We start from the raw sequence: 57,671 nt of genomic DNA, 5'->3' as shown, positions 1-57,671 counted from the left end.
GCCAATCCGCTGAGCAGGACATGCTGTTGGATGTCGTCAGACTACAGTTGCAAAAGGTTCTGAGTAAATCTCTGTTATATATTTTTGGTTCAATGACCGTTGCGCAACTGTTCTGTCGTGTTCAGATCTATCGCGAGTGGTTCGCCTGACAACGCGACTCCGAACATGTCGCGGGCCTGTTTATGGGAATAACGACCAAGGCGTACGTCCTCCAGCACCGCTTCGGCCGGACGTTTGAACGGGTTGCCATAGCCACCACCGCCGGGCGTGCGCACGTGCACGCGATCTCCGGCCGCCAAGGGGATATCCTGTTCCTTGGACAGGTGTTCGGGCGTATAGGGCGCGCCGTCGCGATAAACTGTGACCTTGTTTGTGCCTCCATCGCCGCCACCCAAAACCCCTTGGGGGCCGAAACGCCCGTGATCCATCACAAAGCTGGCCTTGGCATGGCCTTGGCGCAGTTCAACCTCGTAATCAAGACCAAATCCGCCGCGATGCATTCCCGCGCCGCCCGATCCTTCGTGCAAGGCATAGCGGTGATACAGCACCGGAAATGCCTGTTCCATGATTTCGATAGGTGGGGCCTTGGAGATACCGATTGTCGAACAACCGTTGGACAGCCCGTCGTGATCGCTATTGCCGCCATAGCCGCCTCCGGAAATCTGGTACATCACAAAATCCCGCCCGCGTGCCGGATCATGCCCGCCAAGTGCAAAGTTGCCGCTGGTGCCAGCCGGGGCAGCGGTGACGCGGTCGGGCAGGGCAGGCACCAACGCGGCAAAGACCGCTTCGGCGATGCGTTGGGAAACCTCGGCAGCACAGCCCGACACCGGGCGAGGATAACGCGCGTCCAGAAACGTATCCTCGATATTGGTGATGAGCAGCGGCTCAAATGCGCCAGCACTCATCGGTACCTCAGGGAATATATGGCGCATGGCCAGATAGACAGAACTATAGGTCGTGGCGCGCACCGAGTTCATGGGCCCCATACAGGGTGGGCTCGAGCCTGCGAAATCAAAGGTCAGCGCATCGCCGGATTTCCGAACATTGAGGCAGATCTTCAATGGGTCGTTGACCACGCCGTCGCTGTCGATCCACGCAGTGGCGGGATAGTCACCATCGGGGATGCCGTTGATAAAGCTGCGCATTTGCTGGGCGGCGCGGGTGCGTAACTCGGCAATCGCTTCGCGCACCACGTCGTCGCCGTATCGATCCATCAGCGCATTCAGACGCTTTTCTCCGACCAAAAGTGCAGCGGCCTGGGCTTTGACATCGCCAATCCGCTGATCCGCGACACGGATGTTGGAGGAGATGATGGCAAAGATTTCATGGTCCAGCACGCCTTCTTTGAACAGGCGCACTGGCGGTAAGCGCAAGCCCTCTTGCTCCACTGCCGTGGCCGAGGCCGAAAAGCCGCCGGGCACTGCGCCGCCTGTGTCGGGCCAGTGCCCGGTATTGGACAACCAGCAAAAGAGTTCACCGTTGCGATAAAAGGGGCGTGCAAAGCGCACGTCCATCAGATGTGTGCCTCCGAGGTAGGGATCGTTCACGATATAAATATCACCGGGTTTGGGCGGAGCAGCTTTGCCAGCGGCGATCATCTTAATCAGGGTACGCGTGGAATACTGCATTGTGCCGACAAAAACCGGCAACCCACCGGCCCCTTGAGCGATGAGTGCGCCGTCATCGGCAGCATATATCCCGTCGGAGCGGTCATTGGCCTCTGCAATCACGGGTGAAAAGGCAGCACGGGAAAAACTGAGATCCATCTCGTCGCAGACCTGTTGCAGGCCGGATTGGATCACGCTGAGTGTGATGGGATCAAGGGTCATGCCGCGCCTCCGATCTCGACGATGATGTTGCCGCCACTGTCGCCGGTGGCAAGGTCGCCCGGCTCGATCAGAACGGTTGTGTCCATCTGTTGAATGATGGCTGGCCCAGCGAGGGAGAACGCCTGTGGAATATGCTCGCGCTGATAGATCGGGGTGCGCCGCCAACCATTTTCGAAATAAACGTCGCGTTCGCCAATACGCGCATCCTCCAGCGTGGCGCGCCGCCCAGATGGGTCAATCAATGAGGACAGGTCCAGCGGTGGCCGCGCGCCAATGACCGAGCAGTTTACGTTCACCACATTGGCGCGGATATTGTCGAGCTCTACATGAAACCGGTCGAAATATGCGCGCTCGAACAGGGTTTGAAGCTGGTTCAGGCCAATGTTCGGTGTTTCAAGCGGAACCCGTAACAGGTGGGTCTGGCCGATAAACTGCATGTCCACAGAATAGAGATGGCGGATTTCGTCGATATTGATGGATTCATTGGCAATCAACGCCTCTCCATCGCGGATCTGTTCCTGAAACACGGCGTGTAAATGGCTGGCGTCCAGCGCATCCAGGGGCGTGTTGATTGTGCGCACAAAATCATGACGCAGATCCGCCACGACACAGCCCACTGCATTGGTGATGCCGGGACGCACCGGGATCAGAACGCGCGGTATCGACAGTTCGCGCGCCAAAGCGCAGGCGTGCAACGGGCCCGCACCGCCAAAGGCAAACAGTGCAAAATCCCGTGGGTCGGCGCCCAGCGAGATTGACACCATGCGGATCGCACCTGCCATCTTGGTATTGGCAATTCGGATGACGGCCTCGGCCGCGTCTGTGGCGGACAGGCCGAGGGGCTGGCCGAGTTTTTCCGCAAAAACCCCGGTCACATCGTCAAGCGAGACGCCACCCTTGACCGCATTCAGACGCGAGGGATCAAGACGGCCCATCAACAGGTTTGCGTCCGAGATGGTCGGCTCTTGGCCGCCCAGCCCGTAACAAATCGGCCCCGGCGTTGCGCCAGCGCTTTCTGGGCCAACCTCCAACAGGCCCGCCGGTGTGACCCGCGCGATTGAACCGCCCCCGGCGCCCACGGTGCGCACATCCACCATGGGCACGTGGATTGGCATGGCATATTCGACCTCGATCTCGTTCGAGACAGAGGGTTGCGCTTCGCGGATCAGGGCCACGTCGGTCGAGGTGCCGCCCATGTCATAGGTGATCAGGTTGTCATGCCCGGCCATGCGCCCGGTATAGGCTGCGGCCATCACGCCAGAGGCGGGGCCCGACATGACAGTCTTGGCCGCCTCTTGCGCGACATGGGCCGAACTGACCATGCCGCCATTGCCATTCATCACCAGAACGTCGCCATTGTACCCTTTGTCACTCAGCTCTGCGACCAAACGGGTAATATAGCGATCCAACAGAGGCTGTACGGCGGCATTGGCCGCAGCGGTCACACCACGTTCAAATTCGCGGCTTTCCGAAAGCAGGGAATGACCGGTGGTGATATGTGCATTGGGCCAGAAGCTGCGCAGGATATCAGCCGCGCGGCGTTCGTGTTCTGGGTTTGCATATGCGTGCAGGAAATGCACCACGATGGATTCACAGCCCATCTTCAGCAGCGCCTGACCGGCGTCATGCACTGACTGTTCATCAAGTGGCGTTACCACCGCACCGTTGCTGTCCATACGCTCGGGGATTTCCAGGCGCAGATCGCGGGGGATCAGGGGGGTGAACGTTCCTTTCATGCCATATGGCTGCGGGCGGGTGCGACGGCCCAATTCCAGCACATCGCGAAACCCGTGTGTCGTGATCAACCCAGTGCGCGCCAATTTGCGTTCCAGCACGGCGTTGGTTGTGGTTGTCGTGCCATGCACGATCAGATCCAGCGCCGCGAGGTCGCATTCTGCCGCCTCAAGCGCGCCCAGAACGCCAAACGCCTGATTGTCGAGCGTGCTTGGCACCTTGGCCAGTTGCACCTGTCCGCTGTCCTGATCCAGCGCCACCAGATCGGTGAACGTGCCCCCGACGTCTACGCCGACAACGGTGCGGTTTCCTGTACGAGTGGGGTGTGACATGCACGGCTCCAACCGAAAAACTTGTTTGTATACGAATGATGTGTTGTGTCGGAGATTCTGTCAATGAAGCGATATTTAGAGGCTATTCGACAACGAATCGCACCGATGCCGTCACGGGATCGTCGCCCACGACATATGCACGGTGATCATTTGTGTTGAGCGTCACGCGCACCTCGTGTTCACCTTGCGGCAGGGCGCCGATCTGGGCGGTTGATTGGTAAAGGCGCTGCATTTTCAATCCGTTAAGGTAAAGATGCCCATGCCCGGTTCCTGGAACATGTGGGCCATCGACAAGGTTCGGGGTGAACTCGAACTGATCAGATTGGATCGAAATATACCAACCGTCACCATTTGGAATGACGGCAACGGAAATGTGCGGCGCTGGCTCTCCTTCGCCCACGCGACAGATGTCACCTATCCCAAACAGTCCAAATTTTGACGCCTCCCCAGAAGACTTAGGGGCGATGATCCGGGCGCGCGTTGTCACTTCGCCCGCGTTTTCAAAAACCAGAGTAATCGGCAAAGCGCGCCCGTCCTCCAATGGTCCACGCAATCCAGTGAGACGCAGGAACACCCCATCCGGGGCCAGCGACGGGGCGCTTGAAGAGGGTATTGCAAGTCCATGAATTTGTTCGGAAAGACTTGCATTGTCCGCATCTGGTGTCGATGCTTGGAGCAAGCGGTCCGGCGCGGCGGTGTTCTCGATTTTCACAAACACCGCCGCAGAATTCGGCGCTTCACTGAGCGCGGCCGCCGTGGCATTGGACAGCAGAATACCGTGGGTTTGACGCGGCTGGAACAGCCAAAAACCACATGCTAGAAGAACCACCACCAACAGGGCGATTTTCAATAGGTTTCGGCCTGTCATCTGGGTACTCCACGGGTATAAGCTGCGGTCATGAGTGTCTCGCATCGCGATATCTGGTTCAAGCTGATGCTGATCGTTTTGGTCATCATGCACCCGGATTTGGCGGTTGCACACGCGTCTGAGGGCGGGTTTGTGTTGCTGCTACCGACGGATGTCTACATTTTTGCGGGTGCGGCAAGCGTGGCTCTAACAGTGGTGTTCCTTGCGGTCTTGCCGGATCACGCATTGCCACTGGTTTTCCATGCAAAACCGCTCTGGTGGATCAAGCGTTCAAGGCTGCATCTGTTTAGCAGTGGATTGTCCTTTCTGTTTCTGATGTGGCTGGTGCACTTGGGTCTGACGGGGCCGCGCGACCCGTTGGCTAACCCGTTGCCATTGACAATATGGACCCTGTTCTGGGTAGCCTTTGTTATCTTGCAGGGTGTGCTGGGCAATGCGTGGTATTGGGTGAACCCATGGTCCGGACCACTAGCTTTTACGCGTAAGATTTTGAAAATAGAGCCCTTAATGCGATTGCCAAGTTCAATGGGGCATTGCCTGTCTGTATTTGTTTTTCTTTTATTTGTCAGCATTTTGCTCGCAGATCCAGCCCCCGCAGACCCGGCCCGTCTGGCGCGCTATGTGATCTGGTATTGGATGACAACCTTTGTGGCAGCGCTGGTTTTTGGACCGCGTTGGATGCGCCGCGGCGAGGCGTTTACGGTGTTCCTGACTCTTTACGCCCGGCTCGGACTTTTTGCGCGGCGTCGAGGACGGCTGCATTTTGGGTTCCCCGGCTGGCAAGTGTTTTCCGGGAAAAAGCCGGCTTTTTGGCTGGCTGTTTTTGTACTGGTCATGCTGGGCAGTGGCAGCTTTGACGGGCTGAATGAAACTTTTTGGTGGCTGGATGTGATCGGGATCAATCCGTTGGAGTATCCCGGCCGCTCTGCCGTCATTGTTCAGAATATGAGCGGGCTCGCTGTTGCAAATGTTGCTTTGATATCAGCATATTGCGCGATGATTTGGTTAGGTTTGAAACTGGCGCGCACGTCGATGACATTGAATGACGCATTTTGCCATTTTGCACCCACTTTATTGCCGATCGCGCTCGCCTATCACTTTGCTCACTACTACACGAGCTTCCTTGTTGACGCGCAATATGCGCTGGCGGCGGCCACGGATCCGATGGCAACCGGGGCGGATTATTTGGGCCTCGGAACTTTTTATGTAACCACCGGATTCTTCAACTCTCAGGACAGTGTGCGCCTCATCTGGTTAACCCAAGCCGGTAGCGTTGTTTTGGGCCATATTCTGGCTGTTATGCTGGCGCATGGCCTCGCCGTGCGACATTTTGGCGAAACACGCCGAGCGGCGCTTTCGCAGGCACCACTTGCCATGTTCATGATTTTATATACTTTTTTTGGACTTTGGCTACTTGCATCCCCGCGTGGTTTTTGAAAAAAGACCATCCCTCTAGACAGAAGGCCGGTTCATTTGCACTCTAACAAGTACAAAGAAAGCCGGAAAACGGTCCGAAGACAGCTACCGACAGAGGGAAATTTCGATGACCAAATCCATGAAAAAACTTCATAAACCAACGCGTCGCGATGCGTTAAAGACTCTCGCTTTGGGGGCCACTGGCGCCGCCGCAGCGACTAGCTTGCCGCTTTGGGCGCGCTATGCCAGCGCACAGAGCGCGGAACCGATCCGCGTTGGTTTTCAGGTGCACCGCACCGGCATCGGCGCGGCCTATGGGCGCTGGTATGACCGTACCACCACCGCGGCGGCCGAGCTGATCAACGAAAACGGTGGTATCAATGGCCGCCCCGTCGAAATTATCGCGGAGGATGACGGAACTGATCCGAAACGCGGCGCTGAGGTGGTCGAAAAATTCGCCAACCAGCATAATTGCGATATCGGGTTCGGCACGTTGTTCAGCCACGTTGTTATCGGATCCGCGCCACGCGCGGGCGAGCTGAAACTTCCTTATTTTGTAGTGTCTGAGGGGCACCATGTGGCCAGCGGGATGCTCAATCGCTACACGTTGCAGCCGGGCATTACGGATGTGAAAAGCCAGGTGCAGGCGATGGCTCCGTTTGTGGCCAGCAATCTGGGCAAGAAGGTCACGATGATCTTTCCGGATTTCGCGTTTGGCCATGATCATCGCGATTACTTCACCGCCGCGATTGAGGCGCAGGGTGGCGAAGTGCTGGAGCATATTGCCATTCCACCAACCGAGACGTCCTTTACCAAGTATTTCCCGAAAATCCCGCGTGATACCGAGGTGATTTATCATGTGATGGTGGGGCCTGCTGTACTGACATTCGTCAAGGAGTTGGGCGAGTTCTTTGGGCCGAACCGTCCTGAAATGTTTGGGTTTATCGACAGTCTCGAAGCTGTGGATATTGGCTCTCCGGGGCTTGAATTCCTTGATGGAACCTATTTCTGGGAGGGCAATCCGCGTTATGCGCAAGCGGATCAATCAGAGCATGATGCATTCTTTCGCGAGCGTGTGGGTGTGGACGCCAATGGCGCGTCAGTCAGCGACCCCAAGGACGTGTCGACCTATGCGCACATGTTTGGCTGCTGGGAAACACTGCACGTGGTCAAGGCGGGCATGGAGAGCGCTGGATATCAGGGCACTGGCGACCGGGCCAAGCTGATTGAAGCGGTCGAGGCGATGACCGACATGCCCCATTCTCAGGCGCACCCTCAGGGGGCCAAGCTGTTTAATGGCAAAACTCACCAGGTATTTGGGCATCAGTACATCACCAAGGTGACTGACGGAAAGCTGCTACTGGTGCACACCACGTCGATCGAGGACACATTGTATCCGGATGAGGTTGACTACACCACTCAATCACTGTGAACACGGCCCCGGCCAAGGATTACCTTGGCCGGTTAACCTATTGAAATATAATATTTTGAGGCAAGCGCAAATATGGAATTCGGACCCTATTTGATGCTCGCATCGCTTGAAGGCGCGGTCACGGCTGCCGTGCTGGCGCTTACGGCAGTTGGTCTGTCGTTGGTCTTTGGTGTGATGCGTGTTGTGAATGTGGCGCATGGCGAATTCTTCATGCTAGGCGCTGTGCTGGCGTGGTGGATTGCCGGGCTTGTCGGTGGGAATCCGGCGATCGGGTTTGCGCTCGCGATTGTGTTTGTGCCGCTGCTGGTTGGCGCTGTCGCTGTGTTGGTCGATGTCACCATTCTGAAACGCATCGACTATGATCCGGAGCGGACCATCGTTGCGACAATCGGTATTCTTTATATTATTCAGCAGGTTACGCTGATGACTTATGGTCCCGAAGCACGTCCGGTTGAAGCGCCATTCAACACGCGGCTGGCCCTGCCATGGTTTGAATTTTCAGATGGACGACCGCAGATGTATTGGCCGTGGGGATTGAGCACGACCAGTTACAAGTTGGGTGTGATTGGCGCGGCGGTGGCTGTGTTGATTGGCGTTTGGGTTTTGATGGCGCGGACCAAGATAGGTCTTGTGATGCGCGCGACACAATTGGACCGAGAGATGGCGCTTGCCTTTGGTATCCCGGTAGAAAAGGTCTATGCGTTGGTCTTTGGCCTTGGAGCTGGGTTAGCGGCGCTGGCGGCAGTGCTGATCGTGCCGATCCAGCAGGCGCATTATCTAATGGGACATGATCCCTTGCTGCTCTCGTTTATCGTGGTGATCATCGGCGGGCTTGGGAGCCTGCCAGGTACCGTTCTGGCGGCGGTACTGATCGGGCTGTCGGACGGGGTCATCTCGGTGTTCTTCTCGCCGACATTGGCCAAGATCCTCGCCACGCTATTGGTGGCGCTTGTGCTGGTGTTTCGTCCGCAAGGCCTGTTCGGAGCGCGCCGCGCATGAGTATATCAACGAAGTCCCTAGGCCTGCATCTTGGATTGCTGGCGGTGCTGTTTGTGCTGCAATTTGTCTTGCCTGCCTATCACCACGGAAACATCGCTCGGATAATGGTTCTGGCGTCTTATGCCATCGGATTCAACATTCTATTTGGCTATACGGGTCTGTTAAGTCTCGGCCATGCCTTATTTTTTGCCGCTGGCATGTATGGTATGGGACTGGTGGTGAACCAATTCGGGTTGCCGCCCTTTTCAGCGTTACTGGTTGGGTTGTTGGTTGGCGGGCTGGTTGCGCTGGCGTTGGGGCTCTTGGCCCTGCGTACTGAGGGCGTGGCATTTATGATCGTGACGCTGATGTTTGCGCAGGCCGGATATCTGACGGTGCTGTACTTTGGAGAATACACCCGTGGCGATGAAGGGTTTGTTATTCAACAGGCCGAGCGGGTGATGTGGGGGATTGATCTCTCCGACCCGACGAACCGCTATTTCGCCGCCCTCGTGATCTTTGGCGTCAGCCTTTTGGTGACGTTGAAGCTGGTTCAGACACCGTTCGGCAAGGTGCTGATTGCCATTCGGGAAAACGAAGAGCGGGCGCGGATGCTGGGCTATGACGTGTTTTTGCACAAGTTAGCCGCAGTTGTGCTGTCGGGTGTGATTTCTGCTTTTGCTGGAGCGAGTTACGGGCTTTTGTTCGGATATGTTGGCGCCAGTTTTGCCTCTGTTCAATACTCTATCTTCCCGCTTCTTTGGGTGTTGCTTGGCGGAGCGGGTACGGTGCTGGGGCCGTTTGTGGGCACGTTGTTCATGTTCTACCTGATCGACCTCAGCTCTGGCATCACGTCCGCTTATATGCTGATTGCGGGTGTGACGCTGGTGGCGCTGACCCTGTTCGCGCCTCAGGGTTTTGTTGGTGAGCTGCGAAAGCGGGTTTGGCGGTGGCTACCATGAGCCTGTTGTCTACCCGTGGGTTGAGTAAACATTTTGCTGGGCTTACGGCGGTAAATGATGTGGATTTTGACCTGCCAGAAGGGCAAATTCGAGCGCTGATCGGACCTAATGGAGCTGGAAAAACTACTTTTGTCAGTATGTTATGCGGTCGTGTTGAACTAAGTTCTGGCGTAGTGATGTTTGAAGGCCGCGATATTTCCGTTCTGCCTGCGCACAAGCGGATAGGTTTGGGGTTGGCATATACATTCCAGATTACATCCGTTTTTGGCAACCTCTCTGTGGCAGAGAACGTTGCTCTTGCAGCGCGGCGCAGGGTCAAAGGGGCAATGGTGGCGCAAGTGGTCACCGAGGCACTTGGCAAGGTAGGGTTGGCCGATCGGATGGAGCAGAACGCGGCTGATTTGAGCTATGGCCACCAGCGTTTGCTGGAGATTGCCATGGGGTTGGCGCAGGCGCCAAAATTGCTCATTTTGGATGAGCCAACACAGGGATTGGCCGATAGTGAGATCAGCGATTTCAAGGCATTGATCCGAGATTTGGCTAATTCGACCACCATTCTGTTGATCGAGCACAATATGAACGTTGTCATGGAACTGGCTGATTTCATTACCGTTCTCGATTTTGGTCAAGTGTTGGCCGAGGGCACACCGCAAGATATTCGCGCCAATGCCGCCGTTCAGGCCGCTTATCTGGGGACGGTGTGATGCTGGAGCTGAAATCACTTGATGTGGGCTATGGTAAAGCTCAGGTATTAAGGAATTTCTCGCTGGACGTTCGGGCGGGCGAAATTCTGTGCCTGTTGGGGCGTAACGGCGCGGGCAAGACGACCACCATGAAGGCGATCATGGGTTTGTTACCGCTGATGTCCGGGCAGGTGGTATTGGATGGTCAGATACTGTCGGAAATGGCGCCGCACAAGGTACCGGGTGCTGGTATTGGGTATGTGCCGCAGGGGCGCCGCCTGTTTTCCGAACTGACGGTGGCGCAGAATCTGGAAATTGGCCTGATGGTCAAGGGATCTGGAGCCGTAGTTCTGGACGGAGTTCTTGAGCTTTTCCCAAGACTTAGGGAGCGTTGGTCACAGCGCGCGCAGACCCTTTCGGGGGGCGAGCAACAGATGCTGGCCACGGCGCGCGCCTTATGCCTTGAGCCCAGTGTGTTGTTGTTGGATGAGCCGACAGAGGGGTTGCAGCCATCGATGATCGAAGCGATCCGACAAGTAATTACAGTTATGCGCGCGCGTGGTGTTGCCATTCTGTTGGTGGAACAACGCGTGGATGCGGTTTTGTCGGTTGCGGACCGGGTGGCCTTTATCGAAAACGGGCGCAACCTGGAGACCGTGTCGGCAGATGTGATCCGCGCGGATCACAGCATTGTCGAGCGATATGTTGGGGTCTGAACGTCGCCTGAAAGACGCAAAATGCAACGTCGGTTTTACGTCGGTATTGCGTCGGTATTACGTAAGTGTGGTTTTTGGTTAGATCAATTTCCTGAGAAGCATCAGAAAGATGGCCTGTTCGCCTTCGGTCAGGGGGTCGAGTGTGTCGCTAGAGATCTGATGGGCCGCGCCGACAAGCGCGTCGTAGTTTTCCCAAGCGGAGGCCGTGGGTTTAAGCAGCAGGCGGCGCTGGTCGGTGGGGTCGGGCGCATCGCTGATGAAACCCTTTTTGCGCAGACGGTCGACGACTCCCTTGATCGTGGCGGCATCCATCGCCGTGGCGCGGCCCAGCGCGTTTTGCGAAACTTCGCCAATTTCGCAAAGCTTGGCGAGTGCTGCAAATTGGGTGGGGGTCAGATCCGTGATCTGGCTACCAAAGATACCAAGGTGGCGCTGGGTTGCACGGCGCATGAGAAAGCCGACCTGATCGTCCAGAACATAGTCTTTGTCCGAAGCCATGCGCATGGCATCCTTTCGAGGAGACGGCTTTTGTTGACAGCTTGAAAAAGCTGCCGCAAAATCCGTTTGCGTACAAACAATCTTGACCAACCCAAACGGGCAGGGAAGGAGACGGCAGAATGGGGATATATCACCGTCCCTGCAACCTGAAAGACGCATTGGACGTTCTGGCCAAACAGGACGTGACAATTGCGGCGGGCTGTACGGATCTGTTTCCGGCGACCGAAGCCCAAGCTCTGAGCGGGCCGGTGTTGGATATTACTGACATTGTCGGAATGCGCGGCATAAGCGAAAGCGATGTGGGCTGGCGCTTTGGTGCGGCGACCACATGGAGCGATATCGTGCGTGCGGGCTTGCCAACTGGGTTTGACATGCTGGTGGCTGCTGCGCGCGAAGTGGGGTCGGTACAGATACAGAATGCCGGAACGATTGGCGGCAATCTGTGCAATGCGTCGCCGGCGGCGGATGGGGTACCGGCGCTTTTGGCATTGGATGCGACGGTCGAGGTGGCCTCGAAGCGGGGCGTGCGTGTCCTTGCTATGCACGATTTTTTGACGGGTGTGCGCCAGACGGCGTTGGAACCGGGCGAAATGGTGGTCGCAGTTCATGTGCCGCGTGAGTCGTCAGCGGGGCGCAGTGTCTTTCGAAAATTGGGTGCACGCAAATATCTTGTGATTTCGATCGCGATGGTTGCGGCGCGTGTCTTGAGTGATGGCGGCGTGATCCGTGAGGCGGCGATAGCCGTGGGCGCGTGCAGTCCGGTAGCGCGGCGATTGGGCGAGGTTGAGGCGGCGCTGGTTGGAGTTCCCCTGGTCGCGGCAACCGTAAGTGATGGGTTGGTGGCGCATGCCTTGGCCCCGATTTCTGATGTGCGCGGCAGTGATGTTTACCGCGCTGACGCAGCAGGAGAGCTGGTGCGCCGCGCGTTGCGGGATTTGGCGGAGGGCGCGGCATGAAAGACGGCGTGGGGCTTGAGTTGAGTGTAAACGGCTCGTCGTATCGGGTTGACGTTGTACCGGGGCGTCGGTTGTCGGATGTGTTGCGCGAGGATCTGGGGTTGATCGGCACTAAGGTAGGCTGTGACGCGGGTGATTGCGGGGCCTGCACAGTTCTGGTGGAGGGCGAGGCGGTGTGCGCCTGTCTGACACCGGTGGTGCATGTGGCAGGTCGTCATATTGAGACAGTGGAGGCGCTGGCCAAACCGGGGCCGGATGCGTTGCAGCGGGCATTTCTGCGCCATGGGGCGGCGCAATGCGGGATTTGCACACCGGGCATGTTGGTGGCCGCGACGGCGCTGATCCGTCAGACGCCCGCGCCCAGCCGGGCCGAGGTTGAGGACGCATTGGGCGGCGTTTTGTGCCGCTGCACGGGCTATACCAAGATTGTCGATGCGGTTTTGGATGTGGCCGGACAGGGAGCGGGGCCGGAGCCATGGAATGGCGAGGCTGTGGGCGCGCGGGTTGAGCGGCTTGACGGGGTGCCCAAAGTGGTCGGGACTGAGCTTTACGGAGCTGATGATGCGCCAGAGGGGGCACTTTTGGTGCGCGCGGTGCGGTCACCATTTGCTCATGCAGGTTTTGTGTTTGGCGAACTGTCGGGATGGGCCGAAGTGCAGGGTGTTCATGTGTTCACGGCCGCCGACATACCCGGCGAGAACAGTTTTAGCGTGATCCCGGCTTTTGCCGACCAGCCAGCCCTGGCAGAAACCGTAGCGCGGATGCGCGGCGAGGCGGTGGCCTTGGTCGCGGGTGTGCCTGAGGTGGTTGAGGCGCTGGATCTGGCCGAATTCCCAATCACTTGGGAGGCATTGCCAGCACTTGAGGATATACACGCCGCCCGTGCCGAGGACAGCGCGTTGGTACATTCCGACCGAGCGGGCAATATCCTGATCAAGGGCCATGTGAAACGGGGCGCGCCGCTGCAAGCGCTGGAGGCGGCGGCCCATGTGGTCAGCCGCGAGATGCGCACTGGTTACGTCGAGCACGCTTATATCGAACCCGAGGCCGGGACGAGCTGGATGGAGGGCGATGTGCTCAACATTCGCGCCTGCACCCAAGCGCCGATCATGGATCGGGACGACACGGCGCGAGTGCTGGGGCTGTCCAAGGAACGTGTGCGGATCCGGCCAGCGGCCACGGGGGGCGGGTTTGGGTCCAAGCTGGACGTGTCGCTGCAACCTTTGCTGGGGCTGGTTACGCTTAAGACCGGGCAACCGGCGCGCATGGTCTATTCCCGGCGCGAGAGCATGGCGTCGACCACCAAACGGCATCCATCGGTGATGTCCGCGCAGATTGGCGCGGATGCGGATGGGCGGTTGCGCGGCATGTGGTTTGACGGGGATTTCAACACAGGCGCCTATTCCAGCTGGGGTCCAACCGTGGCGGTGCGGGTGCCAGTGCATGCCTCGGGGCCGTATCTGGTGCGGGATTACCGCGCAGAGGCGCGCGCGGTGCACACGCATGGGCCGGTATCAGGGGCATTTCGCGGCTTTGGCGTGCCGCAGGCCGCAATTTTGCAAGAGACTTTGTTTGATGAGCTGGCCGAAGCGGTTGGCATGGATCGGCTTGCCTTTCGCCGCCTGAATGCACTGAGCGATGGGGATGCATCCGTTTGCGGGCAGGTTTTACAGGGCGTTGGGATTGCCGAATGCCTTGATGCGTTGTCGCCCTTGTGGGCTGAGGGGCTGGCGGCAGTGGCGGCGTTTAATGCGCAAAGTGACGATGTGAAACGTGGGCTGGGTGTGGCCAGTTGCTGGTATGGCTGTGGCAATACGGCTTTGCCCAATCCGTCAACCATTCGGATTGGCGTGACGGCACAGGGCAAGTTGCGCCTGCATCAGGGCGCGATGGATATCGGGCAGGGGGCCAATACGGTGATCACGCAGATCGCGGCGGATGCGCTGGGTCTGCCCGTGCATCTGTTTGAGCTGATCGATGCGGATACTGGCGTGACGCCGGATTGCGGCAAGACCTCGGCCAGTCGCCAGACTGTGGTGACAGGCAACGCCGCGCTGCTCGCCGGACAGGCGCTGAGGGCGCAGATATTGGCGATGACAAATATGGGCAACGCGGCGGCGATTGGGATTGAGCCGGGTTTGATTTTGGTCAGCGATGGCACACAACAGGCGCGAATTGTGCTGGATGAGTTGGACGAGGTTGCGCACGGATATGTGTTGATGGCGGAGGAGAGCTACGATCCGCCGACAAGCGCATTGGATGAGAACGGGCAGGGCACGCCCTATGCGGTTTACGGCTATGGTGCGCAGTTGGTTGAGGTTGAGGTGGATATGCGCCTTGGCTCGGTCAGAGTGTTGCGCGTTGAGGCGGCGCATGATCTGGGCCGCGTGATCAACCCGCTCTTGGCCGAAGGGCAGATCGAGGGCGGGATTGCGCAAGGATTGGGGCTGGCGTTAATGGAAGAATATATTCCGGGGCGCACGGACAATCTGCACGATTATCTGATCCCGACCATTGGCGACATGCCTGAAATCCGCTCGATCCTGATTGAAAAGCCGGACCCCGAAGGGCCGTTTGGCGCCAAGGGGTTGGGTGAACATGTGTTGATCCCCACGGCGCCCGCGATTTTGAACGCCATTCGCCACGCTAGTGGTGCACGGATCGAGCAGTTGCCCGCCCGCCCTGATCGGGTGTTGGCGGCGATAAGGGAGGCACAGAGCGATGGTTGAGAAACGCGTCCGCGAAGAAAAGATCCGCTGCGATGCGTGTCCGGTGATGTGTTACATTGCTGAGGGCAAAATCGGGGCCTGTGATCGATATGCCAACGAGGGCGGGCGGATCGTGCGCTGTGATCCGCTGACGGTGCTGGATAAGACCATTGCGCAAGGCAAAGAGGTGCGCCCCTTTCTCAAAAACGAATGGGATGGCAAGCTTTCGAGCGATGATCTGTTTGTCACGGCGGTGGGGTCGGGCACGACCTATCCCGATTATAAACCCGCGCCGTTTCTGGTGAGCCGCGAGGTGGATGGCGCGGATTTTGTGACCGTCGTAACGGAGGCGATTTTCAGTTACTGCGGGGTCAAGATCAAGATCGACACTGATCGCCATCTCGGCCATGAGGGCGCGGTGGTGCGCCATCAGGGCGAGGCCGTGGGGTTGATGGTGACAAGCGAATATGGCTCGCAGATGATGTCGCTTGGCGGGGTTGATCACCTGACCGGCGGGTCTAAGGCCGAAGGGCGCGTGACCTGTGACGCGCTGTTGCGGTTGCTGAACCGCGAGGCGGTGGAGCTGAACGTGGATGAGGGCGCATGTGTAGTTGTCCAGGCGGGTCAGGCGCCGATCGTGGACGGGCATCGCGAAGAACGGATGCGGGTCGGTTGTGGCTCGGCCACGATTGGCATGTTTGCCAGCCAATGGCAGGGTTTGGTTGACGAGGTGGTTGTGGTGGATGACCACATCACTGGCGTCGTGAGTGAGCATCAGGCGGGCAAGGTGCTGGGCTGGCCGGATACGGGCATTCGTATCAAGGGGCGGCGCTCGACTCCGGGGCGGTATTTTCAGGTGGCTGAGCCGGGGCTTGGCTGGGGCGGTACGGATATCCAAGATCCGCTGACGATTTTGGGCGATTGGCTGCCCAAGAAGGGCGCCAAACCGGGGCTGAGCCTTTTGATGGTGTCCACGACAGGCGAACAGTTTGGCTATTACGTGCTGGACGATGACCTGGTGCCCCAGCCGCACCCGCTGCCCGAGGTGCTGAAACCGTCTGTAGACCTGATTGCCGAGAATTGTGAACCGGCGCTGTGCACAGTGTTATTCATGGGGGGGGCAGGTGGATCGTTGCGATCGGGCGTGACCAGAAACCCGGTCAAGCTCACGCGGTCGGTGCAGGAGCGCGGCACCAGGGTGACGGTGGGCGGTGCTGAGGCCTATGTCTGGCCCGGCGGTGGGATCACGTTGATGGCGGATGTAACGCAGATGCCGGACAATGCCTTTGGCTATGTGCCCACACCTGCGATTGTCGCCCCGCTGGAGTTCACAGTCTCGCGCGCGGATTACGTTGCGCTTGGCGGGCATGATGATGCGGTGCGCGATGTGCGGGATGTGCTGGAGCATGGTGGCGAATATGGCGATCAGGTGCGGGCCGTAGCGCCTATGTCACCTGTGGCCGAGAGTTGAATATGGGACCGCAGGTGGCGTTTTTGCCCGACGGGCGGCGGTTGCACCTGCATCATGGGCCGATTGATCTGATCATTGACGTGACGGGGCCGGGGCGTGACGCGGCGTTGCGTCGGGCGGCGGATCGGTTTGACACGATTTTGCAGGAATTGGCGGATGAGTTGGCAATGTTGCGCCAGCCTGTGCAGCTTTGCAAAGGGTTGCAAGGCGATGTGGCGCGACAGATGGCGCGTGCGACACGGTCGTATCTGCCCGCTTTTGTCACGCCCATGGCCGCCGTGGCCGGGGCGGTGGCGGACGAGATTGCACGGGTGATTGCGACTGTCGACGGCGTCGAAACGGGATATGTGAACAACGGAGGCGACGTGGCATTGGTGTTGGCGGCGGGTTGCGAAATGGCAGCAGCGTTGGGCGGCGGTGCAAAGGCGACGATCACGAGCGAGAGCGATGTGCGTGGGGTGGCGACATCGGGTTGGCGCGGGCGTAGCCTGTCGCTGGGAATTGCCGACAGCGTGACCGTTCTGGCACGAGACGCCGCGGCGGCGGATGTGGCGGCGACGCTGATCGCGAACCATGTGGATTTACCGGGGCACAGCGCAGTGATGCGCAGACCCGCGTGCGAGGTTTTTCCTGACAGCGATCTGGGCGCGCGGCTTGTGACCGTCGACGTAGGCGCATTGCGCCCCGAGGAGGTGCAATGCGCGCTTGAGGCCGGGTTAGCCTATGCGCGTGACTGCGCGGAACGGGGGCTGATCAAAGCCGCATATCTTAGTTTGGATGGCGTGACGCGGGTTTGCGGCACGCCATTGGAGTATTTGACCAAAAAGGAGAGGCTGGATGCCTGAATTTACCCTGCGCAAAACGATTGTGTTTGTTGAGGACATTCATCACGATGGTGGCCCGGTTGCCGAAACGCCGCGTCGGCGGGCGGCGATTGTGGCGCTGGTCAAGAACCCATTTGCAGGCCGCTATGTCGAAGATTTGCAAAGCGCGATGGACGATCTGAAGCCGCTTGGGTTGATGATGACGGATCGCTTGATCGAGGCGATGGGTGGCATCGCCGGGATTGATGGCTATGGCAAAGCGGGGTTGGTGGGCGAGGCCGGAGAGCTGGAGCACACGGCGCTGTGGCACGTGCCGGGCGGGTATGCCATGCGCGAACGGTTGGGAGAGGCCAAGGCGATTGTGCCATCATCCATGAAAATCGGCGGCGTGGGCTCGCGCATCGACATTCCGCTGGGTCATATCAACGCCGCCTATGTGCGCAGCCATTTTGACGGTATGGAAGTGGGTGTGCCGGATGGTCCCAAGGCGGACGAATTGCTGTTTGCACTGGCGATGAGCCGGGGCGGGCGTATTCATCACCGCATGGGCGGATTGATGGTGGATGATGTCACTGGCGAGGATGGTTTGCGCTGAGGCTGGACGTGCGACACGTCGCGGGGTTACTCTTGGTCAACGTGTGAACTAGGGAGATCACCTTGGCTGGATATATCCGGGCTTCTATGATTGAGGGGCTGGACAAGATTGCCGATCGGGAAGGGCAGGATTTGCGCCCTATTCTGGCGCGCTATGGCTTGGACGACAGTATCTTCCACGCGGTTGAAACCGAGATCGATTATGAAGACATGGGCGCGCTGCTGGAAGATTGCGCGCGCAGTTGGAGGTTGCCCAATCTGGGCATTCAGCTGGCGCGGCTGCATTCGTTACAGACCTATGGCGTGATCAGCCTTGTGACACGTATGGAAACCACGGTGCGCGGCGCGGCGCATGCGATGCTGCGCAATCAGTTTCTGCACACCAATGGAATGGTGACGACGCTGCGCGAAATTCCGGGTGATGGGCTGGCCGAGGTGATTTACGCCCCGCTGAGCATCACCCGCCCGCAACAAGCGCGCGAAATGTCGTTGGTGATGGGCAAAACCGTGCTTGCTGAATTGTCCGGGCGGCGGCCGGAAATCCTGTCTGCTGAGGTGATGTTTGCCGCACCAAGGGGCAAGGATTACCTGTCGGCAGAGCTGGGATGTCCGGTGCGGTATGGGCGCAATGCCTATTCGTTCCTGTTTCGCGACGATGTTCTGAACGTGCGCCTTAAGAAACAGGATGTGGCCTTTCACCCGATCATCCGCCGCTACTTGGCGGAAATCACAGTGGAAAAGGGCACGCCATTTGCCGAAACCGTGAGCCTTGAAGTTTTCCGGCAATTGTCGCTGGGCGTGTGTTCACAGGACAAGGTAGCAGCAGCGCTGCGGATGCAACCGCGGTCGCTGCAACGCAAGCTCAAGCAGGATGGGACAAATTTTCGCGAAATTCTGGACGAACAGCGCCGTCGCCGGTCGCTGGCCTTGGTTCAACAAACGGATCTGCCGCTGGGTGAGGTGGCATTGGCGGTCGGGTACTCTGACCAGACCGCCTTTAACCAAGCTTTTCGCCGCTGGTTTGGTCGTACGCCGCTAAAGGTGCGGCGTCAGGAGGGGATGCTGGCCTAATCGCTCAGGCCGAGCGTCGATCATGCATAGGCGTTTGCGCGATCATCCAGTCGCGCCATGCGGTTTGCCATGCGCCTGCAAATTCAACACCGGGATGTTGGGAGCTAAGAGCAGGCTCTGACATGGTGTATTGGTCTGCTTTTGTGACAGAATATACCGTTGGGGCATGTGGTAGCCGTTTTGCCAGATCACATGTCGCCTGGTGTTCCGTATCGTGGGCAACGATGCATGTGTGGTCTGGCGCGGCCGACAGGGACGTGCGGGGGGTGCGTGAAAATACCGACAGGCGGGGCGCAAAGAGCGACAGGCTGAGTACGGGCAGATATTTGCCCGAACGCTGCGCGGATGTAAGCCATTTGAGCGCCACCAACGCACCATTTCCGATTGCCGCCAAATGAAATGGGCGCGCAGACGGCAATCTTGACTTCACAGCCGTGTTTACGCCTGTGATCATTGGGGTAAACCGTTGGTTTTCATCATGTACCCATTGATTGTGCCAGCGGATCACGTACAACGACAACCCGGTTTTCACGAGGCTGGGCGCAAGCGACCATGGCGCGATCAAACGGCGTGATGCAGGATTTCGGGTTAGATCAGGGATCACCACGACCGGTGTGCTGGACGGGGATAAATCATTAGCAAGGCTGAGCATACGACACGTCCCGCCGTGAACTTCTGCTGGGGTGGAATGAGACGTATCAGAACTGGAAAAGGGTTTACTCATCATCGTTCAAATCCTTGAGAATATCTTCGTGTCGTGTCTGGGCGCTTGTGCGCTCTGGTTGGTGGATAATGGTCGAAGGGCTGTTGCTGCCCCGGGCACTTATCTGGGTGGACTTTGTTGGCCCGAGGCAGCACGCCCTGCTCGATGCAGACCGGAATTCGTGGCGCCAGCCTGGAAAACCCAAGCTGGCGCAGACCTTTTTCCGTGAGTGGAGGGCCATTTGCAGGGCCCTAGCCCGTGATCGCCAAGGTCAGTGCGATAAGGGCGATGCTGACCCACACGTGGGAGGGAAGACCGATGAAGGAGCCAGCTAAGCGGTTGCTTTTGTGTGGTTTCGTTTGCCGTTTCGTTTGTCTTGATTAGGAAATGGGGTGTCTGAACGCGGTAGACTTTGGAAATTTTGCCAAGTTTTTTGGCAAAGATGACAAGTGCCCAATATCCGGACGCAACAACGGGCCGAAAACTTGTCAGTGAAACGCGATTTAGGAGTTGTCGATGGGAACAAGCTCGCTTAACGCTGGCTGAAATATAGATTTCAGAGCGTTAAGTGATGCCTGCTGTTTCCGGATAATTCGAAACGCTATAGTGAGAAGAACCGCTCGGAGGGCTTACAGATGTCAGTGTATTGGACCACGTTCTGGGACGCGTTAGCGCGGTTTGGCCAAAAGGGCGGCATGGTGCGCGCCAGCTATATCGCGCTGGCGATCATGTTGGCGGTATTTCCGTTTTGTATTTTTGCCCTGTCGCTGGCGGGCGCGCTGAGTGCGGATACTCAGGTGGATGATCTTGTGAATTTTGTATTTGGCGGCTGGCCTCAGGAGATTGCTGAGCCGATCGAAAAAGAGCTGCGCGCGGTGTTGCAATATGGGGGAGGCACGGTGACGATTGGCGCGTTGCTATCAATCATCTTTGCCTCCAACGGAGTTGATGCGGTGCGGTTGGTGCTGACCGCGGCCTATCGCGACGAGGATCCGCGCCCGTTCTGGAAAACGCGCCTGTTGGCGATTGGATTTGTGATTGCCGGTACATTGCTGATTATCTCTGCTGGGATGCTGAGCGTGCTTGTCCCGCTAACGTTGCATTTCTTTGGCGAGTGGGTGCCGTGGCTGCAAAACTCGATCCTGAGCAATGACCAGTTCCGCAGCATTATGACAGTTCTGATCCTGTTATTCGCCGTTTATGCCTGTCACAAATGGCTGCCGGGTGTGCGCCATTCGGATCGCTCACTGGCACCGGGTATTATCCTGACGGTCATTCTTTGGGATATCGCATCGCGTGGTTTCGCATTTTATATCGGCCATTTCTCGACATATTCGGTGACATATGCCGGGCTGGCCGGGATAATGACGGCGCTGATCTATCTCTATATGATGGCAGCGATTTTTGTGCTGGGGGCCGAGTATAATGGTCGCCTGTTTGATCTGCGCAGCAAGGCTAGAGAAGCGGCGCAAACAGACGGGCCACAGGCGCAGTGATGCGCAGCCATCTAGGTTGATCGGTGATGTTTTTTTGCAAGAGTTCGGCGCGGGAAAAATCATCTTTCAGCATGATTTCAACATCTTCTGCGACTTCAGGTGAGAACACGATTGCAGTGGCCTCAAAATTGAGGCGACAGGAGCGGCTGTCGAGATTCAGCGTACCAACTGAGGCGATGCTGTCATCGACCAACACCACCTTTTGGTGCATGAAGCCGTCTTGGTAGAGCAGAAACTGAACACCGGCCTCGCGCAGTTCGTCGAAATAGGCAAAAGCCGCCAACCAGGTTAACCAGTGGTCGCGATGGGCTGGCACAAGGATGCGCACATCCAACCCCCGCAACGCAGCGAGCTTGAGCGCAACAGCAATATCGTGGTCGGGTACAAAATAGGGTGAGGCGATCCAGATCCGGTCACGGGCGGCAGCGATGCAGGTGTTGAAGTAGAGGTTGCCGGTCTCCATGTCGTCCGCCGGACCAGAAGTCAGGACCAGCCCGTCCAGGTTTTCCGGGGCCGGTACCAGCGGCCAGTCGAGCTGATCAAAGAGGTATTCCCGTGTTGCCCAATGCCAGTCTTCGCAAAACGCTAGCTGGAGTTGCAACACCATGGGGCCGCGCAGGCAGCAATGCGTGTCGCGCCATGCGCCAAATGCGGGGTCGCGACCGAGATACTCATCCCCAATATTCAAACCACCTGTGAACCCAGTTGTACCATCAATAACCACGGTTTTGCGGTGATTGCGGAAATTGAGCTGAAACCGTTTGCGTGGGCCTTGCAGGGCGTTGCTGTCAAACATCTCGATACCGCTGGCTTTCAGGTCGTTGATGTAGCTGCGAGAGAGGCGCGAACATCCAACGGAATCATAGAGAAAACGCACTTTGACCCCACGTTCGGCGGCGGCAATCAGGCGCGCTTGCAGCGCTTTGCCAATTTGATCATCGCGCACGATATAAAACTGGACGAGGATATAGGATTGTGCCGCATCAAGGGCGTCAAAAATCGCATCAAACGTCTCGTCTCCATCTACCAAGAGCTCCATCGCGTTGCCGGACAGGATTGGGCTTGAGGCAATCTTTTCAAAGGCTTGATAGCCAATGTGCTGTGTGTCTGGGCGCGGGGGCAATGCCTCTCGGGCGGTGTGGATGCCGGTTTTGACCTCTTGGTAATCCCGGCGCGACACGACATAGCCGTTCATGCGGGAATGCCCCAGAAAGAGGTAACTGATGATGGCTATGTGCGGCGCAGAAATGAGGAACACGACCCATGCAACAGAGCCTTGCGGGGTGCGCGACCAAGCCATTGCCCTGAGAGCCAGAGCAATGGCGAGCACTTCGATGGAAATGAATGCGAGAACAAGAAATGTGGCCAATGGGCACCTCCGAATGAGGGCAGGCTAGAACATTGAGCGGACGCTGAAAAGATGCCGGTTGCGCCGTGAGGCCGAGAGGCTAATCTGGCACAAATCACCAGGGAGATGATCGAAATGGCGGGAACGATCGGAGCATTTTTTGAGGCTCGGGCGGCGCAGTGGAAGGCAGCGGATTTTCTGGTGGTGCCTAGTGATCCGACACGGGCATATCATCCGAGTGGAAGCATTTACTCATTCGCGCAAGCCTCTGAGATTGTTATGAAATGGGCCGCATGTTTTGAGAATTTTGGCTATGGGCACGGCCACCGCGTGGCGGTGTTGCTTGAGAACCGGCCCGAGATGCTGTTGCTGAAATTGGCGCTGGCCAGCCGGGGGATTAGCTGGGTGCCGGTGAACCCGGATTATCGCCCCGCCGAGATCGCATATTTGTTGCAGGACAGCGACGCGGTGCTGGCGATTGTTGCGCCCAATGTAGCCGCGTTGATGCGGGACGGGATTTTGGAAAGCGGACGGGATGTGCCGCTGGTGGAGATGGGCGTCGACTTGCCGGACTTGCCCCACGCACCGGGTGCTGCGCCAGTGGATGGGCCAGTGGCCCCCGAGAGTGAGGCGAGCCTGATCTATACGTCCGGCACGACCGGGCGACCCAAGGGGTGCATTATCAGCCATGATTATGAGATTCAGATGGGAAAGTGGTATGCTAACCTTGGTGGCTTGGTTGTATTTCAGGAAGGAAAATCAAGGATTTACAACCCATTGCCGCTGTTTCATGTGAACGGTGCCATTCTGTCGTTTATGTGCGCCATTGATCAGGGCTGTGCGCAGATCATTCCTGCGCGGTTCAGTGGTAGCCGGTGGTGGCGTGAGATTGTCGAGACGCGGGCGACGGTCGTGCATTACCTAGGGATCATCATTCCTGCGTTGATGAATAGGCCGCCAGAAGAGTATGATTCAAAACATAAAATTGAGTTTGCAGTTGGCGCAGGGGTGGAGCCGACATTGCACCGTGCGTTTGAAGAACGGTTCGGATTTCCGTTGATCGAAGTGTGGGGCATGTCGGAGATGTGTCGGTTGCTGGCGGATTGCCACGAACCGCGCGCGGTAGATACGCGGGCGATTGGGCGGCCTCAGAAGGGGCTGGACGTCAGGGTTGTGGATGAGAAAAACATCGAAGTCGCGCGTGGAACGCCAGGTGAAATGGTCATACGTTATGATGCTAACACCCCGAGAAAAGGCGCTTTTTCGGGATATCTGAACTTGCCCGAGGCCACCGAGGAAGCTTGGCGCGGGGGGTGGTTTCACACCGGGGATACCGTGCGGATGGACAAGACCGGATTGATCATTTTTGAGGATCGCAAGAAGAACATTATCCGGCGCAGTGGTGAAAATATTGCTGCGGCTGAGATCGAAGCCTGTTTGCAGGAACATCCGAGGGTGGCACGGGTGGCGGTAATCGCTGTGCCGGACACGCTTAGGGATGAAGAGGTGATGGCCTGTGTTGAAGTGATCGACGGGTGCGATGATGCGCTGGCGGATGAGCTTTTTGATTGGAGTTTCAAGCGCTTGGCCTATTACAAGGCGCCGGGGTGGTTGCGGTTTCTGGATGAAATCCCGGTAACGGGCACTCAGAAAATTCAGAAACACGCGATGTTTGGCGAGGGGCAAAACCCAACCGACGGGGCGTATGATTTCCGCGATCAAAAGAAGCGAAGTTAACCTTTGGCCGCGTTGTGTGCAGAAAGGTTAAGAGCTTAAAACGCTGGGATTTGCAGGTCGGTATTCCATCGGTATCGCGTCGGTGCGGGATTTGGGGGTGGAAGAGGGTTAACACGACGGGCGTGCCTTGCGCGGAAAGGTTAATGTGGGGATGATGGTTTGATCCTGACGTCGGGTGTCGGAGTGACGTCCTAGCAATTGGTGTGGGGCTGATGTGTGGGCGAAATTGTCGGTCGATTCGTAGGCGACAACGACGGCAGGCAGCCCAGAGCGGACTTGGCGTCAAAGTATTTTTTTGCAAAAGCAGACTTCGACGAAAAGGTCGTCGCATGGTGTTTGTGTGGGACATGAAAAGTGTTCAACGCACCAAAAAACTTATGAGAAAACTCGGTTTCTGTGTACAGTTTTTCCATCTGCAAAAATTGGTCAAACTTATTGTATCAGAATGGTGTTCGAAATGAGCTCGTATTTCAACCTAACGACCGTCAAAGCATTTGCATTCGGCGTCATGGCCGCAACGCTGGGTCAGGCCGAGGAATTCAACCCTTCGAACGCCAATACGGCGGACCGTATGACCTATCACCGAGCAGTTGACGTTGCTGTTTGGGCCATGCCTTTGATGAACTTTAAGTTCTACATCGATGCGCTCGCTCGGGCCGGGGTTGGGCCGAACGATATTGGCTACAACTCCCAAGTGCAGGATTGGCGGTTCCAGACCGCTACGCCGAACAACACGACGCCTTACATACACGCGTATTGGAACATCAAAGATGGTCCGGTTGTGTTCGAAATGCCTGCGTCTGTAGAAGGCATTGGCATATTTGGCACTGTCATGGACTCATGGCAACGTCCGCTCGACGACGTGGGTTCAAAAGGGCGGGACCGAGGGCTTGGGGCAAAATACCTGCTGGTGCCACCTAATTACGATGGCCCATTGCTTAGGAATGCGTTGGTCTATGAACAAGAAACGAATTACGGTTTTGCTGTTCTTCGCCCAATTATCGCTGGTGGTCCAACCGAAGAAAACCTTGCGAAGGCCACAGCGCTAACCAAGCAGATTAAGGTGTATCCTCTTTCCGAAGCCGAAGCGGAAGTTACAACGAATTACGTGGACGTCTACGGCGTACCGCTGGAGATGACTCCCAAGATGGATGGTGAGATCTATAGCCATATCCACGAGATGATTGGCCAGGAAGTCGTGTTGGACCGCGACCTTGCGATGATGGGCGCATTGGCGCGTGTCGGTATCAAGCGCAACGAACCTTTTGAGCCCGGTGATAACCTTCAAGCGATATATGATGCGGCGGGTCCCGAGGCGCTGGATTATATGATTGATCAATACCACCGTGTCCTCAATCCATTTGTGTTCAAAGGGAAAAAATGGTCTGCGCTTGTCCCAGATGGGTCGCGAGAGACAGAATGGAGCTACGAATACCCGTCATATTACGACTATGTCGCGCGCGGCGCGCTTTACTACGCGATCATAACAAGCGTTAAAAATTACGGTACAGCGACCTACTATCTCGACTTGGCCGAGACACCGGACGGTGAATGGCTTGAAGGGAACCGCAACTACAAGCTCACCGTACCTGCCGATGTACCGGTCCGCGATTTTTGGTCGATTACGACTTACGATCTGGAGACGGCCTCCTATTTACGTGACATCGAGCCAAGCACAATTGATTCCAACATGTCTGATGTCGTCAAGAATGATGACGGTTCCGTTGATATTTACTTCGGGCCGACAGCTCCGGCAGGGAAGGAAAACAACTGGCTTCCAACTGATCCGGAGCGCCGTTTCTTCCTGCTTGCTCGATTTTACGGGCCAGAGCCAAGTTTGCTCGATAGTAGCTTTGAACTGAACGATATGGAGCGAATGGACTGAACGCCGGGTTCGGGCGCTAGGTGAGAATTCACCGCAGTATGACCCAATGTCAGCTTCGGGAAAGGTCCTAAATTTTGCAATGCTCACTTCCTGCGCTTAGCTGCCTTTCGAGCCAAGCGAAGGGTCGGCAAAGGTGGATCTGACTGGCTCTATACGTAGCGGCGTGCCCGGCGGGGTGAGCAAAGTGCCGGCGACACGCGACATTCAAGAAAAAGGCCGGAGCGGTTGCTCCGGCCTGTTTGGTTTTTCTTTACACGTTTCAGGCGCGGCGGCGGCGGCCACCGGCGCGGCCACCACGACCGCGGGTTTCTTCACCGGGCTTAGGCGGTGCTTTGTTGAACTTGATCCATTCGCCGCCATGCGGGTCATTGTTGGTCAGGAAGTTGGCGGCGCGGATGGCCTCCATTTCCTTGCCGGCGCGCGGCAGGGTCGAACCGATGCCGAACATCTGGCAGAACGCTTCGTCGTCCATGTCGGCGGGCAGGATGATGCCCGACGCTTCGACTTCGGCCTTTTTCTCGGCCAGTTTCTTGGGACCGACGGGCAGGGCGACCGGGTTCATGATCGCAGAGGTCATGCCGGCACCCATGGCCATGGGCAGGAAGGCGTTGTTGATGCCGTGACGGTTGGGCAGGCCGAACGAGATGTTGGAAGCGCCGCAGGTGGTATTGACGCCCAGCTCTTCGCGCAGGCGACGCACAAGGGCGAAGACCTGAAGACCGGCGGTGCCCATCGCACCAACGGGCATAACCAGCGGGTCGACAACGATGTCATGGGCGGGGATGCCAAAATCGGCGGCACGCTCAACGATCTTTTTGGCAACAGCAAAGCGCACATCCGGGTCTTCGGAGATACCGGTGTCATCGTTGGAGATGGCCACAACCGGAACGTTGTATTTCTTGACCAGCGGCAGGATCTGTTCGAGGCGCTCTTCTTCGCCGGTGACAGAGTTCAGCAGTGGGCGGCCTTCGGCGATGGCCAGACCGGCCTCTAGCGCGGCAGGAACCGAGCTGTCGATGCAGAGGGGCACGTCGACGAGGCCCTGAACCAGTTCGACGATCTTTGTCATCAGCGGTGGTTCAGTTTCGTTCGGGTTGGGGTTGGAGTTATAGACAACACCCGCGTTGATATCGAGCACGGTGGCGCCCGCAAGAACCTGGGCGATGGCGTCTTTTTCGACGGTCGAGAAATCGCCTGCCTCCAGTTCGGCGGCGAGTTTTTTGCGGCCCGTTGGGTTAATGCGCTCTCCGATCACGCAGAACGGTTCGTCAAAGCCGATGACGGCTGTTTTTGTTTTGGATTCAACGATGGTGCGGGTCATGCAAGAACTCCAGTCTTGGTCTTGAGGATCCCTGTCAGGATCGGATCAGTAAAATCTGTGATTGTTTCGTGGGCACCTGCGGCGCGCAGGGGTGCGTCGCTGAGCGAGGAGCGGATGCCAATAACATAAGCCCCGGCCGCCGCTGCCGATGTGACGCCGGGGGGGCTGTCTTCGAAAGCGATGCAGTGTTCGGGGGCAACTTCGAGGCGGGTCATCGCCGTAAGGTAGGGTTCGGGGTGCGGTTTGCCGTTGATGCATTCGTCACCGATGACAAGCGTGTCAAATTGATCGCTGAGCTCGATTGCGTCGAGCATGGCGATGGCGTTGGCACGCGGCGCGTTGGTGACGGCGGCGGTTTTCCAACCCTGCGCGCGCGCCAGGGCCATCAGCGCACCAAGACCCGGCATGGAAGGGTAGGGACGAGGGAGGCGGCGGCGGAACTCGGCCTCTTTCTGATCGGCGAACGCCTGTGGATCGGGGTGATCGGGGGCAAGCGTACCAAATATATTAGCGTTAGAGCGCCCGAGGATATTGGCCGCATAAAACGCCTCGTCCACGATGTGCCCATGCGCTGCGAGCAGGTCGGCAAAGACCAGAATATGGATCGGGTCACTGTGGATCACAGTGCCGTCCAGATCAAAAAGCAGCGCATGGGGCGACATCGATTAGCCGTTCACCGGAGTGCCAGCGGCACCACCGTTTTCAATTGCCCATTTGGCATTGGTTTTGATGCCGCCCAACGGGAAGAAATGCACCTTGTCGATGTTGAAATCCGGGTTGGCCGCCTTGTGATTGGCCAGCTCGGTCAGCACGTCGTTGGGTTCGTAAGGTAAAAGCAATTTGGAGACATCCATGGCACGTTTTTGCAGCACCTTGAGCGAGGGGCCGACACCGCAAGCGATGGCGAATTTGATCAAGGTTTGCAATTTGGCCGGGCCAGCGATGCCGATATGGATCGGGATATCGACGCCTGCGGCTTTGACGCCATCCGCCCATGCGATGATCGGTTTGGCGTCAAAGGCAAACTGCGTTGCCAGCGCCATTTCAGCGTCGCTGCGTTTGGAGAAATCCTGTTTCCACTGAAGGGCAGCGTCGACATTGGCGGTGCCGCCTTTGGGGTCGATGTCCTTGTTACCCTCGGGGTGGCCCGCGACGTGAAGGCGTTTGAAGCCTGCCTTGTCAAAGAGCCCGGTTTCCAGAAGCTGCATCGAGCTGTCGAATTCACCATGGGGTTTTTCGACGCCACCTGCGAGCATAAGCGCCTGATCAACGCCTGCTTCACCCTGATACATGGCGATCCAGTTCTCCAGCGTCGCGGCATCCTTGATGATGCGGGCCGGGAAGTGCGGCATGACCGGGTAGCCTTCGGCGGCGATGCGCTTGGCGGTAGCGACCATTTCCTCAATCGGGGTGCCCTCGATATGGGCGATGTAGACGCGGGTGCCCGTGGGCAGCAGGTCGCGGAAATCCTCGACCTTGGCGGCGGTGCGCGGCATCACTTCGATTGTATAGCCTTGCAGGAAGGCTTCGACATTTGGGGACGCGGTTTTCACCTCGTCGGTCTTACGCTTGAAGTTCAACAAAGCCATTGCGGCCTCCCATAAGTTGGGGCGTTTCGTCATGCCCAGCCTTCGTTGGCGATCAGCTGCTTGATGCGTTCCTGATCAAATTCTGCTTCGAGCCGGGCGGCCTCGCTGTCTGCGATGGCCTGAGGCTCTCCTTCAACCGTGTAGGGGGCTGCCTTGCGCCATTCCGCAAGATAAGCATCGGTATCGGCGGCGCCAATTTTCATCGCGGCACGGTCGATCGCTTGTTCAAAGCGTTCGGCCAGTTGCCTTTTGGAGCCGCGCCGGCCTTTGCCCACGATGACCTGGGCGGGGATGTCGCGCCAATAAACGATTGTGACGTCAGGCATTTGAACCTCTGATTCCTCGGTTTCGGTATGACAGTCGTAAGGCAGACTGCGTGTTTGTTTTTGCTCATTTTCGACAACTGGTCATCTTTGTGCGACGCATGTGTGCGATGGCGTGCGTTGTAGCGGGTGAATGGCCCCCATGACCAGTTGAATGAAATGAAAACTTTTCATGATAAAGTGCGAGTTTGGGCGACCCCCATAAAAAACGCCCCGGAAGGTGAGGTCCGGGGCGTTTTTAGGGGTTTTGCGCGGGGCTCATTCGGACCCGCGTAGAGGGGCGTGCCGTGGTTTGGTTATTCTTCCCACCACCAGAGGGCTGGCATCCAGTCGGCGCCGTCGCCATAGATTGGCAGCGTGTCGGGGAAGTGCATTTCCTTGCGATGTGCGATGCGACCCACGGCATAGTTCCAGATCGGGATCACGTGACGACCTGAGGTCAGGACACGGTCCAGCGCGCGGGTGGCGGCGATGAAGTCGTCCTGGCTCTCCGAGGTCAACATAGAAGTGATCAGAGAGTCGATGACGGGGGATTTCACACCCATCAGGTTGCGTGTGCCAACCTCATCTGCGGACGCGCTGCCCCAATAGAGCGATTGCTCGTTGCCGGGGCTGAGCGAGAGGGCGCGGCGGAAATCGGTGATGTCGAAATCAAAGCCATTCACACGTTCAGTGTATTGCGCATTGTCAACCAGCGTGACCGTGGTTTGAATGCCGATACGTTCGAGCGACTTGGTATAGATGTCGATCACAGCCTTGTTCTGGATATCGCCCTGACGCAGCAGGATGTCGAGCACAAGCGGTTCGCCATTAGCGTCTTGCATCTGGCCGTCGACCACCGTGAAGCCCGCGGCATTGAGGGCCTCCATCGCGGCGGCAATGTTCTTGCGATTGCGCGCCGAGCCGTCAGAGGCGGGCAGGGTGTAGCCGTCGATTGTGTCGGCGGGAAGCTGATCCGCAAAAGGTGCGAGCAGTTCGGCAACGCGCCCCTGTGCCGGTCCGGCCTCCATGCCCAGAATCGAGCCGGAGAAATAAGAGGTGATGCGCGGCTGACGCCCGCCGGTCATGGTGTCGTTGATGAATTCAAAGTTGAACGCATGGATCAGCGCATCACGCACCCGGATGTCATCCAGCGGAGCGCGGCGAGCATTCATCACAAAGCCGGTCATGCCCGAGGGTTTCTGATGCGGGATTTCCGATTGCACAATGTCACCGGACGCGGCGGCGGGAAAGCTATAGCGTGTGGCCCATGCGTCAGCGTTGAATTCGCGCACATAAGAGATTTCGCCAGCCTTGAACGCCTCGAATTGCACATCGCCATCGCCGTAGAAGTCGATTTTGATCTCATCAAAGTTGTTGGTGCCTTTGCGGAATGGCAGGTCAGCGGCCCAGTAGCTTGGGTCGCGGGACAGGGTCACGTAGCGACCTGCCTCAAATTCGCCAACGACATAGGGGCCGGAGCCGATGGGAATATCGGTGAGGGTTGAGTCCTCGAATGCCTTGCCCTCCCACTGGGCCTTTTTCAGGATCGGGCGCAGGCCCGCGATGAGCGCGAGTTCGCGGTTGTCGGTGTTGAAGGTGATGCGGACGGTGCGATCGTCAGTGGCTTTGATACTGTCGATCTGTTTCCAGAAGCCGAGATATCGGGGGTGGCCGACCGTGCCCAGAGTTTCGTAAGACCAGATCACATCGTCGACGGTGATCGGGCTGCCGTCAGAGAAGCGCGCCTCGGGGCGGAGCGTGAACTCGACCCAGGAGCGGTCTGGTGGGGTTTCGATGGATTCAGCAATCAGGCCGTAGAGGGCGAATGGTTCGGCGCGGTTGCGGCCCATCAGCGAATCGTAGGCGAAGAATCGCAGCTGCCAGGGCACGGTTCCCTTGCGAATAAATGGGTTAAGCGAATCGAATCCACCGGTGTTACCGGTGACGATTCGGCCGCCCTTGGGGGCGTTTGCGTTTGCGTAAGGTAAAGCGGTGAAGTCAGCCGGAAGGGCCGGTTCACCATACATAGCGATTCCATGTGAGGGCTCGGCCAAGAGCGGCCCACCCATGAAAACAACGGTCAAAGCCGCGCCCAACGCTCGTTTCAGGGGGAAACATATTGATGTCATATGCGGAACAATCCTCTCTTGCCCTTGATTTGTTACATTAAAAACTAACGGCGGATTCGTGGGTTATCAAACTTTTAGCTTGGAGGACGGCGTGGGATTGCTTATAAAGGTCTCACTGCTCGATAGGTTTCTTGCCTGTATGAAACCTGCCTCAATAACTATACGCCCGCCTTGTGCGGGCGTTTTTTTTGCGCATGAGACACGTCAAATTGATTTGCAGCTTCATTTTGCAGCCGCAGCATTGTTATGGTGCGCGTGCAGAAGCGTTTCGCAAATCACGTGAGTCGCGCCCGACCTAAGGTGTTGCTGACATCTTGCGAGGAAGCGCGGTGCAAATGCCCGGTGCGATAGCCCGTCAGGTGATTTGCGAGACGCTTTTCATGAGGAGACAGAGATGACACTTGCAAACAAGACAGCCATTGTAACGGGGTCAAATTCGGGCATTGGCCTTGGGGTTGCACGCGAGTTGGCGAAGGCCGGGGCAAATGTTGTTCTCAACTCGTTCACGGACCGCGAGGAAGACCACGCGCTGGCCGCAGGGATTGCCGAGGAGTTTGGGGTTGAGGCGCGCTATATCAAGGCGGACATGTCCAAAGGGGACGAATGCCGCCAGCTGATCAAAGATGCGGGCGGCTGTGATATTCTGGTGAACAATGCCGGCATTCAGCATGTCGCGCCGATTGATCAGTTTCCGGTAGATAAGTGGGATGCGATCATCGCGATCAACATGAATTCAGTGTTTCACACCACAGCTGCGGCTTTGCCATTTATGCGGGAGCGCGGCTGGGGCCGGGTGGTCAATATCGCCTCGGCACATGGGTTGACGGCGTCCCCTTATAAGGCGGCCTATATTGCGGCCAAACACGGGGTTGTGGGCATGTCCAAGACGGTGGCATTGGAGACGGCTCAGGAACCGATTACCTGTAACGCGATTTGCCCCGGTTATGTGCTGACCCCGTTGGTGGAGGCGCAGATTCCCGATACGATGAAGGAATATAATATGTCGCGCGATGAGGTGGTGAAGAACGTCATGTTGACGCGCCAGCCCTCGAAAGAGTTCGCGACCGTCGAGCAGTTGGGAGGCACGACTGTATTCCTGTGTTCGGATGCAGCGGCGCAGATCACCGGGACGACGATTTCGGTGGATGGTGGCTGGACCGCTTTGTAAGTGCCATTTTTGGGGGCGCTGCCCCCATCGCCCGAGGGCGATTCCCCCGAGATATTTTAGGCATAAGGAAGAGTAGGGTTGGTGCATGGCTGAGGTGAAGCGGATCAATTTGGCCTTGCAGGGTGGTGGCGCGCATGGCGCCTTTACCTGGGGGGTGCTGGATGTGTTGTTGCAGGATCCGGATCTGGAGATTGCCGGGATTTCGGGCACGTCGGCGGGGGCGATGAATGGTGCCGCCCTTAAGGCAGGAATGCTGGAAGGCGGGCGCGAGGGTGCGCGCGAGATGCTGACATGGCTGTGGGAGCAGCTGGGTGCCGTAACGGCGCCGGGGTTTGAGGCGTGGATGACTGGGGTTGCGCCAGGGCTTGGCCTGGGGGCCGGGTCGGTGAGCCGGGCGATTGAGCATTCGTTACCGTTTATGGCGGCGGATATGGTGCAACGGATGACAACGCCGTATTTGTACGGGCCATTTTATGCGCATCCGTTGCGCAAGGTGGCAGAGCAGTTTCATTACGACAAGGTTTGCGATGATCGTGGGCCGAAGCTGTTCATTTGTGCCACCAATGTGCGCACCGGCAAGGCACGGGTGTTTTCAGGGATGGAGATCGACACGGATGTGTTGTTGGCCTCGGCCTGTTTGCCGACATTGTTTCAGGCGGTCGAGATCGATGATGCGCGCACGGGGCGGCGGGATGCGTTTTGGGACGGCGGCTATACCGGCAATCCGGCGCTGTGGCCGCTGTTTGAGCGTGAACTGCCGGAGGATGTGGTGATTGTGAATATTAATCCGCTGGAGCGCGAGGAGCTGCCGGTGACGCCGCAGCAGATTGCAAATCGGGTGAATGAGATCAGTTTCAATGCGTCCTTGATGAGTGAGCTGCGCGCAATTGGATTTGTGCGTCGTCTTATCGATCAGGGCGTGATGGAACGCGGCGCGATGCGGGAAGTGAATGTGCATATGATCGCGGATGATGACTTTATGAACGAGTTGTCGGTGGCGACCAAGACCACACCGGTTCCGTTGGTGTTGGCGCAGCTCAAGGCGGCGGGACAGGCGGCGGCGGATAGGTTTTTGGGTGCGCATCGGGGGGATCTGAATGTGCGCGGCACGGTGTCTCTGTCCAGTACATATGGGTAAGGTCAGTTGAGGCGGGTCGGCTGAAATCTGAGCGTTTCAGCCGACCAGACCGATCTGGGTTAGTCGGAAAAGCACAGTTTGTTGCCATCAAGATCACGCACATAAGCCGAGAACTTTGGTCCGCGTTGGTTGGGCGCGCCTTCGCAGGTTCCGCCAAGGACAATCGCCAACGCGTGCATTCGTTCGACGTTGTCCTTTGGCCCAACGCAAAAGCCCACCATCGTGCCATTGCCGTTGGTGGCGGGCTGTTTGTCAAACGGGAGGGCGGTGGCAAAGGCAAAATCCTCGCCCAGCCAATATGTCATCCTGTCGTTTGGTGCCGTGCAATGTAGCCCGGACTGAGCAAAGAGTGCGTCATAAAAGGCTTTGGATGCGGTCATGTCGTTGGTGCCGACAACACAGTAGTTCAATTTCATCGATGTCGTCCTTGTTTGGGGGCAATGCCGTTTGGTGGTGTGATGTCGAGGTTCTATTGTTAAATGTGACATTATATGTCCTATTTGATGCATGGCGCGAACAAAGACATATGATCGGATAAGACGGATAGAGTTGCTTGCCGCGCAGCTCAAAGAGGATGTGCATTGCACAGTCAAAGCCCTTGCGGCTGAACATGGCGTCAGTGCACGCACGATCGCGCGTGACTTGGAGCTGATGCGCGAGCAGGGGATGCAGATTGATGCGGACCGGGGGCGCGGTGGTGGTGTGCGGCTGGATCGTAACTGGGGTGTGGGCCGGGTGAACCTTGCTTATGGCGAGGCGGTTGATCTGTTGATCAGTATTGCAGTGGCCGAACGCATGGACTCGCCTATGTTTCTGGCCAGCCTTGGCGCGGTGCGGCGCCAATTGGTGGCATCCTTTTCGCCGGAGAAAAGAGCCAGGGTGAACCGGTTGAAATCACGTATCCTGATTGGTGTGACCGCGTCGACCACCGTGCAGACAAGCGCCAAGGCGCCGCCGAAACGGGTGGTGCGGGCGCTGCATCAGGCATTTGTTGATCAAGAGGTGCTGGGGATGCGATATCAACGAGAGGATGGCGTGGTGTCAGAGCGGGAGATCGCGCCGCATTACCTGTTGTTGAAATATCCGATTTGGTATGTGGTGGCGTTTGATCATCTGCGACAGGGGCCAAGGGTGTTTCGGTGTGATCGGATTTTGTCTGCCAATATGACCGGGACGTCGTTCCGCCTGTTGCCAAAAGATGCGTTTGAGCCGTCATTGGCGAATGATGATCTTGTGGTGTGATTGGGCCTTGGGGCCGGTTAGTTGAGTTGAGCGGCGCGGGTGTAATTGGCGATGTGGTCGATTTTGGTAAGATACGCACCTGCGCGGGTTTTGACGTTGCCATAATATTGCGCCGGCCCGAGGAATTTGCGTGTGTTGAGCGCGCGGGTGTCGAGCAGGTCAAAGGTGACGGATGTGACGGTGCCGTGCCAGTCTGGGTAGCGGGCGCGCCACCCGCGCCAATGCTGCACCAGCAGGCGGTCACGTATGCTGTAGCCGTGGAAATCAAAGGCAATATGGCCGTCAGTGACAAAGATATGACTGCCCGAGAAACCAGCCGCGGGTTGAATCATTTCGGCATGAAAGCCGGGTAAGGGAGCGGTTTTCAGATAGGTGCCCGCAAGGATGTGACAGGCCCCACGGCCAAAGAATATCCTGTCAGGCAAGTGCCAGCGCAGTTGTGGGTTGCGTTTGATATGACCTGCAAGCCAGTACAATATGGCCTATTCTTCGGGCGGCTTGGTCGGATCTTTGGGGTTGGGATAGACCAGCCCGGCAGAGATCACCAGTTTAGCGGCCTCTTCCACGGACATCTCCAGTTCAATCACGTCGTCTCTGGGCAGGAACAAGAGAAAGCCAGATGTGGGGTTTGGTGTGGTGGGCACAAAGATGCTCATCAAAGGGCTAGAGGTGGGCGTGGTTTCAGCCACTTCGCCCTTGGCGTTGGTGGAAACAAAGCCGATGACCCAGATGTCGCGGCGCGGGTATTCGATCAGGCATGCCTTTTCAAAGCTGCGTTCGGTCTGGGCAAACACGGTTTCGGCGATTTGCTTGGCACCGGAGTAGATCGAACGCACGACCGGCATACGGTCGACGATGCTTTCACCCCATAGCAGGAGCGAACGACCGATCAGGCCCTTGGCGATCCAGCCGACCACGATGGTGAAAATCAGGAAGATGATCACGCCAACGCCGCGCAGGTTGATGCCGATATAGGGTTCAGGCGTGAACCGGTCCGGCACCAGCGGCAAAACAAAGCCATCGACCCAGCCCATCAGCGACCAGATCAGCCAGATGGTCAGCCCGATAGGCAGAATGACGACAATACCTGTCAGAAAGCTGGAACGCAAACTGCCAAAGAAACCGGCGCGCGGTTTGTGGGGGGGCTGTTCGTCAAATGGTGTGTTCATCATCTTTTCCGGTTGAGCCAGCCCTTAGTTACGAGGTTCAGGGCCGGGCTTCAACTGTGGAGTGAGAGATAGTTTGACCTTTGCCAGCCTGCTAACCCTTTGATTTTTTGTCGACTGCACGTTGAATGGCGCGTCGGGTAGCCCTGCTTTGATGGATATGGTGTCGCAGCCAGTGCAAAAACACTATAAATTTGTGTATTTTGGGTGTGTGCGTGTGTGTTTTTTAGGCAGAAACAGTCCTTTGGGCCGCTTGCACGAACGTCCGCTGTTGGTTCTGGCCTGCTTAATCTATTGTGCATGTCGACAGCAACGTCGATGCTAAAAAAATGGGCCCCGAAATTGAGTTTTCTTTCTTAGCATTGAATGAAACCGCGCGACGCCACATTCGCGTGTTTCAGGTACACCAGTTCCTTGACCGCTTTGCGATGGGACTGACAGTTGCCGTTGTTGCACTGGCACTGGTTGACCGTGGCATGGACCTCGTTCAAATCTCGCTTCTTTTCGGGGTTTACTCTCTTACCACAATGGCGATGGAACTGCCGTTTGGTGGTCTTGCCGACAGTATTGGCCGCAAGCCGGTCTTTTTGACGGCGGTTGTGGCAAGCTTGATTTCACTTGTTCTCTTTCTTTCGACCAGCGATTTCTATGTTCTCGCACTTTCTTTTGCGTTCATCGGTTTTGGGCGTGCGCTTCGATCGGGCACACTTGATGCGTGGTTTGTCGAAACGTTCAAGGCCGCCGCGCCCGATGTGGATGTTCAGCCCGCATTGGCCAAAGCGCAATGGGCCAATGCCTTGGGGCTGGCCGTTGGCGCCGTCTTGGGGGGGCTTCTGCCCGACCTTTTGGGAGAGGTCGCCAACACACTTGGGTTTAGCATTTATGATGTGTCCTACATGGCCAGCGTCGGTGTGATGCTAGGTGTGTTTGTTTTCACGAAGTTGGCCATTGTCGAGAAGCCGCGTCCGAGGGAGTTCAGCGCCCTTTTGCGCGGCTTTGCTGATGTCCCGGCGGTGATAAGGGATGCGAGTGTTTTGGCTCTGAAACATCCCACGCTGTCGGTACTTTTGGCAGCGCTGGCGCTTTTTCTGATGGCCACCAACCCAGTTGAGGTGATCTGGCCAACCCACGCCAAACCTATGTTAGAAGAGGGTTACGCGAACACTTTCATTGGTATCGTGACTGCGCTCTATTTTTTCTCCATCGCTTTTGGTGCATTTCTGTCACCGCACATCAGCCGGATATTCAAGCGGCGGCATGCCATGACGCTGGCGGTAAGTTTTGGTTGTCTTGCAGGCGTTCAGGTCGCAATGGCGTTGCAAGGCAGTATCGTCGGCTTTGTGATGGTGTTTGCGCTGTATTCCGTGATCCTTGGTATCTGCGAAACGCCCGCCAGCAGCATTCTGCATCGCTGTGTAGAAGACCGTCAGCGGTCGACCATGCTGTCTTTGAGGTCGCTGATCCAACAGTTGGGGGCCGCGTTGGGTTTGATTTTGGCGGGAACTGTCGCTGAAATCTTCTCTACACCCATCGCATGGATCTTGGGTGCGGTGTTTCTTTTAATGGCGGGGGTGCTCATCCTGGTGCTGGTCAAACGGCTCGGCGAAATAGCCGATAGCTGACATTGGTCGTCATGCAGAAACGGCTATTTGGGATTCTAAGATATTATAATTAAACAGCAATTGCGCCCTGAAAAAACACCGCTCACGTTCGAGGCGGGGCATTTTTTCAGAACGTTACTTTGGCAGAGCTTTGGAAATGTTACGCCTTGGAGCGCGCTATGTTGATTTCGTGGGCAATATCGGCGGCGAGGCGAGCGTTGTTACGCACGAGCGCAATATTTGCGGTCAGTGAGCGGCCCTCGGTCAGCTCGAATATGCGTTGCAGTAAGAAGGGGGTGACGCCCTTGCCGGTGATGCCCTGAGCGTCGGCCTCGGACGTGGCTTGCGCGATCACGGGGGCGAGGGTTTCGGCCGAGATCTCATCGCTGGTTGGGATCGGGTTGGCGATCAGCTGGCCACCGGGCAGACCCAGTTCGGCGCGCATCAGATGGGCGCGGGCGATGTCAGCTGCGCGGTCCATGCGCAGGGGCGCGGCGAGGGCGGATTGTGCGGACCAGAAGGCGGGGAAGCTGTCTTGCCCGTAAGCGATGACGGGCACGCCGCCGGTTTCAAGCACTTCGAGGGTTTTGGGCACATCAAGGATGGCCTTGGCCCCGGCGGCGACGACGGTGACGGCGGTTTGCGCCAGTTCGGTGAGGTCGGCGGAAATGTCAAAGCTGGTCTCGGCCCCTTTGTGCACACCGCCGATTCCGCCGGTGGCAAAAACGTCAATCCCGGCGAGGCGCGCGATAATCATTGTGGCCGCAACGGTGGTGGCCCCGGTGCCGCCAGTGGCCATGCAGGCGGCGATGTCGGCGCGCGAAAGCTTGGCCACGTTTTTGGCCTGTGCCAGTGATTCAAGCTGGTGACCGGTGAGGCCCGCATGCAGGGTTCCGTCGAGCACGGCCATGGTGGCGGGCACGGCACCTTTTGCACGAATGTCGGCTTCGACCTGTCGGGCTACGTCGAGGTTTTGCGGAAATGGCATACCGTGGGTGATGATCGTGCTTTCCAGAGCGACGATTGGGGTGTTGTTGGCCTTGGCCGCGATAACGTCGGGCGCGAGGGTGACAGGTGCAGTGGGGACGGTCATGTAGCGTGTTCTCCGGAAACGTAGGTGGCGGCAGCTTTGAGAGCGCGGGTCAGGGCGGCATCGCGATCTGCGCCAGCGGCCTCGGCAGCGATATGGCCGGCCATAAATGTATCGCCCGCGCCGGTGACGCGGGTGACAAGGACCGAGGGCGGTGTTTGTGTAAGGATGCCATCTGGTGTGGCGTCGGAGGCGGAATTGCCGCCATCGGTGACAAGGGCGCGCAGGGCGCCGCGTTCCAGAAGGCCACGCGCGGCGGCTTCGGAGCTGTCAAATTCGGTCTGGCAGAGCAGCCCGGCCTCTTCGAGGTTCACGTAGAGCGTGGCACGCGAGTGGGTGAGGAAAGGCGAGAGGCGCTCGGCTTTGCCCGGAGAGGCGGGCGCGACGCGCAGGTCGGCACGGGCAAAGAGGGGTGAGCGGGCGATCTGTTCCAGCAGGCGCTGGGTAAGATTGCCATCAAGGGCGATCAGGCCGTCATAGGGGTGCAGATCGGAGCCAAGTGTGCCGTCGCTCAGGGCGCGCAGGATCTTGCCTCCGGCGGCTTCGAGCGAATGCGCGTCGGCAATGGCGGCAATCACGCCATTGGCCCCTTCGACCGCCATATAGGTGTCGGTGGGCAGATCGGTCGAGCGGTAGACATGATCGGTGATCAGGCCCAGATCGCGACAGGCACGCACCAGTTCGTGGCCTTCCTCGTCCTGCCCTATGGCGGTGAGCAGAGCGGGGCGCAGGCGGAAGCGGACCAGTGTCATGGCGATATTGAGCGCAACGCCGCCGGGCAGGCGGGTGATACGGCCAGGCACATCGGAGCCCTGACGCATGTGGCTGGGTGAGCGGCCGATCACGTCCCAGAGAACGGAGCCGATGCAGAGGATATCGGGTTCTTGTGTCATGGTATGGGTATGGCCGGGGCGGAGGCGCTCGGCAAGCCCTTGCGGGCTTTTCTCGCTAGTGGAACGCCGCCGTCAGCTCGGTGAGCTTGGCCACCGGATCTTCCGCGCGCCAGATTTCTTCGCCAATGCCAAAGAAATCGGTCACGGGCGCGAGTTTGGCGATAATGTCTGTGTCAAGCGCGCCTTCGGCAACGACGGGAACTTCGATCATTTGCGACCACCAGTGAAAGAGGTCATGTTCGGCCAAGGTGCCATCGCCCAAGGGGGTCGTGCCGACGGGGCCGAAGCTGATGTAATCGCAGCCCAATTCGCCTGCGGTCATGCCATCGTGACTGGAGGCGCCACAAAACGCGCCGACAATGGCGTCTTTGCCAAGGTCTTTGCGGGTGTTGCGCACCGAACGCGCGCCATCTGTGAGGTGCACGCCGTCAAGGCCCAGCCGTTCGGCCAGGAGCACATGTTCAGAGATGACAATGGCGACATCACGGGCATGGGCCACTTCGCGCACGGCGTCGGCGGCGCGCGACAGGCGGTCTTCGTCACGGGTAGCCAGCGCGAGGCGGACGCAGGCGATCTCGGCCGCATCGAGCACGCGGGCGAGTTGATCGGGGAAGCGGGACAATTCGATCTCGGGTGGGGAGATGAGGTAGATCTGGGGCTGCTCGGGATTGGCCATTGTCAGGCTCCTTGTGGTCTGTTGCGCCGCTATAGCGTGGATTTGCGGGCTTGGCTACTTAGCAGGTAGTGCAGCCACAAATTCGAGCGCAAGGGCCATGACGGCGGCGCGGCGGGTATCGTCGCCCATAAGGTCGTCATTCACATCCACCAGCCCGCCCATTTTGCGCCCGGTGAAGGAGAGTGGGTCAACGCCTGGGATGGCAAGTGCGGCGGCTTCATTGTTCTTGCCGACGCGGAACATGCCCCCCTGTTTTGAAACGCCGCACAGCATATTGCCGTTGAGCATGAAGCAGAGGCCGCCGAACATCTTTTTTTCAGTGACGATGTGCTGATCTGCGAGGTCTACAAGGTCGTCGCGCATGAGGGTTGCGTGCCCTTCGTCATAGGCCATTGGGGGCTCCTTTTGGATGGGTTGGGAGGATTTTAGGGCGCCGGTGGGGATATTTGAAGTGAAAGGACGGAGATTGTGGGGAGAGCTTGGAAGAGATTTTAAGCTTCCGGCGGGGATATTTGGAGCGAAAGGAAGCGGCATGGGTTGTGTGGGAGGGGGTGCGGCGCTATCAGCGGCTTGATTTTCGAGTGGAGATGATGATGCCGAGCGAGACCCCGCAGCCTGCTTTTGTTCTGGTGCGCCCACAGATGGGTGAGAATATCGGGGCGGCGGCACGTGCGATGTGGAATTTCGGGCTGGACCGGATGCGGGTTGTCAACCCGCGTGATGGTTGGCCAAGTGAGCGCGCGGTGGCGATGGCGAGTGGCGCGGGGCGGCTTTTGGATGAGGCGGTGTTGTATGACGGCACGTCGGATGCGATCGCGGATTGTCATTATGTATTTGCCACCACGGCAAGGGCGCGCGGGTTGACCAAACCTGTGGTGACTCCGGAACGTGCGATGCAGATGGCGCAGGAGAAGATTGCAGCGGGCGAAAAGGTGGCGGTGTTGTTTGGACCCGAACGCGCGGGGCTGGAGAATGACGATATTGCAAAGGCCAATGCGATCATCAATGTACCAGTCAATCCGGAATATGCGTCACTGAACCTTGGGCAATGTGTGTTGCTGACCGCCTATGAGTGGCGGCGCGCCAGTGAGACGGTTGTGGCGGAGCGGGTCGATATGGCCAAGACGGATTGGGCCAACAACGCAGAGATTGACGCATTGCAGCGCCACTATGAAGAACGGCTGGATCAGGCCGGGTTCTTTTTTCCCGCCCCCAAGGCCGAAGGGATGAAGACCAATCTGCGCAATATGTGGAGCCGGATGCCGTTAACGCGCGCGGATGTGCAGATGTTGCACGGCGTGCTGCGACAAATGGTGCGCTGGAAGGAGCGCGGCGAATAACCGCCACCTAGTTGGTTGAAGGCGCGAGAGGTCGTGCCTAATGTCGCTTGCAGCGATCAGGAGTGAGTCTCATGAGCCAGAAACGCAGTATTTTCGAAGAGGTTGGTGAGGCTGGTCCGATCGACACGCCCAAAGCCACGGGTATGATTGATCAGGGCGCCAAGGGCGCGCGGCGCGGCATTCGTGTGTGGTTGATTGTGCTGTTTGTGATGGTCTGTGTGATGATCATTGTTGGCGGTTTAACCCGGCTGACCGATAGCGGGCTGAGCATCACCGAGTGGCGCCCAGTGACCGGGGCTATTCCGCCGATGAGCGAGGTCGACTGGCAGGCGGAATTTGATAAGTACAAGCAGATTGACCAATGGGCGATCGATAACCAGTGGATGACGCTGGCGGATTTCAAATACATCTATTGGTGGGAATGGGGCCATCGCCAGATCGGGCGCGTTATTGGCCTTGTCTGGGCGGTTGGTTTCCTTGGGTTCCTGGTGACAAAACAGATCCCGACAGGCTGGACCGGGCGGTTGGTGCTGATTGGTGCGCTTGGCGGTCTACAGGGTGCTGTGGGCTGGTGGATGGTGGCCTCTGGTGTGACGTCTGGTCAGGGCATGACATCGGTTGCGAGTTACCGGTTGGCCACCCATCTGGGGCTGGCGTTCATTATCCTGGGGTTCATTGCTTGGTATGTGCTGTTGCTGGGGCGGTCCGAGCGGGATCTGATGCAGGCGCGGCGCGGCAAGGAAGACAAGCTGTTCTCGATGTCTACGGGGCTGTTGCATATGGTTTTTGTGCAGATCCTGTTGGGCGCGATGGTTGCCGGGATTGATGCGGGGCGGTTTTATACCGACTGGCCACTGATGGGTGGGCAAGTTTTCCCGCCGCGTATTCAGACCTTTGGCGCGTGGTATCTTGACCCCGGCCCAATTCAGTTTTTGCACCGTGTGTGGGGCTATTTGTTTATGATTTTTGCCATTGTTGTCTGGCGACGCGGGCAGGGGTCGGCCAATGGACAGACCCGGTTTGCGTTTAATGCGGTGATGGCGGCGGTTGTTTTGCAGCTGGTCGTGGGGATTGCGACGGTGCTGTATGCCGCGCCGGTTGAGATTGCCATTGTGCATCAGGGGCTGGCCATTCTGGTCTGGGTTCTAATCCTGCGGGCACGATATCTGTCGCATTATCCAATTGTAACTTCGATCCGGGAAGGATGAGCCGACATGAGTGCTTATGATGATCTGATGGCCTTTACCAAAACCACTACGGCGCTTGGCCAGGTGGCGGGGCGCTTGGGCTGGGATCAGGAGACCATGATGCCGCGCGGTGCCGCCGAGCAGCGCGCCGAAGAAATGGCGGCGATGGAAGAGGTTCTGCACGCGCGCCGTGTGGATGTGCGGGTGGGTGCGTGGCTTGACGAGATTGAGGACGCGAGTCTCGACGATGTTGGGCAGGCGCAGATGCGCCATGTCCGCAAATCCTATGCCCGCACGATGAAAGTACCCGCCGATCTGGCCGCCGAGATTGCCAAGGTGACAAGCCGGTCGCAAGGATTGTGGGCACAGGCGCGGGCCGATGAGGATGTGGCGGCGTTTGTGCCGGTGCTGGAAGAGGTTGTTGCGCTCAAGCGGCAAGAGGGACAGGCGCTGGCTGAAGGCGGCGATGTCTATGACGCGATGATCGACGATTATGAGCCGGAAATGACTGCCGCTGAGTTGGGTGCGATGTTTGACGCGATGCGCCCGCGGCTGGTGGCGCTGCGTTCCGGAGCGCTGGCGGCTGAGGCGCCGGTTGCGTTGACGGGCACGTTTCCCGAAGGCGCACAGATGAAGCTGACCCGCGAATTGGCGCGGGCATTTGGCTATGACAGTAAACATGGCCGCGTTGACAAGGCGGTGCACCCGTTTTCGTCCGGTTCGGGGCTGGACGTGCGCATTACCACACGCACGGCCGAGCATGATCCGTTCAACTGTTTCTATTCGACCATCCACGAAGTCGGTCATGCGGCTTATGAGCAGGGGATTGATCGTGACTATCTGCTGACACCGCTGGGGCAGGGTGTGTCAATGGGCGTGCATGAGAGCCAGAGCCGGATTTATGAGAACCAGATTGGCCGCAGCGAGGCCTTTACCGGTTGGTTGTTTGGTCAGATGAAAGACGTGTTTGGTGATTTTGGTGTGGCCGACGCGGACGCGTTTTACAAAACGGTAAACGGCGTACATCAGGGTTACATCCGAACAGAGGCGGATGAGGTGCAGTATAACCTGCACATCATGCTGCGCTTTGATCTTGAGCGTGCGCTGATGGCGGGAGATCTGGCGGTAGGCGATCTGGAAGCGGCATGGAATGATCGGTTTGAGGCTGATTTTGGCTATGCGGTAGATAAACCCAGCAACGGGTGTTTGCAGGATGTGCATTGGTCGTTGGGCCTGTTTGGGTATTTCCCAACCTATTCGTTGGGAAATGTTTACGCAGGGTGCCTGAACGAGAGCCTGCGCCGCGCGGTACCGGATCTGGATGCGCAATTGGCCGCAGGTGATACATCGGTAGCAACCGCGTGGTTGCGTGAGAATTTGCAGCGCCATGGCGGCCTGCGCACGCCGCTGGACACCATTCGCCATGCGAGTGGCATTGAGCCGACGTCCGAGCCATTGTTGACCTATCTTGAGACCAAGTTTGGCGCGCTATACGGGCTGTAAAATCGCCAAACTGATGCCCTAATCCTGGTGTAGGGTTTTGGTCGACACATGTTTGACCAAGGCCAGAACACTGGGACAAGGCAATGATGGACGGTAGTACGATTGCGCCCCCGTTGGGGCATAACGAGGAAGTTGCAACACCGGGAGAGGTGGTTGCGATCACGGATTTTGCGGGATTGATGGGACATCGGCCTGCATTTGAAGCGGCCCATGCGGGTGATCCAGAGGCCGGATTTTTTCTTTCATGGCCGTGGCTTGAAGCGGTTCTGCGCGAGAGTGCGCAGGATTGGGTTGTGTTGGGGTGGCGCCGGATAGGTGCGGCAGGTTTTGACGCAGTTTTGCCATTGGCCAAAACATTGCGTTGGAGCAGTTCGCGCGGTCAACTGGTCAGCGAGCTGACCTCGGCGGGGCGTCAGGGTATGTCAGACCGGGGCGGGTTTATCTGTGCACTTGAGGTTGAAGCCGTCGCATTGGCGGATTTTGCGCGGTACCTGAGTGGCGTAGGCTGGTCACATTTATCGCTACGCCATGACGCGGTGCCAGAGCGATTGCAGCGTTTTGCGAATTCCTTTGAGGCACCAGAGTACCAAGTGACGTGGCCGTAGTACCGAGTGAATGATCGCACTGTTGATCAGTTGTTGGCGTTGACGATGCCAGTATTGGATGATGTCGAGACCTATATTGCCGGGCTGGGCCGCAGCACGCGCAAAGGATTGCGGCGGGATATGCGTGCGGCGAAGGCGGCGGGCATTGAAACGCGGGTAATCACCGAAGCGCGAGAGCGGGTGATGGTGCGCAAAAAGATGCTGGGACTGTATGCGGAGAAATGGGCGACTGCAAAAACCGCGTCGCAATTGACCGAGTTGGTGCGCCGCTATGATGCGTTTCTGAAACGGGCCGAGGCGATAGGTGCGCTGCTCCTTCTGGCGGCATTCGATGGCGCGCGCATGGTGTGCGCAACCGCTCATGTGGCGGATGAGGCGTCACGCACAATGATCTCGCTTTTGGAGGGGCGTGTGGCGGACGAGAAGCGATTTAGTCCGGGTATGGTGCTGCATCTGACGGCGATGGAATATGCCATCGCAAACGGGTTTGAAACCTATGATATGGGTTATGGTAATTCTGAGTATAAGTACCAATTGGGCGCGACGGATACGCGGTTGGGCTATGTGTTGATTGACCGGAGTGACCGGTCAGAGTTGGGTTTGTTTGACGCCGAACAGGTGCCAGCGGCAATGCACTGGTCGAACGGATGTTGCACAAAGGCCAGACTGAGCGCGCACAGGCCGTTATCGCGCAGATGCGGGCGGTCGTTAGAGGGCGGCGGCAAAATATGTGACGCTGTCAATTTGGACTGAAAGTAGCCTGAAGGTGAGTTACAGAGGTCGGGTTCGTGGGGCGAAGCGGCCGTTGCGGGTTGGCAAGTCTACACCGGCATGCCAGATGCTTCCATAGCTTCGAGCCATCGGTCGAGAACGCCTGTGGCGATCCACAAGCCTGCGTTTACGCTGCGTTCTCGGGACACTGTCCAATTTGGATTTTCAGCGACATAGGTAGCCATTGCCTGTTCCGCCTTGTCTGCATTGCCCAGGCAGTGATGAATTGCGGCCAACATTTTGTTGGCGGCGTTCGGCATTGACGGCGACAATTGAAACGTTTCCAGTGCCTCGTCACACTCCCCCATTTGCCATTGAATACGGGCCTTCTCCCAGAGAATGTCATGCCCATAGAACGGGTCCACAAGTTCAGCTTCAGCGATGACCTCCAAAGCCTCATCCGTTTCACCTATATATCCGAGTGTTTGCGCCAACGACGTTCGGGCAAATGAAGATGACGGATTCAATTCGATCGCGCGGCGGAAAGCGTTTGCGGCGGCTTTGGGATTGTCGTTCATCGTCAAGGCCCGCCCCAACGCCTGAAAAGCCATAAAGTTATTTGGATCCAGTTCCACGCCGCGGCGCGCCAGATCAAACATCCGTTTACGTATTTCCTGTTCATCGCCTTCGATCCAGCCGTACCGCAAGCCGATCCGCAGCGATAGGGCCTGCCCAAGATGCCCCCAGGCAGACTCCGGGTAATCTCTCAGAGAGCGTTCCTGTTCTTCGATGTTCTTCAACAGGCTTTCGCGGCTAAAATCGCGCATGATCCGGCTTTGTGCGGCATTCGCAATCATCAATGCGCTCACATCGTCTTTTGTCATGCGCGCCACCTCGGTCTCGATGACCGTGTTCCCAACGGATCCGGCAACATTTTGGCTGATTGCGTTATTCGTTTTGAGCAAGTCTTCCAAAGGGACGTCCACTTCGTCGGCCCAGACGTGCAACTCTGTCGCCCCTTCAATCAATTGCGCTGTGACCTGTAGTCTGTTCCCATCATATTGTTGGGTTCCTTCAAGAATGAAATCAGCCCCCAGTTGATCGGCTATTTCAGAGGTGCGCAGGTCGGAATCCCGGAATTTGAAGCTGGATCGCCGCGAAATCACTTTCATTTGCGGAAAGCGGGCCAAAGATGTGATGATCCCACCGCTCACGGCGTCACTTAGCGAACCTTTGTATTCGGCGCTACTGAAGTCTTCAAAAGGAAGTACCGCAATCACAGGCGGTTCTGATGTCGCTGGTCGCAAGACATACATCGTACTCAAGAGGGCAATCACCACAATCGCCGCGGCCAGCATCCAACGCCTTGCCTTATTGCGCGGTGCCTTGTGTTGCGAGTTTACAATCTGAGGTGGCGTTTTTGTGGTAAGTGCTTGCGAACGCGCGTCGATTTCAATCTTGTAGACCTCTACCGGAGCTGACAAATTCTTGAGGTTTTGCGGCCCCATGCTTGCAAAGGTGAGATCGAGCTTGTCGTTCACCTGATCAAAGACGGTGCGGGATATGCATATGCCATCAGGCTCAGCCAGCCCTTCTATACGAGCAGCGACATTCACACCGTCACCATATATGTCTTCGTCGTCCACGATGATGTCACCGACATTGATTCCAATGCGGAACCGGATGCGTTGATCATCGGGTAAGGTGCTTTGGGACTTTGCAATAGCGTGCTGTACATCGACAGCAAACAGAACCGCATCAACGACGCTCGCAAACTCAACTAAGCTTCCGTCTCCCATCAGCTTGACGGTGCGACCGTTGTGCTGTGCGATGCGGGGGTCAATCTCGGTACGTCGGAGTGTTTGCAGCGCCGCAAGCGTGCCGCCTTCATCGCGACTCATCAGGCTTGAATAGCTCACAACATCGGCTGACAGGATTGTGGTGAGCTTGCGTGTGTGGTGCTCTTTTTCCAAGGTGTGGATCTCCGCTGGACCGAGCCTATCAAAAATGGGACCAAAGCGCAAAAATGACAATGGATACCACAATTGCAGTCGCTTCTCGCGGTTGTGAGCAGCGTTCGCATTGGGCTCCAAACGAACAGCGTAGGCAACACAAATCCCAAGCCAATCTTTCCGTACTCGGATCCAGATTGTTATCGGGATATGTGTGCCGCTAAAAAACGAAAAAGGGCGCCCCGAGGGACGCCCTGATTGTTTCGTTGTGGAGGGGGTTATTCCGCCTCGCCGCCCTCGGGCGCGTCTTCTTCTTCGTTTTGCTCTGCGATCCAGGCAACCGAGACGACTTCTTCGCCTTTGCCGGTGTTGAAGACACGCACACCGCCCGCGCTACGGGAGCGGAAGGAGATACCGTCGACGGGTACCCGAATGGATTGACCTTTTGAGGTTGCGAGCATGATCTGGTCGCCCATTTCCACCGGGAATGAGGCAACAAGATCGCCGCCGCGCATGGCTTTGTCCATGGCTGCCACACCCTGACCGCCGCGGCCGCGCACGGGGTAGTCATGGGACGAGCTGAGCTTGCCTGCGCCACCTGAGGTGATGGTGAGGATCAGGTTTTCGGCGGCGGACATTTCCGCATAGCGTTCCTGAGTGATTGAACCTTCGATGCTCTCTTCTTCTTCGCCGCCTTCGGTGACACCTGCCACGGCGCGGCGCATTTTAAGGTATGCGGCGCGTTCGTCGCTTTCGGCCTTGAAGTGGCGGATGATCGACATCGAGACAACCTTGTCATCGCCATTGAGGCGGATGCCACGGACACCAACAGAGGCGCGCGAGTTGAAGACGCGGACTTCGGTTGTGGGGAAGCGGATGGCTCGGCCCGAAGTTGTCACGAGCATAACGTCGTCATCCTCGGAACAAATGCGGGCGTTGATCAGTTTGGTATTGGCGTGATCGTCCTCGAACTTCATCGCGATCTTGCCGTTGGATTTTACATTTGTGAAGTCTGACAGGCGGTTACGACGCACAGTTCCAGCAGATGTGGCAAAGACAATTTGCAGATCGGCCCAGTCTTTTTCAGGCACATCCACCGGCATGATTGCGGCAATCGAGACCCCTTGGGGGATCGGCAGAATATTGATGATGGCCTTGCCCTTGGCGGTGCGGCCCCCTTGGGGCAGACGCCATGTCTTGAGCTTGTAGGCCATGCCGTCGGTCGTGAAGAACAACAGCTGTGTATGGGTGTTGGCCACAAAGAGGTTGGTGACGACATCCTCTTCCTTGGTCTGCATCCCCGAAATGCCTTTGCCGCCACGTTTTTGCGCGCGGAAATCGACCAGAGGGGTGCGCTTGATGTAGCCGCCAGAGGTGACGGTCACAACCATGTCTTCGCGCTCGATCAGATCCTCGTCGTCCATGTCGCCGGACCAGTCTGTGATCTCGGTACGGCGGGGTACTGCGAACTGGTCTCTGACCTCTTGGAGTTCCGAGGAAATCAGACCCATGATGCGTTCGCGAGAGGACAGAATTTCAAGGTATTCCTTGATCTTACCGGCCAATTGCTCAAGCTCGTCCGTGACCTCTTTGACACCGATCTGCGTCAGGCGTTGCAGACGCAGCTCAAGGATGGCGCGCGCCTGAGTTTCGCTGAGGTTATAGGTACCGTCGTCGTTCATGGTGTGGGTCGGATCGTCGATCAGCTGGATATAGCCGGCGATGTCGGCGGCGGGCCAGCGACGGGTCATCAGCTTGTGCCGGGCCTCGGCGGCATCTGCCGAGCTGCGGATGGTGGCGACGATTTCATCCACGTTGGAGACGGCCACGGCCAGTCCACACAGGATGTGGCTGCGTTCGCGGGCTTTGCGCAGGTCATAAGCGGTGCGGCGCGCGACAACTTCTTCGCGGAAGTCGATGAACGAGGTCAGGAAGCGGCGCAGGGTGAGCTGTTCGGGGCGGCCACCATTCAGGGCCAGCATGTTACAGCCAAAATAGGTCTGCATCGGAGTGAAGCGGAACAGTTGGTTCAGCACCACTTCGGCAGTGGCGTCGCGTTTGAGTTCGACAACCACGCGCACACCGTTACGGTCGGATTCATCCTGAACATGGGCGATGCCTTCGATCCGTTTTTCGCGCGCGGCCTCGGCGATGCGTTCGATCATCGTGGCCTTGTTCACCTGATAGGGGATCTCGTCGATGACGATGGCGTACCGATCCTTGCGGATTTCCTCGACACGGGTTTTAGAGCGCACAATGACGCTGCCGCGCCCCTCCAGATACGCCTTGCGCGCGCCGGAGCGGCCCAGCATGATGCCGCCAGTGGGGAAATCGGGGCCGGGCACATATTCGATCAGCTGTTCGCTGGTCAGGTCCGGATCGTCGATCAGGGCGAGCGTGGCGTCGACCACTTCGCCAAGGTTATGGGGCGGGATGTTGGTTGCCATACCAACAGCGATACCGCCTGCGCCATTGACCAGCATGTTGGGGAACCGCGAAGGCAGGACCGTTGGTTCACGGTCCTTGCCATCATAGTTGTCCTGAAAATCGACGGTCTCTTTTTCGATGTCGGCCAGCATGAAGGCGGCCGGTTTGTCCATCCGCACCTCGGTATAGCGCATGGCCGCCGGGTTATCGCCGTCCATCGAACCAAAGTTGCCCTGACCGTCCAAGAGCGGCAGCGACATGGAGAAATCCTGGGCCATGCGCACAAGGGCGTCATAGATCGCAGAGTCGCCATGCGGGTGGTATTTACCCATAACATCGCCTACCGGGCGGGCCGATTTGCGATAGGATTTTTCATGTGTGTTGCCGGTTTCGTGCATCGCATAAAGAATGCGACGGTGCACCGGTTTGAGCCCATCACGTAAGTCAGGGATGGCACGGCTGACGATCACGCTCATGGCGTAGTCGAGGTAAGAAGCGCGCATTTCCTCTTCGATGGTTACGGTGGGGCCATCGTGGACCATCCGCTCATGAACAGGTTTTTCGTCTTCGTTTTCAGGGGTTTCCGGCGTATCGCTCAAGTCCTGTGCTCGCTTCTTTGTGGCGGTCAATATCTTGTTACAAAGGGTATATCAGAGGCATGATATGGGGTGCAATGGGCCTTGGCCGGTGGTTTCACAGTCTTCGGTGAATTGGGGCTAAGTTATTGGTTTGTATAGGTATAAATAACCGAGTGTTGGTGACCTGTTTTGTGTCGCATTTTGGGGTCAAAATTGGTGCTGAGCAGAGGATTGTTGCAATTGCCGTTGATCTTTTGGCAGGGTTCCTGTGTGGGCCAGCAAATCCAAGGAGAGATTATGCGAATTTTCGGGGCGGCGTTGTGTGTGTTGATGGTTGCGGAGCCGGTTCTGGCCGAAGGGGGGCTCTTGGACAAGATCAAGAAGGGCGCTGAGGCCACAGGTGACGCGATTGGTAAAGGGGTCGACGCCACGGGCGAGGCTATCGGCAAGGGCGCCACCGCCGTAGGCGACGCGATCGACTCGACCGGGGAGTTATTGTCCAATGAGGCCACGCCAGAGGAAACCCGTGCGCGTCTGGACGGAATGGCAGACCAGATACTGGCGCGTTTGTTGGCGGAGAATGCGGATGCGGGTACGCTTTATGAAAGCAGTGCAGGATATGCCGCCTTTGACTCGCGTCAGGTGACGGTGATCCCGTTTTCAGCTGGGTATGGGCGTGGCGTGGCGGTAGGGCCGGACGGCGCGCGCACCTATATGAATATGGGTACCGGAGGCCTTGGGGCGGCGGTTGGAATTGGCGGGTTTGAGGCCCAATTCGTGATCCTGTTTGAGACGGCGGCGGATTTTCAGAGTTTTGTGATCAACGGATATGATGCCACAGCGGATGCAGGGGCCATGCAGGGCGAAGACAGCGCCAACGAAACCGCGCGATTTGTCGAAGGGCGGTCGTTTTTTGCGCTGAGCAAAACCGGGTGGCGCGTGAATGCCAACGCCACAGGGACGAAGTATTGGAAATCACCTGAATTGAACTGAGATCAATTTACCCGATTCGCCGGGGAGCGTCAGGCGGAGCAGGACGCGCCGCCGAGAACGCAGAACTTGGCGCAGTGGGGGTGATTGAGTTGGACCGGTTTTTCGGCCTCTTCCAGTGAGTGGCCCAATTCGAACTGACGATCATAAGGCAGTAGGGTGCAAGCGATGACGGATGGTTTGTCGGCACCTTTGTGGCGGACGACCATACGAGAAGAGGCGCACATCACCTGAGTGGGGGATTTGTCGAGGATGTCCCAGCAATCGGTGGTGATTTCCGGCACATCGACCATTTCATCCATTTCGGGAAATAATACAGTTTGCATAGGGTCTTGGGCGTCGATGTTGAAGTCATTCTCAGCGTAGAACGCCGCATATCCCGCACGTGACTGCGCGTCATTTTCGCCCCAGACAGTGCGACCAGCGACGGTCATTTGAAACCCGTTGTCACGCAACCAGAACATCCCGTCCAGTGTGCGGGCAAAGCTGCCACGGCCGCGCTCTTTGTCGTGTAGATCCGCGCTCCAATGGTCGACGGAAATACGCAGGGTAAGTTTGTCGCCATAGCGTTCGCGCAGGTCCAAAAGGCCAGCGCGCACACGTTTGCGCATCATAGGTTGCATGGCATTGGTGAGGATCAGAACATCGTAACCACGTGCCAGTGCACGTTCGGTCATGTCGATCATGGCCGGGTTCATGAACGGCTCACCACCGGTAAATCCAATCTCGCGCACAGCCCAGTTTCTGTCATCCAACTGGTCGAGGTAGTCGGTCACCTCGTCCGCGGTCAAATAAACAAGAGCGTCATTGGTGGGAGAGCTTAGGATATAGCAATTCTCGCATTCGATATTGCAGAGCGTACCGGTATTGAACCAAAGTGTCTGCGGATCAGTTAGAGCCACCTGGGCGCGAGTTTCGCCCTTGGCTGTGACAAAGGGATCCTGAAATTTTTGGAACTGCCCCTGATCTTTCATAAGCCTGTGATCCCCGTGTTTTTTTCTGGTCCTAACCAAAATTTGGTGGAACGAAAACCGCTTTGAAGGGCACTGACACAGTTGTGAAGCGTGCTTGCAGTGCTAAAGTTGAAATGATAGGTGAACGTTAGCGCTAACGATCTGGCCAAAATCGCGGTTGTGAATGTGTTTCAAGCGGTGAATACAGGCTTGCGCGACAGACGTATAGGCGAGTGAGGCAATTCGAATATGGTATCACGCACGATCCCGGTGGACTTGTTTGATCTTGTGGTATTTGGCGGCACGGGCGATCTAGCACGGCGCAAGATATTACCCGCGCTATTCAAACGTTTTTGCAGTGGACAGATGGCTGACGGCGCGCGTCTGATTGGCGCTTCGCGACGTGACTGGAGCGATGCGGACTATCGTGAGTTTGTACGCAAATCGCTGAGCGAATTTGCGGGTGAGCTGGCATTGGATCGCTCCTTGGTGGAGACGTTCTGTCGCTGTGTGCATTATGTGTCGGTTGACGCAAACGGGCCGCGCGGCTGGGATGAATTGAGTGGCTTGATGGTGGCGGACCGGGTACGGGCTTTTTATTTTTCGGTTGATCCGGGGCTGTTCTCCGGGCTGTCGATGCGGCTGCAAGACCATGAGCTGATGAACGAACAGTCCCGCGTGGTTGTGGAGAAACCGTTTGGCCACGACCTTGAGACGGCGCAGGCGCTGAACGCGGAGCTGGCGCAGCATTTTGACGAAAGTCAGATTTACAGGATCGATCATTATCTGGGCAAAGAAACGGTTCAGAATCTGATGGCGGTGCGGTTCGGCAATATGCTGTTTGAGCCGCTATGGAACGCGCAGTATATTGACCACATTCAGATTACCGTGGCCGAAACCGTGGGTGTGGACGGGCGCGGAGAGTATTACGAAAGCGCGGGCGCCATGCGCGATATGGTGCAGAACCATCTGATGCAGCTATTGTGCCTGATCGCGATGGAGCCGCCGACGTTTTTTGACCCGGACGCTGTGCGGGATGAAAAACTGAAGGTGATCCGCGCGCTGAGCAATGTGGAACCGCATCATATTGTGCGGGGGCAGTATACGGCCGCGGACGGCGCGACTAGTTATCGCGAGGATGTGGACAATCCCCGGTCGCGCACCGAGAGCTTCATTGCGCTGAAATGCCATCTGAACAATTGGCGGTGGGCGGGCACGCCGTTTTACCTGCGCACCGGCAAGCGCATGTCAGAGCGCGACAGCGAGATCACGGTGGTGTTCAAGGAAACGCCACATGCAATTTTTGGACAAGAGGCGGGCCGTCACAACAATGAGTTGACCATTCAGTTGCAGCCCGATGAGGGCATTACGCTGGGTGTGACGATCAAGGATCCGGGGCCGGGGGGCATGCGTCTGGTGGATGTGCCATTGGACATGAGCTTTGCCGAAGCGCTTGGGCCGTCTGCGGATTCACCTGATGCCTATGAGCGGCTGATTATGGATGTGATCCGGGGCGATCAGACCCTGTTCATGCGCAACGATGAGGTCGAGGCGGCGTGGGCCTGGACCGATCCAATTATTCGGGGCTGGCAGGCGCGAGGCGACGCGCCTAAACCCTATGATTCCTATTCGGCTGGCCCGGATGATGCAACGATGATGATACGTCGCGACGGACGTGAATGGCGAGGTGTAATAAATTGAATTTTAAAGAATATCCTGATTTCGAGATGATGGCCATCGACGTGGCAAATGCATTAGCGGATGATTTGTCAGAGGCGCTACACCATGAGGATCGCGTTTTGCTGGCGGTGGCCGGGGGCACAACACCGGGACCAGTATTTGATGCGCTGAGTGCGGTGGATCTGGATTGGTCACGTGTGGATGTGACGTTAACGGATGAGCGCTGGGTTCCAGAAGATCACGAACGGTCAAATGCACGGCTGATCAAAGCGCGGTTGTTGACCAATCGCGCGGTGGCGGCGCGGTTCTTGCCGCTTTATGCACCTGCGAATGCGCCCGAGGATGTGCTTGCCGAGCTGGAAAGCGGGTTTGCGACATCGTTGCCGATTACGGCGGCGTTGCTGGGAATGGGGGCGGATATGCACACGGCCTCGTTGTTCCCCGGTTCGGACGGATTGAGCGCCGCACTGGCGCCGGATGCGCCGATATTGCTGCCAGTGCGGCGGGATGATCTGCCAGATACCCGCATCACCATGTCGGCGCGTGTGTTGAATGATGCGGTGAAAAAACACATTCTGATCAAGGGTAACGATAAAAAGGAAGCCCTTGAAAAAGCGAAACATTTGCCGGTTGAAGAGGCCCCGGTCAGGGCCATTCTGTCGGGCGCGGATATTCACTGGTCGGAGAACTGATATGTGGAAACCCCTTGATGTAATGCGCGATGCGGCACAGGTACGCTCGATCACCGCACTTTTTTCAGAAGATGCAAATCGGGCTGGTGATTTTTCACTGAATACCGATGGGCTTTTGTTTGATTACTCAAAGACCAGCATTGATGCGGCGGGGCGCGCGGCGCTGGTGCAATTGGCGAAGGATGCGGATGTTGCGGCCAAGCGGGACGCGATGTTTGCGGGTGAAAAGATCAACGTCACAGAAGACCGGGCCGTGTTACACACCGCGCTGCGCAATCTGGATGGTGACGCGGTGCTGGTCGACGGCGAAAACGTCTTGCCCGAGGTGCGCGAAACCCGTTCGCGCATGGCGACACTTGCCAATGCGGTGCGAGACGGGTCATTCCCCGGCGGAGGCAAGCGGATCACGGATGTGGTGAACATTGGGATTGGCGGATCCGATCTTGGGCCGTTGATGGCGGTATTGGCCATGGCGCCGTATCACGATGGTCCGCGGTGTCATTTCATCTCGAATGTCGATGGCGCAGACGCGACGGACACGCTGGCGGGGTTGGACCCTGAAACGACGCTGGTAATTGTCGCATCCAAGACGTTTACGACGCAGGAAACCATGCTGAACGCGCGCACGACGCTGGCCTGGGCCGGTGGACAGGCGGCGATTGAGCGCTTTGTGGCGATTTCGTCGGACCCGGCAAAATGCGCCGAGTTTGGCATTCCGGCGGAACGTGTTTTTGGATTTGGCGACTGGGTCGGCGGGCGCTACTCGATGTGGGGCCCGATCGGGTTTTCGCTGATGCTGGCCGTTGGGCCGACGGCTTTTGAGAGCTTTCTCACTGGTGCACAGGCGATGGACCAGCATTTTTGTAAGGCTGAACCAGAGGTAAACCTGCCGGTGCTGTTGGCGTTGGTCGGGATCTGGAACCAGCAAGTGTGCGGCCATGGCAGCCGCGCTGTGTTGCCGTATGAACAGCGGCTGGCACGTTTGCCAGCGTATTTGCAGCAGTTGGAGATGGAATCAAACGGCAAGCGCGTGGCAGTTGACGGTACTGCGCTGAGCCGGGTTGCGGGGCCGGTTGTCTGGGGGGAACCGGGCACAAACGGGCAGCACGCGTTTTACCAGTTGATCCATCAGGGACGTCAGGTGGTGCCTTGCGAGTTCATTGTTGGCTGCGAGGGACACGAGCCCGCATTGCAGGAACATCACAAGGCGCTGGTGGCCAATTGTCTGGCACAATCTGAGGCCCTGTTGAAAGGGCGCAGCGAAGTTGAGGCGCGTGCACAATTGGCGGCCAAGGGCGTGTCGGGCGAAAAGCTGGACCAATTGGCGCGCCACAAGGTGTTTGAGGGCAATCGCCCGTCGACAACGCTGGTTTACAAGAAGCTGACGCCTTATGTGCTGGGCCAGATTGTGGCGCTCTATGAACATCGGGTGTTTGTCGAAGGGGTGATCTATGGGATCAACTCGTTTGACCAATGGGGGGTCGAGCTGGGCAAAGAACTTGCCAACGGTCTGGTGCCTGCGGTGTCAGGCGGCGATTATCCCGAAAACGCATCTGGTTCGACGGTGGCATTGCTGGATCATATATTGAGCGCGCAAGGCTGAGAGAGGGGTTGCACGGCGTTGGGGGGCACGGTATCCACGGCGTCGTTGCGGGTATGGTGAAAAGGTATCACGCGAGCTTCCCAAGCTTAAGTTACGGGTTCGATTCCCGTTACCCGCTCCATAGAAATTCCCAATATCACCCTGCCGCAAGCGGCAGGGCGATGTTTTGCGCGGTCACAAGGTAAGTATCGGCGAGCGACTGCAAGCTGATCGGGCCGCGATGCGGGATTTGCCCGCAGCCCCCTTTGAGGCTTGTGATCTGCAAAGTGGCCAGGTCACGTCGACGTCCATGGTGCGTTATCGCGGCAATGATTACTCGGTGCCTGTCGCCTTCGGTCATCGTGAGGTCTGGATTAAGGGATTTGTGGATCGGGTTTTGATCGGCTGCGCCGCCGATGTCATTGCCCAACATCCCCGGTCCTACGAGAGTGGCGACATAGCCTTCGATCCCGTTCATTATCTGCGGCTGATCGAGCGCAAGATCATGGCCTTTGATCAGGCAGCACCTTTGCAGGGCTGGTATCTGCCAGAAGCCTTCGCCACACTTCAGCGGCTCTTGGAAGCCCGGCAGGGCAAGGCTGGCAAACGGGAATACGTGCAGGTCCTGCGCCTGCTGGAACGCTTCGAGCTGGATGTGCTGCACATCGCCATTAAAGATGCGCTGCGCCTCGGAGCAATTAGCTTTGATGCCATCAAGCATTTGATCCTGTGCCGGGTGGAACGGAGGCCTCCAAGGTTGGATCTGGATGTTTACCCGTTCCTGCCCAGCACGAACGTCGCCACGACATCAGCCGCATCCTACATGAGCCTGCTGGGCGGAGGTCGAGCATGACGAGCGCTCCGGAACTGCTCCTGGCCCATCACCTCAAAACGCTGAGACTGCCCACC

General features: G+C 57.6%; 49 protein-coding genes, 1 tRNA gene and 1 pseudogene. 30 read left to right on the top strand and 21 right to left on the bottom strand.

What is annotated here, in order from left to right; genetic code table 11:
* Positions 1–89: 89 nt before the first annotated feature.
* From CLV88_RS20525 to CLV88_RS20515, 3 genes are all read right to left on the bottom strand, one after another.
* Entirely contained in the window at positions 90–1,832 is a 1,743-nt protein-coding gene (locus CLV88_RS20525) for a hydantoinase B/oxoprolinase family protein (protein ID WP_106610279.1), read from the bottom strand.
* Complete coding sequence (locus tag CLV88_RS20520) at positions 1,829–3,898, bottom strand: hydantoinase/oxoprolinase family protein (protein WP_106610278.1); 2,070 nt, start codon at positions 3,896–3,898, stop codon at positions 1,829–1,831. The genes CLV88_RS20525 and CLV88_RS20520 overlap by 4 nt, the downstream gene beginning before the upstream one ends.
* A gap of 82 nt (positions 3,899–3,980) precedes the next feature.
* Positions 3,981–4,766: a copper chaperone PCu(A)C gene (locus tag CLV88_RS20515; RefSeq protein ID WP_165798963.1), complete on the bottom strand. Its 786-nt coding sequence runs from the start codon at positions 4,764–4,766 to the stop codon at positions 3,981–3,983.
* Between the two features lie 30 nt (positions 4,767–4,796).
* On the opposite strand from CLV88_RS20515, the gene CLV88_RS20510 reads away from it, so the two are divergent.
* From CLV88_RS20510 to CLV88_RS20485, 6 genes are all read left to right on the top strand, one after another.
* Complete coding sequence (locus tag CLV88_RS20510) at positions 4,797–6,203, top strand: hypothetical protein (RefSeq protein WP_243403750.1); 1,407 nt, start codon at positions 4,797–4,799, stop codon at positions 6,201–6,203.
* 118 nt (positions 6,204–6,321) lie between these two features.
* Positions 6,322–7,614, top strand: coding sequence for an ABC transporter substrate-binding protein (locus tag CLV88_RS20505; RefSeq protein ID WP_106610301.1), 1,293 nt, complete (start codon positions 6,322–6,324; stop codon positions 7,612–7,614).
* A 72-nt stretch (positions 7,615–7,686) separates the two neighbouring features.
* Positions 7,687–8,613 (top strand): branched-chain amino acid ABC transporter permease, encoded by a 927-nt coding sequence (locus tag CLV88_RS20500; RefSeq protein ID WP_106610275.1) that lies wholly within the window; start codon positions 7,687–7,689, stop codon positions 8,611–8,613.
* On the top strand, positions 8,610–9,554 hold the full coding sequence (locus CLV88_RS20495) for a branched-chain amino acid ABC transporter permease (RefSeq protein ID WP_106610274.1): 945 nt from the start codon (positions 8,610–8,612) through the stop codon (positions 9,552–9,554). The genes CLV88_RS20500 and CLV88_RS20495 overlap by 4 nt, the downstream gene beginning before the upstream one ends.
* Positions 9,551–10,258: an ABC transporter ATP-binding protein gene (locus CLV88_RS20490; RefSeq protein ID WP_106610273.1), complete on the top strand. Its 708-nt coding sequence runs from the start codon at positions 9,551–9,553 to the stop codon at positions 10,256–10,258. Before CLV88_RS20495 ends, CLV88_RS20490 begins: the two co-directional genes overlap by 4 nt.
* Complete coding sequence (locus CLV88_RS20485; RefSeq protein WP_106610272.1) at positions 10,258–10,953, top strand: ABC transporter ATP-binding protein; 696 nt, start codon at positions 10,258–10,260, stop codon at positions 10,951–10,953. Before CLV88_RS20490 ends, CLV88_RS20485 begins: the two co-directional genes overlap by 1 nt.
* A gap of 78 nt (positions 10,954–11,031) precedes the next feature.
* Here the strand turns inward: CLV88_RS20485 and CLV88_RS20480 are convergent, their stop codons facing one another.
* Positions 11,032–11,451, bottom strand: a complete 420-nt coding sequence (locus tag CLV88_RS20480) for a MarR family winged helix-turn-helix transcriptional regulator (RefSeq protein ID WP_243403749.1) — start codon at positions 11,449–11,451, stop codon at positions 11,032–11,034.
* A 119-nt stretch (positions 11,452–11,570) separates the two neighbouring features.
* Here CLV88_RS20480 and CLV88_RS20475 point away from each other — a divergent pair, with 119 nt between their 5' ends.
* The 6 genes from CLV88_RS20475 (at position 11,571) to CLV88_RS20450 (ending at position 19,075) form a co-directional block, all read left to right on the top strand.
* Complete coding sequence (locus CLV88_RS20475; RefSeq protein WP_106610270.1) at positions 11,571–12,407, top strand: FAD binding domain-containing protein; 837 nt, start codon at positions 11,571–11,573, stop codon at positions 12,405–12,407.
* On the top strand, positions 12,404–15,136 hold the full coding sequence (locus CLV88_RS20470; RefSeq protein WP_106610269.1) for a molybdopterin-dependent oxidoreductase: 2,733 nt from the start codon (positions 12,404–12,406) through the stop codon (positions 15,134–15,136). The genes CLV88_RS20475 and CLV88_RS20470 overlap by 4 nt, the downstream gene beginning before the upstream one ends.
* Positions 15,129–16,586, top strand: a complete 1,458-nt coding sequence (locus tag CLV88_RS20465; protein ID WP_106610268.1) for a 6-hydroxynicotinate reductase — start codon at positions 15,129–15,131, stop codon at positions 16,584–16,586. Before CLV88_RS20470 ends, CLV88_RS20465 begins: the two co-directional genes overlap by 8 nt.
* Before the next feature lie 2 nt (positions 16,587–16,588).
* Positions 16,589–17,431 carry a UPF0280 family protein gene (locus CLV88_RS20460; protein ID WP_106610267.1) on the top strand — a complete coding sequence of 281 codons (843 nt, stop codon included), beginning with the start codon at positions 16,589–16,591 and terminating at the stop codon, positions 17,429–17,431.
* Positions 17,424–18,005: an amino acid synthesis family protein gene (locus CLV88_RS20455; protein WP_106610266.1), complete on the top strand. Its 582-nt coding sequence runs from the start codon at positions 17,424–17,426 to the stop codon at positions 18,003–18,005. The genes CLV88_RS20460 and CLV88_RS20455 overlap by 8 nt, the downstream gene beginning before the upstream one ends.
* Positions 18,006–18,067: 62 nt before the next feature.
* Entirely contained in the window at positions 18,068–19,075 is a 1,008-nt protein-coding gene (locus CLV88_RS20450) for a helix-turn-helix transcriptional regulator (protein WP_133170019.1), read from the top strand.
* A 4-nt stretch (positions 19,076–19,079) separates the two neighbouring features.
* On the opposite strand, the gene CLV88_RS20445 is transcribed toward CLV88_RS20450, so the two are convergent.
* Positions 19,080–19,802 carry a hypothetical protein gene (locus CLV88_RS20445; protein WP_165798962.1) on the bottom strand — a complete coding sequence of 241 codons (723 nt, stop codon included), beginning with the start codon at positions 19,800–19,802 and terminating at the stop codon, positions 19,080–19,082.
* Between the two features lie 611 nt (positions 19,803–20,413).
* On the opposite strand from CLV88_RS20445, the gene CLV88_RS20435 reads away from it, so the two are divergent.
* Complete coding sequence (locus CLV88_RS20435) at positions 20,414–21,274, top strand: YihY/virulence factor BrkB family protein (RefSeq protein WP_106610262.1); 861 nt, start codon at positions 20,414–20,416, stop codon at positions 21,272–21,274.
* On the opposite strand, the gene cls is transcribed toward CLV88_RS20435, so the two are convergent.
* Positions 21,234–22,643 carry a cardiolipin synthase gene (gene cls, locus CLV88_RS20430; RefSeq protein WP_106610261.1) on the bottom strand — a complete coding sequence of 470 codons (1,410 nt, stop codon included), beginning with the start codon at positions 22,641–22,643 and terminating at the stop codon, positions 21,234–21,236. The two genes, CLV88_RS20435 and cls, sit on opposite strands and share 41 nt — an antisense overlap.
* A 114-nt stretch (positions 22,644–22,757) precedes the next feature.
* Here cls and CLV88_RS20425 point away from each other — a divergent pair, with 114 nt between their 5' ends.
* The gene (locus CLV88_RS20425; protein WP_165798961.1) at positions 22,758–24,359 is read left to right on the top strand and encodes an AMP-binding protein; all 1,602 of its coding nucleotides are present in this window, start codon (positions 22,758–22,760) and stop codon (positions 24,357–24,359) included.
* 457 nt (positions 24,360–24,816) lie between these two features.
* Positions 24,817–26,244, top strand: coding sequence for a DUF1214 domain-containing protein (locus CLV88_RS20415; protein ID WP_165798960.1), 1,428 nt, complete (start codon positions 24,817–24,819; stop codon positions 26,242–26,244).
* Between the two features lie 259 nt (positions 26,245–26,503).
* Here CLV88_RS20415 and CLV88_RS20410 read toward each other — a convergent pair whose 3' ends face one another.
* From CLV88_RS20410 to CLV88_RS20390, 5 genes are all read right to left on the bottom strand, one after another.
* A complete protein-coding gene (locus CLV88_RS20410; RefSeq protein WP_106610257.1) occupies positions 26,504–27,565 on the bottom strand; it encodes a methyltetrahydrofolate cobalamin methyltransferase in 1,062 nt (353 codons plus the stop codon).
* Complete coding sequence (locus CLV88_RS20405) at positions 27,562–28,227, bottom strand: HAD family hydrolase (RefSeq protein ID WP_106610256.1); 666 nt, start codon at positions 28,225–28,227, stop codon at positions 27,562–27,564. Before CLV88_RS20405 ends, CLV88_RS20410 begins: the two co-directional genes overlap by 4 nt.
* Before the next feature lie 3 nt (positions 28,228–28,230).
* Positions 28,231–29,154, bottom strand: a complete 924-nt coding sequence (locus tag CLV88_RS20400; RefSeq protein WP_106610255.1) for a methylenetetrahydrofolate reductase — start codon at positions 29,152–29,154, stop codon at positions 28,231–28,233.
* 29 nt (positions 29,155–29,183) lie between these two features.
* The gene (locus tag CLV88_RS20395) at positions 29,184–29,480 is read right to left on the bottom strand and encodes a virulence factor (RefSeq protein ID WP_106610254.1); all 297 of its coding nucleotides are present in this window, start codon (positions 29,478–29,480) and stop codon (positions 29,184–29,186) included.
* 293 nt (positions 29,481–29,773) lie between these two features.
* Positions 29,774–31,588 (bottom strand): extracellular solute-binding protein, encoded by a 1,815-nt coding sequence (locus tag CLV88_RS20390; protein WP_106610253.1) that lies wholly within the window; start codon positions 31,586–31,588, stop codon positions 29,774–29,776.
* Positions 31,589–31,982: 394 nt separating this feature from the next.
* Here CLV88_RS20390 and CLV88_RS20385 point away from each other — a divergent pair, with 394 nt between their 5' ends.
* Both CLV88_RS20385 and CLV88_RS20380 read left to right on the top strand, forming a co-directional pair.
* Positions 31,983–32,756, top strand: a complete 774-nt coding sequence (locus CLV88_RS20385) for a 3-hydroxybutyrate dehydrogenase (protein WP_106610252.1) — start codon at positions 31,983–31,985, stop codon at positions 32,754–32,756.
* An 85-nt stretch (positions 32,757–32,841) separates the two neighbouring features.
* The gene (locus CLV88_RS20380) at positions 32,842–33,894 is read left to right on the top strand and encodes a patatin-like phospholipase family protein (protein ID WP_106610251.1); all 1,053 of its coding nucleotides are present in this window, start codon (positions 32,842–32,844) and stop codon (positions 33,892–33,894) included.
* Positions 33,895–33,953: 59 nt separating this feature from the next.
* Here CLV88_RS20380 and CLV88_RS20375 read toward each other — a convergent pair whose 3' ends face one another.
* On the bottom strand, positions 33,954–34,310 hold the full coding sequence (locus CLV88_RS20375; RefSeq protein WP_106610250.1) for a VOC family protein: 357 nt from the start codon (positions 34,308–34,310) through the stop codon (positions 33,954–33,956).
* Positions 34,311–34,401: 91 nt separating this feature from the next.
* Between CLV88_RS20375 and CLV88_RS20370 the strand changes: the two genes are divergently transcribed.
* Entirely contained in the window at positions 34,402–35,136 is a 735-nt protein-coding gene (locus CLV88_RS20370) for a helix-turn-helix transcriptional regulator (protein ID WP_243403748.1), read from the top strand.
* Between the two features lie 17 nt (positions 35,137–35,153).
* On the opposite strand, the gene CLV88_RS20365 is transcribed toward CLV88_RS20370, so the two are convergent.
* Together CLV88_RS20365 and CLV88_RS20360 are read right to left on the bottom strand one after the other, a co-directional pair.
* Positions 35,154–35,612 carry a hypothetical protein gene (locus CLV88_RS20365; RefSeq protein ID WP_106610249.1) on the bottom strand — a complete coding sequence of 153 codons (459 nt, stop codon included), beginning with the start codon at positions 35,610–35,612 and terminating at the stop codon, positions 35,154–35,156.
* A 6-nt stretch (positions 35,613–35,618) separates the two neighbouring features.
* Positions 35,619–36,305: a DUF502 domain-containing protein gene (locus CLV88_RS20360; RefSeq protein ID WP_106610248.1), complete on the bottom strand. Its 687-nt coding sequence runs from the start codon at positions 36,303–36,305 to the stop codon at positions 35,619–35,621.
* A gap of 326 nt (positions 36,306–36,631) precedes the next feature.
* Between CLV88_RS20360 and CLV88_RS20355 the strand changes: the two genes are divergently transcribed.
* On the top strand, positions 36,632–37,924 hold the full coding sequence (locus CLV88_RS20355) for an MFS transporter (protein WP_106610247.1): 1,293 nt from the start codon (positions 36,632–36,634) through the stop codon (positions 37,922–37,924).
* A 139-nt stretch (positions 37,925–38,063) separates the two neighbouring features.
* Here CLV88_RS20355 and CLV88_RS20350 read toward each other — a convergent pair whose 3' ends face one another.
* Genes CLV88_RS20350 through CLV88_RS20335 form a run of 4 tightly spaced genes read right to left on the bottom strand, consistent with a single transcriptional unit; the run spans position 38,064 to position 40,955 of the window.
* Positions 38,064–38,996 carry a pseudouridine-5'-phosphate glycosidase gene (locus CLV88_RS20350; RefSeq protein WP_106610246.1) on the bottom strand — a complete coding sequence of 311 codons (933 nt, stop codon included), beginning with the start codon at positions 38,994–38,996 and terminating at the stop codon, positions 38,064–38,066.
* Positions 38,993–39,886: a PfkB family carbohydrate kinase gene (locus tag CLV88_RS20345; RefSeq protein WP_106610245.1), complete on the bottom strand. Its 894-nt coding sequence runs from the start codon at positions 39,884–39,886 to the stop codon at positions 38,993–38,995. Before CLV88_RS20345 ends, CLV88_RS20350 begins: the two co-directional genes overlap by 4 nt.
* A 55-nt stretch (positions 39,887–39,941) precedes the next feature.
* Positions 39,942–40,562 (bottom strand): thiamine phosphate synthase, encoded by a 621-nt coding sequence (locus tag CLV88_RS20340; RefSeq protein ID WP_106610244.1) that lies wholly within the window; start codon positions 40,560–40,562, stop codon positions 39,942–39,944.
* A 54-nt stretch (positions 40,563–40,616) separates the two neighbouring features.
* Positions 40,617–40,955: a TfoX/Sxy family protein gene (locus CLV88_RS20335; RefSeq protein WP_106610243.1), complete on the bottom strand. Its 339-nt coding sequence runs from the start codon at positions 40,953–40,955 to the stop codon at positions 40,617–40,619.
* Between the two features lie 200 nt (positions 40,956–41,155).
* Here CLV88_RS20335 and CLV88_RS20330 point away from each other — a divergent pair, with 200 nt between their 5' ends.
* The 5 genes from CLV88_RS20330 (at position 41,156) to CLV88_RS20310 (ending at position 45,950) form a co-directional block, all read left to right on the top strand.
* Positions 41,156–41,902, top strand: a complete 747-nt coding sequence (locus tag CLV88_RS20330; protein WP_106610299.1) for an RNA methyltransferase — start codon at positions 41,156–41,158, stop codon at positions 41,900–41,902.
* Between the two features lie 71 nt (positions 41,903–41,973).
* The gene (gene ctaA / locus CLV88_RS20325) at positions 41,974–43,110 is read left to right on the top strand and encodes a heme A synthase (protein ID WP_106610242.1); all 1,137 of its coding nucleotides are present in this window, start codon (positions 41,974–41,976) and stop codon (positions 43,108–43,110) included.
* 6 nt (positions 43,111–43,116) lie between these two features.
* Complete coding sequence (locus CLV88_RS20320) at positions 43,117–44,592, top strand: carboxypeptidase M32 (RefSeq protein WP_106610241.1); 1,476 nt, start codon at positions 43,117–43,119, stop codon at positions 44,590–44,592.
* Between the two features lie 83 nt (positions 44,593–44,675).
* Positions 44,676–45,197: a GNAT family N-acetyltransferase gene (locus CLV88_RS20315; protein WP_106610240.1), complete on the top strand. Its 522-nt coding sequence runs from the start codon at positions 44,676–44,678 to the stop codon at positions 45,195–45,197.
* A gap of 6 nt (positions 45,198–45,203) precedes the next feature.
* Positions 45,204–45,950 (top strand): GNAT family N-acetyltransferase, encoded by a 747-nt coding sequence (locus CLV88_RS20310; RefSeq protein ID WP_106610239.1) that lies wholly within the window; start codon positions 45,204–45,206, stop codon positions 45,948–45,950.
* Between the two features lie 68 nt (positions 45,951–46,018).
* Here CLV88_RS20310 and CLV88_RS20305 read toward each other — a convergent pair whose 3' ends face one another.
* Complete coding sequence (locus CLV88_RS20305) at positions 46,019–47,881, bottom strand: adenylate/guanylate cyclase domain-containing protein (protein WP_133170017.1); 1,863 nt, start codon at positions 47,879–47,881, stop codon at positions 46,019–46,021.
* 257 nt (positions 47,882–48,138) lie between these two features.
* On the bottom strand, positions 48,139–50,886 hold the full coding sequence (gene gyrA / locus CLV88_RS20300; RefSeq protein WP_106610237.1) for a DNA gyrase subunit A: 2,748 nt from the start codon (positions 50,884–50,886) through the stop codon (positions 48,139–48,141).
* Positions 50,887–51,162: 276 nt separating this feature from the next.
* On the opposite strand from gyrA, the gene CLV88_RS20295 reads away from it, so the two are divergent.
* Positions 51,163–51,858, top strand: coding sequence for a lipid-binding SYLF domain-containing protein (locus CLV88_RS20295; protein ID WP_133170016.1), 696 nt, complete (start codon positions 51,163–51,165; stop codon positions 51,856–51,858).
* 29 nt (positions 51,859–51,887) lie between these two features.
* Here the strand turns inward: CLV88_RS20295 and CLV88_RS20290 are convergent, their stop codons facing one another.
* A complete protein-coding gene (locus CLV88_RS20290) occupies positions 51,888–52,829 on the bottom strand; it encodes a radical SAM protein (RefSeq protein ID WP_106610235.1) in 942 nt (313 codons plus the stop codon).
* 228 nt (positions 52,830–53,057) lie between these two features.
* On the opposite strand from CLV88_RS20290, the gene zwf reads away from it, so the two are divergent.
* The 5 genes and pseudogenes from zwf to CLV88_RS20265 form a co-directional block, all read left to right on the top strand.
* Positions 53,058–54,509, top strand: a complete 1,452-nt coding sequence (gene zwf / locus CLV88_RS20285) for a glucose-6-phosphate dehydrogenase (RefSeq protein ID WP_106610234.1) — start codon at positions 53,058–53,060, stop codon at positions 54,507–54,509.
* The gene (gene pgl, locus CLV88_RS20280; RefSeq protein WP_106610233.1) at positions 54,506–55,180 is read left to right on the top strand and encodes a 6-phosphogluconolactonase; all 675 of its coding nucleotides are present in this window, start codon (positions 54,506–54,508) and stop codon (positions 55,178–55,180) included. The genes zwf and pgl overlap by 4 nt, the downstream gene beginning before the upstream one ends.
* Before the next feature lies 1 nt (position 55,181).
* Positions 55,182–56,783 (top strand): glucose-6-phosphate isomerase, encoded by a 1,602-nt coding sequence (gene pgi / locus CLV88_RS20275; protein WP_106610232.1) that lies wholly within the window; start codon positions 55,182–55,184, stop codon positions 56,781–56,783.
* A 47-nt stretch (positions 56,784–56,830) separates the two neighbouring features.
* Positions 56,831–56,904: transfer RNA gene (locus CLV88_RS20270), tRNA-Gly, on the top strand.
* Between the two features lie 21 nt (positions 56,905–56,925).
* Positions 56,926–57,615 (top strand): annotated as a pseudogene (locus CLV88_RS20265) (Mu transposase domain-containing protein); the annotation flags it as partial.
* Between the last annotated feature and the right edge of the window lie 56 nt (positions 57,616–57,671).

Source organism: Shimia abyssi, from assembly GCF_003014475.1.
GTDB classification, from domain to species: Bacteria; Pseudomonadota; Alphaproteobacteria; order Rhodobacterales; family Rhodobacteraceae; genus Shimia; species Shimia abyssi.
This window is presented reverse-complemented; position numbering and strand designations above follow the sequence as displayed.

What these genes read in the sequence shown, in the direction of transcription:
- CLV88_RS20525 (WP_106610279.1), bottom strand. Translation starts at nt 1,832, where the DNA reads ATGACCCTTGATCCCATCACACTCAGCGTGATCCAATCCGGCCTGCAA.
- CLV88_RS20520 (WP_106610278.1), bottom strand. Translation starts at nt 3,898, where the DNA reads ATGTCACACCCCACTCGTACAGGAAACCGCACCGTTGTCGGCGTAGAC.
- CLV88_RS20515 (WP_165798963.1), bottom strand. Translation starts at nt 4,766, where the DNA reads ATGACAGGCCGAAACCTATTGAAAATCGCCCTGTTGGTGGTGGTTCTT.
- CLV88_RS20510 (WP_243403750.1), top strand. Translation starts at nt 4,797, where the DNA reads ATGAGTGTCTCGCATCGCGATATCTGGTTCAAGCTGATGCTGATCGTT.
- CLV88_RS20505 (WP_106610301.1), top strand. Translation starts at nt 6,322, where the DNA reads ATGAAAAAACTTCATAAACCAACGCGTCGCGATGCGTTAAAGACTCTC.
- CLV88_RS20500 (WP_106610275.1), top strand. Translation starts at nt 7,687, where the DNA reads ATGGAATTCGGACCCTATTTGATGCTCGCATCGCTTGAAGGCGCGGTC.
- CLV88_RS20495 (WP_106610274.1), top strand. Translation starts at nt 8,610, where the DNA reads ATGAGTATATCAACGAAGTCCCTAGGCCTGCATCTTGGATTGCTGGCG.
- CLV88_RS20490 (WP_106610273.1), top strand. Translation starts at nt 9,551, where the DNA reads ATGAGCCTGTTGTCTACCCGTGGGTTGAGTAAACATTTTGCTGGGCTT.
- CLV88_RS20485 (WP_106610272.1), top strand. Translation starts at nt 10,258, where the DNA reads ATGCTGGAGCTGAAATCACTTGATGTGGGCTATGGTAAAGCTCAGGTA.
- CLV88_RS20480 (WP_243403749.1), bottom strand. Translation starts at nt 11,451, where the DNA reads ATGGCTTCGGACAAAGACTATGTTCTGGACGATCAGGTCGGCTTTCTC.
- CLV88_RS20475 (WP_106610270.1), top strand. Translation starts at nt 11,571, where the DNA reads ATGGGGATATATCACCGTCCCTGCAACCTGAAAGACGCATTGGACGTT.
- CLV88_RS20470 (WP_106610269.1), top strand. Translation starts at nt 12,404, where the DNA reads ATGAAAGACGGCGTGGGGCTTGAGTTGAGTGTAAACGGCTCGTCGTAT.
- CLV88_RS20465 (WP_106610268.1), top strand. Translation starts at nt 15,129, where the DNA reads ATGGTTGAGAAACGCGTCCGCGAAGAAAAGATCCGCTGCGATGCGTGT.
- CLV88_RS20460 (WP_106610267.1), top strand. Translation starts at nt 16,589, where the DNA reads ATGGGACCGCAGGTGGCGTTTTTGCCCGACGGGCGGCGGTTGCACCTG.
- CLV88_RS20455 (WP_106610266.1), top strand. Translation starts at nt 17,424, where the DNA reads ATGCCTGAATTTACCCTGCGCAAAACGATTGTGTTTGTTGAGGACATT.
- CLV88_RS20445 (WP_165798962.1), bottom strand. Translation starts at nt 19,802, where the DNA reads ATGATGAGTAAACCCTTTTCCAGTTCTGATACGTCTCATTCCACCCCA.
- CLV88_RS20435 (WP_106610262.1), top strand. Translation starts at nt 20,414, where the DNA reads ATGTCAGTGTATTGGACCACGTTCTGGGACGCGTTAGCGCGGTTTGGC.
- CLV88_RS20425 (WP_165798961.1), top strand. Translation starts at nt 22,758, where the DNA reads ATGGCGGGAACGATCGGAGCATTTTTTGAGGCTCGGGCGGCGCAGTGG.
- CLV88_RS20415 (WP_165798960.1), top strand. Translation starts at nt 24,817, where the DNA reads ATGAGCTCGTATTTCAACCTAACGACCGTCAAAGCATTTGCATTCGGC.
- CLV88_RS20410 (WP_106610257.1), bottom strand. Translation starts at nt 27,565, where the DNA reads ATGACCCGCACCATCGTTGAATCCAAAACAAAAACAGCCGTCATCGGC.
- CLV88_RS20405 (WP_106610256.1), bottom strand. Translation starts at nt 28,227, where the DNA reads ATGTCGCCCCATGCGCTGCTTTTTGATCTGGACGGCACTGTGATCCAC.
- CLV88_RS20400 (WP_106610255.1), bottom strand. Translation starts at nt 29,154, where the DNA reads ATGGCTTTGTTGAACTTCAAGCGTAAGACCGACGAGGTGAAAACCGCG.
- CLV88_RS20395 (WP_106610254.1), bottom strand. Translation starts at nt 29,480, where the DNA reads ATGCCTGACGTCACAATCGTTTATTGGCGCGACATCCCCGCCCAGGTC.
- CLV88_RS20390 (WP_106610253.1), bottom strand. Translation starts at nt 31,588, where the DNA reads ATGACATCAATATGTTTCCCCCTGAAACGAGCGTTGGGCGCGGCTTTG.
- CLV88_RS20385 (WP_106610252.1), top strand. Translation starts at nt 31,983, where the DNA reads ATGACACTTGCAAACAAGACAGCCATTGTAACGGGGTCAAATTCGGGC.
- CLV88_RS20380 (WP_106610251.1), top strand. Translation starts at nt 32,842, where the DNA reads ATGGCTGAGGTGAAGCGGATCAATTTGGCCTTGCAGGGTGGTGGCGCG.
- CLV88_RS20375 (WP_106610250.1), bottom strand. Translation starts at nt 34,310, where the DNA reads ATGAAATTGAACTACTGTGTTGTCGGCACCAACGACATGACCGCATCC.
- CLV88_RS20370 (WP_243403748.1), top strand. Translation starts at nt 34,402, where the DNA reads ATGGCGCGAACAAAGACATATGATCGGATAAGACGGATAGAGTTGCTT.
- CLV88_RS20360 (WP_106610248.1), bottom strand. Translation starts at nt 36,305, where the DNA reads ATGAACACACCATTTGACGAACAGCCCCCCCACAAACCGCGCGCCGGT.
- CLV88_RS20355 (WP_106610247.1), top strand. Translation starts at nt 36,632, where the DNA reads ATGGGCCCCGAAATTGAGTTTTCTTTCTTAGCATTGAATGAAACCGCG.
- CLV88_RS20350 (WP_106610246.1), bottom strand. Translation starts at nt 38,996, where the DNA reads ATGACCGTCCCCACTGCACCTGTCACCCTCGCGCCCGACGTTATCGCG.
- CLV88_RS20345 (WP_106610245.1), bottom strand. Translation starts at nt 39,886, where the DNA reads ATGACACAAGAACCCGATATCCTCTGCATCGGCTCCGTTCTCTGGGAC.
- CLV88_RS20340 (WP_106610244.1), bottom strand. Translation starts at nt 40,562, where the DNA reads ATGGCCAATCCCGAGCAGCCCCAGATCTACCTCATCTCCCCACCCGAG.
- CLV88_RS20335 (WP_106610243.1), bottom strand. Translation starts at nt 40,955, where the DNA reads ATGGCCTATGACGAAGGGCACGCAACCCTCATGCGCGACGACCTTGTA.
- CLV88_RS20330 (WP_106610299.1), top strand. Translation starts at nt 41,156, where the DNA reads ATGCCGAGCGAGACCCCGCAGCCTGCTTTTGTTCTGGTGCGCCCACAG.
- ctaA (WP_106610242.1), top strand. Translation starts at nt 41,974, where the DNA reads ATGAGCCAGAAACGCAGTATTTTCGAAGAGGTTGGTGAGGCTGGTCCG.
- CLV88_RS20320 (WP_106610241.1), top strand. Translation starts at nt 43,117, where the DNA reads ATGAGTGCTTATGATGATCTGATGGCCTTTACCAAAACCACTACGGCG.
- CLV88_RS20315 (WP_106610240.1), top strand. Translation starts at nt 44,676, where the DNA reads ATGATGGACGGTAGTACGATTGCGCCCCCGTTGGGGCATAACGAGGAA.
- CLV88_RS20295 (WP_133170016.1), top strand. Translation starts at nt 51,163, where the DNA reads ATGCGAATTTTCGGGGCGGCGTTGTGTGTGTTGATGGTTGCGGAGCCG.
- CLV88_RS20290 (WP_106610235.1), bottom strand. Translation starts at nt 52,829, where the DNA reads ATGAAAGATCAGGGGCAGTTCCAAAAATTTCAGGATCCCTTTGTCACA.
- zwf (WP_106610234.1), top strand. Translation starts at nt 53,058, where the DNA reads ATGGTATCACGCACGATCCCGGTGGACTTGTTTGATCTTGTGGTATTT.
- pgi (WP_106610232.1), top strand. Translation starts at nt 55,182, where the DNA reads ATGTGGAAACCCCTTGATGTAATGCGCGATGCGGCACAGGTACGCTCG.